Genomic DNA, 56,453 nt, shown 5'->3' with positions numbered 1-56,453 from the left:
CGAAACCCGCGGCTCGTCCTGACCGCCGCCTCCACCCTCGCCCTCGACCTGGTGCGGGCTGTGCTGATCGGCCTCGGCGTCTCGGTGCTGCTCGCACTGCGCGCGGCCGTGCGCGGCACCCGGCTCACCCCGGCCGGGGGCGACGAACTCCCGGACGGCGCGGGCACGGTGACGTACCGCTTCGACGGGCCGCTGCTGTTGGCCGCCGCCCACCGCTTCCGGTGCAGCCTCGCCCACGAGGGGATCTCGGCGGTGGACCTCCGTCTGTCCGGGCTGACCGCGGTGGACGCGACAGGGGTGCCGGCGCTGCGCGGACGGGGCATCGAAGTCCGCATCGGCGGGGTCGAACTCGGGCACCGCAGGGTCCTGGAGTCGTGCGGCGTCCTGACGGCCGCTGCCCCCAGCGCCAACAGGGGGGCTATCCCCAGTGCGGCCGGATCCACGGTTCCCTAACCTGACGCGTATGACCGGAATGGACGCGCGCGACACCGACTTGAAGAAGGAACTCGACGCCACCCTGCAGGCCCGCAGGGAACTGGGCGAGGAGTACGAGTCCGCGCTGGTCGAATCCTTCCTGGAGAAGGTCGACCAGCGCATCGACGGCGCGGTCGACCGCCGGCTGCGCAGGCAGCTCGCCGAGCAGCAGATGCAGGTCGCGCGCGGCGCGAGGGCGCCGAGGGACACGGACACCTGGGGCGAGCGCTTCGGCTTCGCGATCGTGTCGCTGGTACTGGCGATCCCGCTGTCCGCGATCGGCGGCGGCATCGCCCATCTGCCCGGCCTGCTGGTGGCCTGGACGGGCATCGTCGGCGTCAACGTGGTGCAGGCGGTCCGCAGCAACCCGGGCCTGTTCGGCACCCGCCGCCACAGGAAGGCGGGCCAGGACAGCGACTGGGAGGACTGACGCTTCCCCGCCGACGCACGACCGGTTGCCGGCGCTGCCGAACCCGGCGGAGACGCAAGTCGGCCAGGAACCCGGCGAAACACAGGTCGTCCGGAAAGCAATGCGCGGGGACCGCCGCACCCCCGTTGCCGGGGGGCGGGACGACGGCGGTCCCCGCGAGGGACGCGGGCCGGGTCAGGGCCGGGCTTGCGCGTCCTTGGCGTCCATGGAGGTCCGGGAGCCGCTCCGGAGGTCCTTGGCGCCGTTCGGCGCCGGCCGGGGCGGGGAGCCGCTCCCGCCCTGCCGACACCCACCAATGTGCCGGACCCGTGTTAAGCCGGTGCTGCGCGCACGTGACACGCTCGTACCACTTCCGCGAAGTCCACCGAGCGCGGCGGCAAACCGCAAGTTCCCCGCCGCAACGGCTCATTCACCGGATGTTCGCCCTTACTTTCCGCTCTTGGCGAGGAAGGCCAGCAGGTCCTGCCGGCTGACCACACCGGTGGGCTTGCCCTCGACGAGGACGATCGCCGCGTCCGCCTCGCCCAGCACCGACATCAGGTCCGCGACCGCCTCGCCGGAACCGACCTGCGGCAGCGGCGCGCACATGTGCTTCTCCAGCGGGTCCTCCAGCGACGCCCGCTTGCTGAACAGGGCGTCGAGCAGCTCCCGCTCCACGACCGAGCCCACGACCTCGGCGGCCATCACGTCCGGGTGACCCGCGCCGGGCTTCACGACCGGCATCTGCGAGACGCCGTACTCGCGCAGCACCTCGATGGCCTGTCCGACGGTCTCGTCCGGGTGCATGTGGACGAGGGAGGGGATGGCGCCGTGCTCCTTGTCGTTCAGGACGTCGGCGACGCGGGCGCTCGGACCCTCGTCCTCGAGGAAGCCGTAGTCGGCCATCCACTCGTCGTTGAAGATCTTGGAGAGGTAGCCGCGCCCGCTGTCAGGCAGCAGCACGACCACGACGTCGTCCGGGCCGAGCCGCTCGGCGACCCGCAGCGCGGCCACGACCGCCATGCCGCAGGAACCGCCGACCAGCAGCCCCTCCTCCTTGGCGAGGCGCCGGGTCATCTGGAAGGAGTCCTTGTCGGACACCGCCACGATCTCGTCCGCGACGGTGCGGTCGTACGCGGTCGGCCAGAAGTCCTCGCCGACGCCCTCGACCAGATAAGGCCGCCCCGAGCCGCCGGAGTACACGGAACCCTCGGGGTCGGCGCCGACGACCTTGACCCTGCCGTCGCTGACGTCCTTGAGGTAGCGACCGGTGCCGGAGATGGTGCCTCCGGTGCCGACGCCCGCCACGAAGTGGGTGATCTTCCCCTCGGTCTGCTCCCACAGCTCGGGGCCGGTCGAGTGATAGTGCGAGAGCGGATTGTTGGGGTTGGAGTACTGGTCGGGCTTCCACGCGCCCGGCGTCTCACGCACCAGCCGGTCGGAGACGTTGTAGTAGGAGTCCGGGTGCTCCGGGTCCACGGCGGTGGGGCACACGACGACCTCGGCGCCGTAGGCGCGCAGCACGTTGATCTTGTCGGTACTCACCTTGTCGGGGCACACGAAGATGCACTTGTACCCCTTCTGCTGGGCCACGATGGCAAGCCCCACCCCGGTGTTGCCGCTGGTCGGCTCGACGATCGTGCCGCCGGGCTTCAGCGCACCGCTCTCCTCCGCGGCCTCGATCATGCGCAGGGCGATGCGGTCCTTCACGGAGCCGCCCGGGTTGAAGTACTCCACCTTCGCCAGGACGGTCGCCCGGATGCCCTTGGTCACGTTGTTGAGCCTCACCAGCGGGGTGTTGCCGACGAGGCTGATCATCGAGTCGTGGAATTGCACCGTTGTCTCCGGTTGCTTGCAAAAAGAGTGGTCGTAGTGGTGCGGCCAGCCTAAGGCCCGCAGCGTGCGCCGGGCAGGCGTTCACTCCCCGTTGAGATTGGCACACGGCCGGTGCGGGGCAAGGAGTGGATGTACGGCTACGAGGAGGTGGCAGCGACGCATGACGAGCATGTCGAGGGCGAGGGTGGCCCGGCGGATCGCGGCCGGGGCGGCGTACGGCGGAGGCGGCGTCGGGCTGGTCGGCGCGGCGGCCGTCGGGCTGCTGCTGGCCGAGGTGCAGCTGGCGAAGCGCCATGTGGGCAACGGCGACGGTGGCCGCGTCCCGTCGGCGGACGGGCTGTACGGCTGGGGGTCCCCCCGCTCGAGCGAAGCCGCGAGTGGGGGAGGCTACGACACCCCGGACGAGCCGCCCCTCCGGCTGACGATGCTCGGCGACTCCACGGCGGCCGGCCAGGGCGTGCACCGCTCGGGACAGACGCCCGGCGCACTCCTCGCATCGGGCCTGGCAGCGGTGGCGGAACGCCCGGTCGAGCTGCGCAACGTGGCACTGCCCGGCGCCCAGTCGGACGACCTGGACCGCCAGGTCGCCCTCGTCCTGTCCGCGGGCATGCCCGTCCCGGACGTCTGCGTGATCATGATCGGCGCGAACGACGTCACCCACCGCATGCCCCCGACCCGGTCGGTACGGCACCTCTCGGCGGCGGTACGGCGGCTGCGCACGGCCGGCGCCGAGGTCGTCGTCGGCACCTGTCCCGACCTGGGCACGATCGAGCCGGTCCAGCAGCCGCTGCGGTGGCTGGCCCGCCGGGCCTCGCGGCAGCTGGCCGCGGCCCAGACGATCGGGGCGGTCGAGCAGGGGGGCCGTACGGTGTCGCTGGGCGATCTGCTCGGCCCCGAGTTCGCGGCGAACCCCCGGGAGCTGTTCGGCCCCGACAACTACCACCCCTCGGCGGAGGGCTACGCCACGGCGGCGATGGCGGTCCTGCCGACCGTCTGCGCGACCCTCGGCCTGTGGCCGGCGGAGGAGGAACGCCCGGACGTCTCGCGCCGCGAGGGCTTCCTGCCGGTGGCCCGGGCGGCGGCGGAGGCGGCGTCCGAGGCGGGCACGGAGGTCACGGCGGCGATGCCGACGGGTCCGCGCGGACCGTGGGCGCTGCTCAAGCGGAGGCGCAGGCGCCGGGTGCCGGAGCCGAAAGCCTCGGAGCCGACGTCCACCCCTCCCAGCCCGTCCGGCGTCTGAGGACGAGGCGGTTCGGGTCGTCGACAGCGGCCCAAGCAAGCGCTTAGACAAGTGCGGTCAGGGTCACACCGCCGTACCGGTGACCCCGCCGGTACGTACGGGTAACTTCCCAGACAGCCCTGCCCAACTCCCCATGCGCCCACCCCTCATCCGACCGCCACCCCTCAACGAGGCGCTATGCGCCGCCTCTTCCCGTCTGGAGCCGTGATGCCCGAAGCCGTCATCGTCTCGACCGCCCGCTCCCCCATCGGCCGCGCCTTCAAGGGCTCCCTCAAGGACCTGCGCCCCGACGACCTCACCGCCACGATCATCCAGGCCGCCCTCGCAAAGGTCCCCGAGCTGGACCCGAAGGACATCGACGACCTGATGCTCGGCTGCGGTCTGCCCGGCGGCGAGCAGGGCAACAACCTCGGCCGGATCGTCGCCGTACAGATGGGCATGGACCACCTGCCGGGCTGCACGATCACCCGTTACTGTTCCTCGTCCCTGCAGACGAGCCGCATGGCCCTGCACGCCATCAAGGCCGGCGAGGGCGACGTCTTCATCTCGGCCGGTGTCGAGATGGTCTCCCGCTTCGTCAAGGGCAACTCCGACAGCCTCCCGGACACGCACAACCCCTTCTTCGCCGAGGCCGAGGCCCGCACCGCCGAGGTCGCCCAGCAGGAGGGCACGACCTGGCACGACCCGCGCGAGGACGGCCTCGTTCCGGACGCCTACATCGCGATGGGGCAGACCGCCGAGAACCTGGCCCGCTGGAAGGGCGTCACCCGCCAGGACATGGACGAGTTCGGGGTCCGCTCGCAGAACCTCGCCGAGGAAGCCATCAAGAACGGCTTCTGGGAGCGCGAGATCACCCCGGTGACGCTCCCCGACGGCACGGTGATCAGCAAGGACGACGGCCCGCGCGCCGGCGTCACGATGGAGGGCGTCCAGGGCCTCAAACCGGTCTTCCGCCCCGACGGCCTGGTCACCGCCGGCAACTGCTGCCCGCTGAACGACGGCGCGGCGGCCGTGGTCATCATGTCCGACACCAAGGCCCGCGAGCTGGGCCTCACCCCGCTCGCCCGCATCGTGTCGACCGGCGTCTCGGGCCTGTCCCCCGAGATCATGGGCCTCGGCCCGGTCGAGGCGTCCCAGCAGGCCCTGAGGCGGGCCGGCCTGACGATCGACGACATCGACCTGGTCGAGATCAACGAGGCCTTCGCCGCCCAGGTCATCCCCTCCTACCGCGACCTGGACATCCCGCTGGAGAAGCTGAACGTCAACGGCGGCGCGATCGCCGTCGGCCACCCCTTCGGCATGACCGGCGCCCGCATCACCGGCACGCTCATCAATTCCCTCCAGTTCCACGACAAGCAGTTCGGCCTGGAGACGATGTGCGTCGGCGGCGGACAGGGCATGGCGATGGTCGTCGAGCGCCTCAGCTGAGCCCGTTCGGTAACCGCCAGGAAACCCACCGTGATGCTTCGCCCCGGCGTTCGATCTCCCATCGAACGCCGGGCCGTTTTGTGATCCAACCTCCCCCAGGATGTGACCTATCTCCCTTCAGGGAGATATCTACGCAGGTCAGCGCGGTCGTGCAGGTAAACCCCAGGGTCAAGATCCTGTCCGATTCGTGACGTTAGGCACTGACAGCTGGTTAGTCCACCCTTCAAGCTGATGTAGGAAGTCGGGGGTCGACTTTGAACCGGGAGTACGTCAGTGAGCGCCATGCCGATCGCCTTGCTGCTCACCACGGCCGCCACGGGCGCCGTGGGCGTCGCCGTCCTGCGCACCGTACTGGTGCTGCGTCGCCAGGTCGCGGCCCTGCACGCCCAGCTCGCCGAGAGCCAGGCAGCCGCCATGCGTGCGCTGCTGCCCGCCGCCCGCACCACCGCCGACGCGGATGAGATACGCGCCGCCGTGGCCGAGGCACTCGCCGAGGAGCGGGAGCGGGAGCTCGCCGAGGCCCGTGCGTTCTGGGCGGCCCAAGAGGCCCGCGACGCCTCCGACGCACCGACGCTGCTGGGCCTCGCCGACAGCGAACCGTTCCTGCCGCGGCAGACCGACTTCGTGGGCCTCGAGCCGCTGGAGCCGGTCGCCGAGCCGACGACGGAGTCCGACGAGTTCGCCGGTGACTCCCCCGAGCTGGCGGCGGCGCGCCGCCGCCACCCCTCGCACCCGGACTTCGTGCCGGTGCAGTCGCCGGTCGTGAACGACCACGAGCGCACCGTCTCCACCCTGGAGCAGCTCGCCGAGTCCGGAGTCGAACTCACCGACGTCCGCCCCGGCCCGCTCGGCACGCTCGACGTCTACGTCTTCGCCGACGGCACGACCCTGTGCATGACCCCGGGCCACCGCGAAACTGCGGAACGCCTGGCAGCGGCGCTCCGCGCGGGCGAGTCCCCGGTCCTCCTGGGCGGCTCGGGAATCTCGGGCGCGTACACGCTGACATTCACGTGCGGCGAGGAGACGGTCTACATCCTGGCGGACAGGGTCATAGCGTCGCTGTAGTGCTCTTGTCCTCGGAGCGCATTGCCCTGCCCGCACCTGTCGGCGAAGCTCAGACCCCCGCTCTCTTCTGCGCCTCCTCGACCAACTTCACAGCCTCGGAAACCTCGGCCTCGCTGCGCAGCACGACCGCCAAGTCATGCCCGGCGACAGTGATTTGATCCGCGACGGCGAACATCCCGGCGTCAGGCATCTCGCGAGGCTCCCCCGAGGGATCCTCGATCCGCTGGGCACGCAGTGCCAACTCCCTGGCCAAGGCCAACGCCTCAACGGCGCCGCTCCGCTGCAAGCGGCTCTGCGGCGCCGCCCGCAAACGGTCGGCGAAGTGATCCACGGCACGGGTCAAGGGCGTCGTATCAACCACGCGGTGAGGGTAACGCGTCCCAGAGCTAGTGCGCGGGACTGTTGCCAACACGCCAACGCTCAGGCACGGTGACGTGAAGGACCGGCTTCGAAATGCGTCCGGAGGCGCCGATGTCCCAAGTCTTCTCCGAGGAGACCCATCGCAACCTGCTCGCCCGAATCCCGCACTGCACCGGTCGTGAAGTCACCGACTGGCTTCGCGCTGTCGACGAAGGCCCCGCTCTCTTCAACTTCGAGGAGAAGGTCAGCTGGCTCCGGCACGAGCACAACCTCGCGTACGGCCACGCCAAGGCGATCATTCACGAGTACGACCTGAGGAGGGCCGCGCGCAAACTGCTCTAGGCGCGCACATCCGGAACGTCGAAGGGCCCCGGGACGGATCCCGGGGCCCTCGCGCTACGGCTCGTACGACGGCCGTAGCACCGACTAGTCGTTACTGCTGAAGATCGCCACCAGTCGCAGCATCTCCACGTAGATCCACACCAGCGTCAGGGTGAGACCGAACGCGGCCAGCCAGGCCTCGTTGCGCGGGGCGCCGTAGGCGATGCCATCCTCGATCTGCTTGAAGTCGAGGGTCAGGAAGAACGCGCCGAGCAGGATCGCGATGATGCCGACGATCGCGCCGAGCGGACCGAAGCTGCGCAGACCGCCGTCCTCGGCTACGCCGAAGGCCACGAGCAGCAGGTTGACCGCCATGACCACGATGAACGCCATGGCGATGGCGAGACCGATGCGGGCGTAGCGGGCGGTGACGCGGATCCAGCCGGCCTTGTAGACGAGCAGGGTCGCGCCCGAGACCGCCATGGTGCCGAGCACCGCCTGGAACGGAGCGCCGCTCCACGCGCTGTTGTACATCTCGCTGATCACGCCGAGGAAGACGCCCTCGAAGGCGGCGTACCCCAGGATCAGCGCGGGCGACGGGGTGCGCTTGAAGCTCTGGACCAGGGCCAGGACCATCGCGACCAGGGCCGAGCCGATCGCCAGGCCGAAGCTGCCGGGCGAGACCGGGAGCAGGGCCCAGGCGAGGACCGCGCCCAGGGCGACCACGCCGAGCGTGGTGGCCGAGCGCATGACGACGTCGTCCATCGTCATCCGGTCGGTGGTGACCGGAGCCTGCGGGGCGCCGTACTGCTGGTCCTGCTGGGCGTACGGGTTGGTCGCGTAGGGGTTGCCGGCCTGGGCATAGGGGTTTCCCTGTGCGTACCCGGCCTGCGGCGCGGTGTTGAAGCCCGCGTAGCCGTTGTCGCGGCTGAACCCCCGTCGCGAGAAGACCGGGTTGCTGCTCCTCATTTCACTCCTCCATGGCCACCCTGCGTAGCCTTGGCTCAAGAGTAATGGGCTGGCAAAGGAATGACCCTAGTTCCTGGGGAGGATCTTTCCCAGCCGTGGTGGGCAACACGCTACGCGGGTCCCTCATTCCCGGCCACGGAGGGTCGTGTTCCATGACCGACTCGCTACATGTCCGGAACCGGCCGGAGACCCGCCGATCGGCCGTTCGGCCGAGCGGGAAGCCGGTGCAGGCCTCGGCCGGGTCGGTCCCGGCCGCGCGCGAGGAGGCGACCCGTCCAGGTGGGGCGCCGCGCGAGCGTCATGTGGCGGGCGGGTCGGACTCGGCCCGGTGCACTCGCCCGGCGACGTGGAGAAGCACGAGCGCGAGGACCACCTCGACGCCGAGCCCGGTGCCCACTCCGAAGGCCTCGAGAAGCGAGAAGTGGTCGAAGTGCCGGACGTGGAAGGTGAAGTGTGTGGCTGCATAGATCAGGTAGCCGATGAGCGCCGACAGGACGACCTTGCTGTCGAGCACCCAGGCGGCGAAGTACAGCATGCCGGTCAACGCGAGCCCGAGACCGCCGACGTCGGAGAGCAGGTGCTCGTTGTACGGGGGATCGAGGTTCACCGTGGGGAAGTCGTCGTAGAACGAGCGGGGGAAGACGTACTGCCAGACCGAGACGACCGTCTGCAGCGTGGCCAGGGTGAGCAGCCCGCCGCGCAGCCACTTCTTGATGGATCCGGGTTTCATACATGCAGGACCACCGGCTCGAGGTCTTCGTGACACGGCACCCCAGCCGAGTGCTGTGACCCTGGTCACGGGCGAGCTGTCACAATTTTCGCGGCCCCGTGGTCCTTCTCCCGTACAGCGTGGAGAGAGGGAGCAGTCATGAAGATCGCGGTTGCCGGTGGTACCGGGCTGGCCGGGCGGCGTGTGGTGGAGACGCTGCGGGCTCGCGGGCATGCGCCCGTGGTGCTGTCGCGCGGACATGGTGTCGATCTGCTGACCGGGTCCGGGCTGGATGCGGCGCTTGCCGGGGCCGAGGCAGTCATCGACGTCAGCAATGTGATCACGACCCGCAAGTCGGTGTCGGTGGACTTCTTCGACAAGGCGGGGCGGAACCTCGTCGGAGCGGCCGAGCGGGCCGGGGCACGGCACCTCGTCACACTGTCGATCGTGGGGATCGACCGGGTCAAGAACCCCTATTACGCGGGCAAGCTGCGGCAGGAGGAGATCGTCCGGGGCGGGGCGGTGCCGTGGACCGTTCTGCGTGCGACGCAGTTCCACGAGTTCGCGGGTCAGGTGCTGGGTGGCGTGCCCGGGCCGATCGCGGTGGTACCGGCGGGCCGGGTACAGCCCATCGCCGTACGGGAGGTGTCCGAAGCCCTCGCCGACCTCGCCCTCGAACCGCCGCGGGCGATGGCCCCCGAGCTCGCCGGCCCGCGGGTCGAGTCGCTGGTCGACATGGCCCGGCGCGTCGTCGCCGCGGGCGGCGCCCGCCGGCGCCCGGTCCTGCCCCTGTACCTTCCCGGCGGAATGAGCAGCGGCGGCCTGCTCCCGACCGGCCCCGGCCCTCGTGGCACCCAGACCTTCACCGACTGGCTCCTCTCGAGCCCATTTGAGCAGCCGCCCGGCGTGTCCGGATTGCGCTGAGGCAGCAGTTGTCAGCGCTGTACGTATCGTTCGATCAGCGCCGCGACCTGTTCCGTAGCCGGTGAGCTCCAAAGGAGTGGACGGTCTCTCTGGGGGAGGCGAACGAGGCGCTCGCCGAGCGGTTCGCCATTCCCCGGGAACGGCAGGACGAGTTCGCCGCCCGCTCGCACGTCCTCGCCGACGAGGCCTGGAACGCGGGGTTCTACGACGAACTGGTCGTGCCGGTGGCGGTGGATGCCAAGGGCAGCACCTGCACCCGCGACGAAGGCATCCGGCCCGGTTCCACCCCCGAGAAGCTGGCCGGCCTCAAACCGTCTTTCCGCCCGGACGGTGTGATCACGGCCGGCAACGCCTCCCCGCTGAGCGACGGTTCCTCCGCCGTGCTGCTCGGTTCGGCGGCTGCGAGCGCGAAGATCGGGCATGCGCCGTTGGCGCGGATCGCCGGTCGCGGGGTGTCCGCGCTGGATCCACAGATGTTCGGTTTCGCTCCCGTCGAGGCTGCCAACCGTGCGCTGAGGAACGCGGGTATCTCCTGGTCCGACGTCTCCGCCGTGGAGCTCAACGAGGCCTTCGCGGTGCAGTCGTTGGCCTGTGTGGATGCCTGGAAGATCGACACGGACATCGTGAACACCAAGGGCGGCGCGATCGCCATCGGCCATCCGCTGGGCGCCTCCGGCGGCCGGATCCTGGGCACGCTGGCCCACCGGCTCCGGGAGTCGGGACAGCGGTGGGGCGTTGCCGCCATCTGCATCGGCGTCGGTCAGGCGCTGGTGGTAGTGCTGGAGAACGTGACGGAGGATCAGCGATGACCATTCAGGTGTGCGCACACACCGATGAGGCAGTGGCCGGGATCGAGGACGGCTCGACGGTGCTGATCGGAGGCTTCGGCATGGCGGGCATGCCCGTGCAGTTGATCGACGCGCTCATCCGGCAGGGTGCGACCGATCTGACTGTGGTGTCCAACAACGCGGGCAACGGCGACACAGGACTCGCGGCGCTGCTGGCCACAGGGCGCGTGCGCAAGGTGATCTGCTCCTTCCCCCGCCAGGCGGACTCCTGGGTCTTCGACGAGCTCTACCGGGCGGGGAAGATCGAGCTCGAGGTGGTGCCGCAGGGCAACCTCGCCGAAAGGATGAGGGCTGCCGGAGCCGGAATCGGGGCGTTCTTCACCCCGACGGGCGCCAACACACTCCTCGCCGAGGGCAAGGAGTCCCGCGAAATCGACGGCCGCACCTACGTGCTGGAGTACCCCATCAAGGGCGACGTCGCACTGATCGGCGCGCACCGAGCTGATCGCATGGGGAACCTCGTCTACCGCAAGACAGCCCGGAACTTCGGACCGGTCATGGCCACCGCGGCAACCATGGTGGTGGCACAAGTCCGCGAGATCGTCGACGTCGGCGAGATCGATCCGGAGACGGTCGTGACGCCGAGCATCTACGTCGACCGCGTCGTACAGGAGGTGACAGCCGCATGAGCACGTCCAACTCACTGGTGGAGAACACCGGCCGCGGGCCGCTGAGCAAGCACGAGATGGCCGCCGTCATCGCTCGCGACATCCCGTTCGGCTCGTTCGTCAATCTGGGCATCGGCCAGCCGACCCTGGTTGCGGACCACCTGCCCGCGGGATCGGGCGTGGTGCTGCACACCGAGAACGGCATGCTGAACATGGGGCCCGCAGCCGAGGAAACGCAGGTCGACCCCGAGCTCATCAACGCGGGGAAGATTCCGGTCACCGAGCTGCCGGGAGCGGCCTACTTCCACCACGCCGACTCCTTCGCCATGATGCGCGGCGGCCACCTGGACATCTGCGTGCTCGGCGCGTTCCAGGTCTCGGCCGCCGGAGACCTGGCCAACTGGCACACCGGCGCGCCCGACGCCATCCCCGCCGTCGGAGGCGCCATGGACCTCGCGATCGGCGCCAAGAACGTGTTCGTGATGATGACGCTCTTTGCGAAGAACGGCTCACCCAAGCTGGTCGCGGAGTGCACCTATCCACTGACCGGGCTGGGGTGCGTCGACCGCGTCTACACCGATCTGGCCACCTTCAGCATCGGCCAGGGGCGGGTCACGGTGCTCGAAACCTTCGGCATCACCTACGAGGACCTCGCGTCGCGCCTCGACATTCCGCTCCAGCCCGCGGAACCCGCCGGGAGCCTGTGACATCGTGCGCCCCGTTCTCGGCCGAGCGCCGGTCCTGGGCCGAGAGTCGCGGCCGGCGGTAGCCCACCGAGTTGGCAGGGAGGGCAACCGAACCCGCAACCAGCGGGCCATTTCCGGAGCAAGCCGGGGATGGCCCGCTCCCTGCGTCGCAGGTGCGGTGTGTGCCCGGAACCGGACTTGAACCGGAAGAGGCCACCGTGCTGACCTGGGGGCTTTCCGGTTCACCGCCAACGCCCGCTGGTCCATCACCTCTGCGGGGCGGCTGAGCCTGCCGAAGATCGGCCGGGTTCGGGTGCGCTGGTCGCGTGCCCTGCCGTCCGTGCCCTCCCCGGTCACTGTGATCAAGGATGCGGCCGGCCGGTACTTCGCCTCCTTCGTCATCGACACCGGCCCCGAGCAGGACCGGACCCGCTTCGGCGCGCCGGATTCCGACATCGCCGTCGGCATTGACCTGGGGCCGGCCCACTTCGCGGTCCTGTCCGACGGCACGAAGATCGACTCCCCGCGATTCTTGCGCCGCGCGGAGAAGAAACTCAAAAGGGCGCAGCGGGAGCTGTCCCGCAAGCAGAAGGGGTCGAAGTACCGGGACACGGCCTGGGCGATGGTCGCCCGTGTCCACGCCGAGCTCGCCCTCCGACACCGCCCGCGACCAGCGAAGACGACAACTTGAGCATGGGCAGCCGCGGCGGCTGCGTCCTCCAGATCCGCCCGAACTCGGCCAAGGCGTAGGCGGCCGGCATCCGCGCGGCCGTCTCGGCGCAGACCCGACACGAGATCGGCCCGTCGTCGTGCCCGCGCGTGCACACCCGCTGCCCGTCTGCCAGTGCATGCCGGTTCCACGGGTGCTCGCACACCGGGCACGGCTCGCTGTGGGCAGCCCGCCGCATCTGCCGCGCCGCACGGGCCGGGCTCGGATACGGCCGATGATTCACCCTCGTGTACGGCCTCATGGCACTCCCTCACACACGACGGTGACGGGCTGTTGGGGCTCCTTGAAAATCCCCGGCACCGCTCGTCGCCCCGTTTGGTGTGAGATCAACCAGGGGTGCCGGCCCGCCCGGCGACCGGCCGAACGCATACAGCCCAGAGCCCCTGCTGCCAGCAGCCGCCGCCATGCAATCGCGGACCTTCGGGGGATTTTCCTGCCGTCCGTCGGCAGCTGCGCCGTCGCGGCGCGCATGTCTGGGGTCAGTCGCCGTCCTGGACCCGGGCGGCCCTCCTGCGCCTCGGGGCCAGCGTCTTGCGGATCTCCTCGGTAGCCGCTCGAAACGCGGGTGCGGCGCGCTCGAAGTAGTCGAAGAGCAGATCGCGCTGCTCGGGGGTGTAGCCGGCCAGGACCTCGGCGATGTGGCGGCGGGCGGGGCCCACGACCTCCTCGATACGGGTGAGCGCGTCCGGGATCGGTTCGACGATCACACGTCTGCGGTCCTTGGGGTCTGCGGTGCGGCGCGCGTACCCGGCCCGCTCGAGGCGGTCGACCAGGCGAGTGGTGGCACCGGTGGTGAGCCCGGTCCTCGTGGCGAGTTCACCTGAGGTGAGGCCGCCTTCCAGAACGATCAGGCTGAGCGCGTACCACTCCGACGTGTGCAGTCCAGCGGCTTCCGCGCTGGCCAGGCCCTGGAGACCTACCGCGTCCAGGTACTGACGGAAGATCACATGCTCGTCCCCGCTGCCCAAGAGGGTTGCCATCGCCGGAGGTCCTCTCCTACATTTATCTGCACACGAGCAGATACTGCTTTCATTAAGAATCTGCCTCAGTCTAGCCAGAAGAGGAGTCCTCCGCCATGTCGACAACCGCCCATGACGTCGCCGCAGTCACCTCCGTACTGAAGGAACTTGTCGCAGCATGGGAGCGGCACGACGCCGACGCATACGGCGAGCTGTTCACCGAGGACGCCACCTACATCACCTACGCCGGCACCTTCTACCAGGGGCGCCGGGACATCGTGGACAGCCACCGCATCCTGTTCACGACGTTCCTCAAGGGCACCAAGCTCGCGGACGAGACCCTCGCCATCCGTTTCCACGGACCGGACATGGCCGTGGTGAATGGGCGCGGCGACACCTTCAAGGGCAAACAACCACGCAAGCTCACCAAGATCCAGACCTACACCCTGGTCCGGCAGAACGACGGCAGGTGGCGCATCGCGGCCTTCCACAACACGAAGCGCAAGCCGCTGATGGAGTCGATCTCCCACAGGCTTGCCCCAGGCCTCACCCCGGCCGCCGGGGGGTGAACCCCGGATTCGCGCCCCGCCCGCCCAAGAAGGGGGGAACTTGAGCAGGTCTGGCGAACGCCTGAGCACAGGGTGGGGAGATTCAGATATCGCCATCAGGGCGGCTCCTGTCCTGGATGGGCCTGGTCGAAGTGCTCGCGGGTCGCCGCCTCGATCCGCCGCACCGCTCGTCCGCCCGCGCTTGGGAGTGGACGGTGATGGCCCGGCTGAACTCCTCGGGCGTCCCGCTACCGACGTCGAGCACAATCGGCTGCAGGTCCTCCAGGAGCAGGTCCTCGATGTGGCCCCAGTCAACAGCCAAGAAGACTGAGGCGGCGTCAATCCTTCGCGTATGCCGCGACCATGAGAACGAAAGCCGTGCCTATCAGAGTGCCGACACACTCCAGGACCGCACGAACCATCAGATCGGAGCGATCGGCGACTGCCCAATCCGGGCCCGCATAAAGCGGTATGTTCGTTATGAGTTCTTCGTCGTATTCGAAGGACAGACCTTCGATCTCGCCACTGCCCTGCTGTCCGCCTGGCAGACGCCACGCTCCCTGGCAGGCGCCGGTCTGCTTGCAATGCACGTATCCCTCAGTCCGTGTCTGGTGACCGTCGACGAACCGGTAGGTGTTCCTCGCGGCGAACCACAACGGCAGGGCGGCAGCGCACAGGCACACGACCAACATCACCCGCTGCCACAGTTTAAGGCCACTCATCAGATCAGCGCTCCACGACAGTGGGTTGGTGCTCCGCACCTCAACTTCTGTGATCCTCAGCCAGATCGGACCCCGCGTCGTTGATCGTCTCCAACAACAAGAACACCATATGGACGGCCGGCCACTGCCTCCACGAGGGCCAGAACGGCCAGTCCGGCTTCTACGCGAACGTCACCTTTGCTCCGGCCTGGGACGGCGACGCACCATCTCCGGCGCCCTGGGGAATCTGGGAGGCCAGCAATCTGGTCGTCCCGACGACGTGGGCGAACGGTGACGCCGACAAGTTCTTCGACGCCGACTTCGGCGCCGCCATCCTCACCCCGCTGCCCGAGTACGGGAATATCCAGGACGCCATCGGCGCCTATGGCTACCGCTTCTACTCCGGCTCCGACTACAACGACATCGTCGACTTCGGATATCCGGCCGACGGATACAACCGGCCCGACTCCGACTTCAACGGCGGGAAAGAGCTGATGTTCTGCCAGGGCAACGTCGAGGACGCGTTCAAGTTCAACCCCCTGGATGACCGCATGAAGATGGACTGCGACATGGGCCACGGCGCCAGCGGAGGACCGATGCTCACCGGCTTCCCGCAGAACATCAAGATCGTGGGCGCCAACAGCCACGGAGAATCCGACGAAGCGGACGTACTCACCAGCGACAACCTGTACTCGTCCGAACACGGCAGCCGCGCCGTCTTCGTCATCGACACGGTGAACGGCCTCTGACCCAACGCCTGGGAGCGCCGCAGGGCGCTCCCAGGCGTATTCACTCCGGGATGGCGTTACGCATCCGTTCCGGGGTCCAGTACTTACTCAAATCCGGCACCGTCTTCCTCGCCTTGTGGACAGTCACCCCATCACCGGAAGAGCCCTCGCTGCCGCCCAGCTGGAAACCTGTGGTGACCGCCACCGCTCCCGCCGTGAGCCCGACCGCCATCCACACCAAGCCCTTGCGCCGGTTGCCTGTCGACGCACGCTCGCCGGCATGCCGTGCGGAACGTTTTGGCCCTTGCAGCATATTGGGCACTGAAAACCTCCGGGATCGCGGAACGACATGACGCAACCACCGTACTGCTCAAGGGACTTGAGTGACGCCCAGCGCAATGACATGAACCACCACCCCAGGCCCGGCCGGCTCGGCGACACCCTGACCGCGTCGGGGGCGGTTGCGCCACACCCGCACCACCACGCACCAGGAGGTGACCTCCTCCAGCGTCGCCCACACCGTCCGCTCTTCGTCACCGGGCTCGGGATCCACAGCGACCGCCGTCACGGCCGGACAAGTGCCGTACGGGGCCGGGAACGACCAGTGAACTCGCCCATCCCCGCCGGTCGTCAGGACGGAGCCCACGGGTCCGTTGGACGCCGCCGCGGGACCCGGACCGTAGGGGGGCGGGTCCTGCTCGCGAGGCGCACTGCTGGTCCATGTCCGGTGCCCTCACCTGGGATCATGCATGCATGCAAGCTCTTCCGGGGTGCATGCATGCGCGCTGGTCTCGCCATCATGTGGAGTGTGGACACACAGCCCGCGCCACCTACCGGCTCGCCGCCGGCAAGGGCGGCACGACCCAGGAGTTCGGCAACCTGATCTCGCGCCTGGCCGCCGAGGCGGGCTATGACATGACCCCCGGAGCAGGCGGCAGGAGGGCGTGGGCGGCCCCGCGTAACCCCATTCGAGGCCGGGAAGCGGTAGTCATCGCTGTGCCTTCTTGGAGAGAGTCCTCGGCGTGACTGACAACTCGCTGCTCGTCGCCGGGCCTCGTCGCCGTCGAACCGCTCGGTCTGCCACTTCCCGTTACCGCCCCCCAGACGTCAGCGGACGCGGTGGCTGGCGACCACCCCGTCCGTATACGACATGGGCTTCACGTATATCATACCGGGCAGATTAGGGCACCGCGGGCCAGGCCTGCGCCAGGTCGGGAAAAAAGAAACGGCCCCTCAAGGCCGTTTTACCAGGTCAGACACGGTGTGCGAGGTGGTGCCCGGAACCGGACTTGAACCGGTACGCCCGCGAGGGGCAGCGAGGTTTAAGCTCGCCGTGTCTGCATTCCACCATCCGGGCAGGCCATGGGCTCCGCTTTCGAGGCTCCGACCCTATCGGGACCCCTCCACCTAACAGCGGGCGGGCGGACCGATGTTGTCTTATTTTATTGACGTCTGAGGGAGCATCAGACCATGGAACAGGCCATCCGCACTTGCCAGTAGCGTTACGTGCGCTGGGCTCGCGCGTACACGGAATGACGGAATTTCACCGTAAGAACGAGGGGGCTCCACCTGTTCTCGACCGCCCTCTCCAGGCGGCTCGAGCGGTTGCCGCGTAGTGCGCGTCTCGCCCTCCGGTCCACCCCCGGCCGTCATCCCCAGGTATGACACGGCGCCGTCCGGTCCGACCGCAGTCGCCCCCAGGAACCGGAACAGCGGCTGACTACACGGCCCGGTGCGGCCGGGACGATGGAAACCGACCAAGAAACCTCCGGGATCCCCGGTCGTCCCGTCCCCACGCACGCCGTCGTCCTACAGGAGCGCCCTTCCGTGACCACCACACCCACCGTCGACCGAGCCACCGCCGTGGCCGCGCGCGCCACGGAGCTGTCGAAGATCTACGGGCAGGGCGAGACCCAGGTGGTCGCCCTCGACCGGGTCTCCGTCGACTTCCGGCAGGCCGAGTTCACCGCGATCATGGGCCCGTCCGGGTCCGGCAAGTCCACGCTGATGCACTGCGTGGCCGGCCTCGACACCTTCTCCTCCGGTTCCGTGCGGATCGGCGAGACCGAGCTGGGCTCCCTGAAGGACAAGCAGCTCACCAAGTTGCGCCGGGACAAGATCGGGTTCATCTTCCAGGCGTTCAACCTGCTGCCGACCCTGACCGCCCTGGAGAACATCACCCTCCCGATGGACATCGCCGGGCGGAAGCCGGACAAGCAGTGGCTGGACGACGTCATCAGGATGGTGGGGCTCTCCGACCGGCTCAGCCACCGGCCCTCGCAGCTTTCCGGCGGTCAGCAGCAGCGCGTCGCCGTCGCCCGTGCGCTCGCTTCCCGGCCCGACATCATCTTCGGCGACGAGCCGACCGGAAACCTCGACTCGCGCTCCGGCGCCGAGGTGCTGGGCTTCCTGCGCAACTCCGTACGGGAGCTGGGCCAGACGGTGGTGATGGTGACCCACGACCCGGTCGCCGCGGCGTACGCGGACCGGGTGGTGTTCCTCGCGGACGGCCGGATCGTGGACGAGATGTACCGTCCGACGGCGGAGACGGTGCTCGACTTCATGCGGCAATTTCCTGGGGGCGGCAACACCAGCGGCTCCGGCGCGCGACCCCAGACCCCCGAGTTCGACGCGAAGGGCCGCACCAGCTGATGTTCCGCACCGCCTTGCGCAACGTACTCGCGCACAAGGCCCGGCTCCTCATGACCGTGCTCGCCGTGATGCTCGGCGTCGCGTTCGTGTCGGGGACCCTGGTCTTCACCAACACCATCTCGGACGCCTTCCAGAAGAGCTCGGCCAAGGGCTTCGACCACGTCGACGTCGCCGTGCAGCCCAAGTACCAGGACTCCGAGGGCGACAAGCTCGGCAGGACTCCCGAGCTCACCCGGGCGATGCTCGACAAGAGCGCCGATGTGCCGGGTGCCGCCTCCGCCATCGGCGTCGTCCAGGGCTTCACCGCGATCGCCGACAAGGACGGCAAGCTGATCGGCGGCGGCTTCCGTTCCGAGGCCGCCAACTACTGGGACGCCAAAGACCCCCGCTACCCGCTCACGGACGGCACCGCGCCGCACGGCAGGGACCAGGTCGCGATCGACGCCGAGACCGCGAAGCGGGCCGGCTACAAGGTCGGCGACACCGTGCGCATCTCGGTCGACGGCCCGGTGCTGACCCCGACCGTCAGCGGCGTCTTCACCACCGACGACGGCAATGTCGCGGCCGGCGGCAGCCTCGCCCTCTTCGACACGGCGACCGCGCAGCAGCTGTTCGGCAAGCCGGGCACGTACGACGAGATCGACGTGGCGGCGAGGCCCGGCACCAGCCAGTCCGCGCTGCGCGCGCAGCTGGACCGGGCGCTGCCCGAGGGCCTCACGGAGACCACCACCGGTAAGAAACTCGCCGACGACCAGGCCGAGATGATCGCCTCGTCGATGAGCTCCATGAAGCAGGGCCTGCTGGTCTTCGCCGGCATCGCGCTCTTCGTCGGCACGTTCATCATCGCCAACACATTCACCATGCTGGTCGCCCAGCGCACCAAGGAGCTGGCGCTGCTGCGCGCGGTGGGCGCCTCCCGCCGGCAGGTCACCCGGTCCGTGCTGATCGAGGCGTTCGTGGTGGGTCTGATCGCCGCCGTGACCGGTCTGGTCGCCGGTGCCGGCATCGGCGCCGGGCTGCGTTCCCTGATCGGCTCGTTCGGCGCGACCGTCCCCGACGGGCCGCTGGTCATCACGCCCGGCACGGTGCTCGCGGCCCTCGCCGTCGGCATCCTCGTCACGATGCTCGCCGCCTGGCTGCCGGGCCGCCGCGCCGCGAAGATCCCGCCGGTCGCCGCGATGAGCAGCCTGCACGCCAAGGCGACCACGAAGTCCCTGGTGCTGCGCAACACGCTCGGCGCCCTCTTCTCGGCGGCCGGCATCGCGGTCGTCCTGGCTGCCACGACGATGAACAGCTCCGACGGCCAGGGCCCCATGGGTCTTGGCGCGGTCCTGCTGATCATCGGCGTCTTCATCCTGACCCCGCTGCTGTCCCGTCCGCTGATCGCCGCGGCGGCCCCGGTCCTGCGCGCCTTCGGCGTCTCGGGCAAGCTGGCCCGGCAGAACTCGGTCCGCAACCCGCGCCGCACGGCCGCCACGGCCTCCGCGCTGATGATCGGCCTGACGCTGATCACCGGCATGACGGTGCTGGCGGGCAGCCTCCAGCACTCGATCGACCGGATGGCGTCGGCCGCGATCAAGGCCGACTACGTGGTCTCGATGGCGAACGGCAACGAGCTCTCCCCGGACGTCGGCAGGACGCTCGAGGAGACCGCCGGGGTCACCGCGAGCAGCCCGCTGCGCAACGCGCCCGCGCGCATCGACCGCGAGACGGAGTACCTGACCGGCGTCGACGGCGGCACCATCGGGAAGCTGACCGACCTCACGGTTGACGACGGCTCCTTCAAGGTCGGCGGCACCCAGGTGGTCGTGGACGAGGACACCGCCACGTCCCATGGCTGGCGGGTCGGTTCGGACTTCACCGCCGGCTACGAGGACGGCAGGAAGGAGCGGCTGACGGTCGCCGGGGTCTACGAGGGCAACGAGATGATCCGCGGGATCATGCTCGACAACGCCACCCTGTCCCCGCACCAGACCGACCCGGCCGACATGCAGATCATGGTGAAGACGGCCGACGGCGCCTCCGCCGCCACCAAGGACAAGCTGGAGAAGGCCCTCGGCTCCAACCCGGCCGTCAGGGTCCAGAGCAAGAAGGACATCTCCAACGAGATCGCGCGCAGCTTCACGCTGGTGCTGAACATGCTCTACGGCCTGCTCGCCATGGCCGTGATCGTCGCGGTCCTCGGAGTCATCAACACCCTGGCCATGTCGGTCTTCGAGCGTTCCCAGGAGATCGGCATGCTCCGCGCGATCGGCCTGGACCGCAAGAGCGTCAAGCGGATGGTCCGCCTGGAGTCCCTGGTGATCTCCCTGTTCGGCGGCGTGCTCGGCGTCGGCCTGGGCGTGTTCTTCGGCTGGGCGGCCGGTCAGCTGCTCGGCACGAAGATGCCGACGTACGAACTGGTCCTGCCCTGGACCCGGATGGGGATCTTCCTCCTGCTGGCCGCCGCGGTCGGTGTCCTCGCGGCGCTGTGGCCGGCCCGCCGCGCGGCCCGGCTGAACATGCTCGCGGCGATCAAGTCCGAGTAGCCGTACGGCACGAGGGCCCCGCTCCGGCACCGGAGCGGGGCCCTTCCGCGTCCCGCGGGTCAGGTCCAGGTGCGGGCGCGCAGCGGCATCCCGGAGGCGCCGGAGACCGGCGTCCGTACCGCGACCACCTGGTTGACGCCGATCCGGTTGCGCTCGAAGGCCAGCGCCGAGGCCGCCATGTACAGGCGCCAGACGCGGGCCCGGCCGGGGCTGGTGAGCCGTACCGCCCGGTCCCAGTCGGCCTCCAGACGGGCGACCCAGCGGCGCAGGGTGAGGGCGTAGTGCTCGCGCAGCGCCTCCACGTCCCGCACCTCGAAACCGGCGCGTTCGAGCTGGGTGACGGTGGTGCCGATCGGGGCGAGTTCGCCGTCCGGGAAGACGTAGGCGTCGATGAACTCGTCCACGCTGTACGCCGACTCGTCCTGCTGCGGGCGGCGGGCGATCTGGTGGTTGAGCAGCCGTCCGCCGGGCTTCAGCAGGCCGTACAGATCGGTGGCGTACTCCAGATACCGTTCCGCGCCGACATGTTCGGCCATGCCGATGGAGGAGATGGCGTCGTACGGCCCGTCGGTCACGTCCCGGTAGTCCTGGACGCGGATCTCCACCTTGTCCGTCAGACCCTCCTCCGCGACGCGCTTGCGGGCGTACGCTGCCTGCTCCTGGGAGAGGGTGACGCCGACGACGTTCACGCCGTGCTCGCGGGCCGCGTGGATCGCCATCGAGCCCCAGCCGCAGCCGACGTCCAGGAGCCGTTGGCCGGGGGTCAGGGCGAGCTTGCGGCAGACGAGTTCGAGCTTGTCGCGCTGGGCGGACTCCAGGGTGCCGCCGTCCTCCCAGTAGGCGCAGGAGTACACCATGGACGGGCCGAGGACGATCTCGTAGAAGTCGTTGCCCACGTCGTAGTGGTGGCTGATGGCCTGCTTGTCGCTGCGGCGGGTGTGCAGATGGCGGTGCCTGCGGACCTCTTCGCGCGGCGGGGCCGGCGGGATCGGGGGACCGGCGAGCTTCAGCAGTCCGCGGACGGCCGCGCGGACGTCGGGATCGCGCAGTGCCTGGGCGAGGGTACGGGCATCCTCGCCGCGCTCCCAGATGAGCCCGGCGAGCTGCTCGAGTGCGGTGTAGAGGTCGCCGTCGACGTCCAGGTCCCCGGCGACCCAGGCCCGGGCCAGGCCCAACTCGCCCGGCTTCCACAGCAGACGGCGCAGGGCGCGCCGGTGGCGCACGATCAGGACGGGACCGCCCGGCGGCCCCGCCTGCGAGCCGTCCCAGGCGCGGATGCGCACCGGGAGCGGCGATCCCAGCAACTGTTCGAAGAGGTTCTTCAGCCGCAGCGCGGCGTCGGCCATGGCGCACACCTCCGTGACGAGGAATCCGGATCTCAGGTGCTTACGTAAACACTTGGACGGCTTCAACACAGTCCCGCAAAGGAGTTACGACTGGGCAAAATAGATGTACAAGCCACTGATAAGACCGTGGCGGGAATGCCGAAGGACCTCCCGCACCACGGATGGCGGGAGGTCCTTCGGTTCGTTCAGCGACCCGAGAGGGTCAGGAGGCCTTGGCCTTCGCACCGGCCTTGTCGGCCGAGCTCGCGGCGGCGACCGGCGCCGGCTTGGCCGCCTCGTAGAACTCCTCGCGGGGGTTCTCCATGGCGCCCAGCGACACGACCTCGCGCTTGAGGAACATGGCAAGCGTCCAGTCGGCGAAGATGCGGATCTTGCGGTTCCAGGTCGGCATGGCCATACCGTGGTAGCCACGGTGCATGTACCAGGCCAGGCGCCCCTTGACCTTGATCTTCATCTTGCCCATGACGATCATCGCGACGCCCTTGTGCAGGCCGAGACCGGCCACCGCACCCTTGTTGGCGTGCTCGTACTCCTTCTGCGGGAAGCCCCGCATACCGGAGATCACGTTGTCGCCGAGCACCTTGGCCTGGCGCAGCGCGTGCTGGGCGTTCGGCGGGCACCAGGCGTTCTCGTTGCCCGCCTTGCGGCCGACGAGGTCCGGCACCTGCGCGTTGTCGCCGGCGGCCCAGATGTAGTCCGTGCCCTGCACCTGGAGCGTGGCGGCGGTGTCCACGTGGCCGCGCGGGCCGAGCGGGAGACCGAAGCGGGCGAGGGCCGGGTTCGGCTTGACGCCGGCCGTCCACACGATCGTGTTGGAGTCGACCTCGAGGCCGTTCTTGAGCACCACGTGGCCGTCGACGCAGGAGTCCATGGAGGTGGACAGGTAGATCTCGACGCCGCGGCTCTCGAGGTGCTCCTTGCCGTACTGGCCGAGCTTGGGGCCGACCTCGGGGAGGATCTTGTCGGCGGCGTCGACGAGGATGAAGCGCATGTCCTCGCGGGACACGTTGTTGTAGTACTTCGCCGCGTCCCGGGCCATGTCCTCGACCTCACCGATGGTCTCCGCACCCGCGAAGCCACCGCCGATGAAGACGAACGTGAGCGCCTTGCGGCGGATCTCCGGGTCGGTCGTGGAGTCGGCCTTGTCCAGCTGCTCGAGGACGTGGTTGCGCAGGCCGATGGACTCCTCGATGCCCTTCATGCCGATGCCCTGCTCGGCGAGGCCGGGGATCGGGAAGGTGCGGGAGACCGCGCCGAGCGCGATCACCAGGTAGTCGAAAGGCAGCTCGTACGCCTCGCCGACCAGCGGGGCGATCGTGGCGACCTTGCGGTCCTGGTCGATGGTCGTGACCCGGCCGGTGAGGACCTCCGCCTTCGGCAGCACGCGTCGCAGCGGGACGACGACGTGGCGAGGGGAGATGCTGCCGGCGGCGGCTTCGGGGAGGAAGGGCTGGTAGGTCATGTACGAGCGGGGGTCGACGACCGTGACGGTCGCCTCGCCGTAGCGCATCTTCTTGAGGATGCGCCGAGCCGCGTACAGGCCTACGTACCCACCGCCTACTACGAGGATCCTGGGACGCTCCGTGGTGCTCATGCCATCGAGTATCCACCTGCCCCCAGGGGGTCGCTCGTGCGCCCCTTCACAAGGTCCGACAGGCCCTGTGTTAAACTGCGCGACCCGTATAACTCAGATCATGACGGGGCACGGGAACCGGCGTCCGGTTACCACCGTTGTCAATGCCGCGTGAGCTGCTCTCTCCGGCCGGGCGGACCCTCCGTGAGAGCCGATCGTCGCCCGCGCGACACCCTCCCGAAACACCCCCGCAATGCTCCCCTGAGCGTGTTCCACGAGCCGTTGAGCCCCCGAACGGGGTAACGAAGGCCGTTCGGCCCCTTCCCGGGGCGGAATTCCTTGTGAAGAACTTCACGAACTTTCTCGCCGGGGTGCCTCGCAGCGGCGTGTCACGACCCCCGGACCCCGCTCATCAGCACTCCTGCCTGCTCACAGGAGAGCCGTCGACCCTCTTCCGGGGGCGCTGGAGCCGCCCTCCGAGACCGGTCAGGCGACCGACCACGCGATGCCGTCGAGGATCGCTCGCGAACGCGACTCCCCGAGCCGGGCCACGTGTACACGAGAATGCGTACACTAATCTCATGACTGAGAACACCGTGACCGTACGGGAAGCCCGCGCGCACCTCGCCGACCACATCAACCGGGCCGAGGAAGGCGTTCCGACCGTCATCACGCGCAACGGCGCTCCGGTGGCAGCAGTAGTCCCGATCGCGGACTTCGAAGCGCTGGAGGAAGCGGCCGACGTCATGCTGGCGCGCGAAGCCGAAGCAGTCCTGGCCGAGGGCGGTCCCACGGTGACGATGGCGGAACTGCTGGCAGACCTGTTCACCGAGCAGGACGGCGAGGTGGCGTGAAGTACGCCTTCCGATTCACCACGGCGGCGCAGCGGCAACTCCGGGCCATCAGTCGGCCCGACGCCATGCGCATCCTGACCGCGCTGACCGCGCTCGGTGACGACCCGTACCGCGAGGACGCCGACGTCAAGAAGCTCACCGGCCCGTCCGGGCTCTACCGGCTCCGGGTCGGAAGCTACAGGGTCGCCTACCAGGTCAACGACGGTGAACTCGTCATCCTCGTCGTCAAGGTGGGCGACCGGCGGGACGTGTACCGCAACCTGTAGGCGGTCAGGCCAAAGACCATCCGATCCCGTCGAGGATGTCGTGCTCGCTCACGACGACCTCCTCGGCCCCGATCCGTTCCATGATCGCGAGCAGGACGAGGGCGCCCGCGCCGATGACGTCGACGCGCCCCGGGTGCATCGAGGGGATCGCCGCGCGCTCCGCGTGCGTGGAGTGCAGCAGCCACTCGGTGATCTCGCGGACCCGGTCGCGGGAGACCCGGGAGTGATGGATGCGGGCCGAGTCGTACTCGGGCAGCTCCTGTGCGATCGCGGACACGGTCGTCACGGACCCGGCGAGGCCCACCAGCGTGTGCGCCTCGCGCAGCGGCACCGTCCGCTCGGCGAGGTCCAGGGCGGCCTCGATGTCGGCCCGCATGGCGGCGATCTGGTCAGGGGTCGGCGGGTCGCTCACGCCCGCCTCGCTCAGCAGGTGCCGCTCCGTCATCCGCACGCAGCCGACGTCGACGGAGCGCGCCGCGCCCACGTGCTCGGTGCCGACGACGAACTCGGTCGAGCCGCCGCCGATGTCCACCACCAGGTAGGGCTTGGTGAGGTCGTCCCGGCCCTTAAGTTCCTTCGTCGCGCCGGTGAAGGAGAACTCCGCCTCCTGGTCGCCGGAGATGACCTCGGGTTCGACGCCCAGGATGTCGAGGACGCCCCGGACGAACTCGTCCCGGTTCTCCGCGTCCCGGGAGGCCGATGTCGCCACGAACCGGAGCCGCTCGGCCCCGTGCTCCTTGATGACCGCCGCGTACTCACGGCACGCGGCGAAGGTCCGCTCCAGCGCCTCGGGGGCGAGCCGGCCGGTCCGGTCGACGCCCTGGCCGAGCCGCACGATCGTCATGCGCCGGTCCAGGTCGACGAGTTCGCCCGTCTCGGGGTTCGCGTCGGCGACGAGCAGCCGGATCGAGTTCGTACCGCAGTCGATGGCGGCGACACGGGTCACTGGCCGGCCTCCTCGGCGTGCTCGGCGTCCTTCGGGACCGTCACGCAGGCCCCCTTCAGCCACCACTCCGGCAGCATCGCGAGGGCCTCGTCGCCCAGCGGGTTCACGCCCGGGCCGGCCGCCAGCGAGTGGGCGACCAGGACGTGCAGGCACTTCACGCGGTCCGGCATGCCGCCCGCGCTCGGGAAGCCCGTCAGCTCCTCGATCTCGTCCCGGCGCCGGATGTAGTCCTCGTGCGCGGCGCGGTAGGCGTCGGCCAGCTCCGGGTCCTGCTGCAGCCGCTCCGTCATCTCCTTCATCACCCCGTTGGCCTCGAGCGTGCCGATGGCCGAGGCGGCCTTCGGGCACGTCAGGTAGTACAACGTGGGGAAGGGGGTGCCGTCGGGCAGGCGGGGCGCCGTCTCCACGACGTCCGGCTGCCCGCAGGGGCACCGGTGCGCGATGGCCCTCAGCCCGCGCGGCGGACGCCCGAGCTGCTGTTTGAAGGCCTCGACGTCCGCGTCGGTGGGCTCGGTGCGCGGGGTGGGCGGCGGGGGGGTTTCCATGCCTGTCTTTCTGTGCCTGTTTTCTTGTCGGTCGTTCACTGGTCGGAGGCGTCGGACTTGTCGACGCCGTCCCAGACGTTCGCGTACCAGGGCCGGTGGGCGGCGACCAGGTCGGCGTGCGCCTGCTTGGCGGCGCCCGGGTCGACCACCACGTACCCGGTCTCCCCCGGCATCACATAGTGCAGCCGCAGCCGGATCTGCTGCTCGGCGTACGCGTCGTCCTGCCAGCGCGCCTTGAGGTCGCGCAGCTGCTCGACGCGCTCTTGCGCCTCCTTCTGCTGCCGCTCCAGATCGGAGATCTCGGCGCGCTGCGAGACGTACTGCCGCATCGGGTAGGCGAGCGCCACCACCATGGTGCACACGACGAGCGCGAGCAGGGCGGCCCGGCCCGTGAGCCGGGAGCGGCGGGCCTGACGGCGGGTCTGGGAACGGTAGACCCGGGCCGCCGTCTGCTCACCCAGCAGCCGCAGCCTGGTCGCGGTGGAGAACCGGTCCCGGTCCTTCGCGGCCATGTTCCCCGCCTCCCGTTGCACACGCGCGTACGTCCCCGGACACGGTACGGGACCGGGTCCGGGGACGTACGTACGACTGGCTAAGCCTTGCATCAGGTTGGGTCAGCCCTTGCCGTGCCCGTGGTCCGCGGAGCGGACGTGCGGAAAGGCGCTGATCAGCCCTTGAAGCGCGGGAAGGCGCTGCGGCCGGCGTAGACCGCGGCGTCGTCCAGGATCTCCTCGATGCGCAGGAGCTGGTTGTACTTGGCGACGCGCTCGGAGCGGGCCGGGGCGCCGGTCTTGATCTGGCCGCAGTTGGTGGCGACGGCCAGGTCGGCGATCGTGACGTCCTCGGTCTCACCGGAGCGGTGCGACATCATGCACTTGAAGCCGTTGCGCTGGGCCAGCTCGACGGCGTCCAGGGTCTCGGTCAGCGAGCCGATCTGGTTGACCTTGACGAGCAGGGCGTTGGCGGTGCCCTCCTCGATGCCGCGGGCGAGGCGCTCCGGGTTGGTGACGAACAGGTCGTCGCCGACGATCTGGACCTTGTCGCCGAGGCGGTCGGTGAGGACCTTCCAGCCCGCCCAGTCGTCCTCGAACAGCGGGTCCTCGATGGAGACGAGCGGGTAGGCCGCGACGAGCTCCTCGTAGTACTCCGTCATCTCGGCGGCGGAGCGCTCCTTGCCCTCGAAGAGGTACTTGCCGTCCTTGTAGAACTCGGAGGCGGCGACGTCGAGCGCGAGGGCGATCTGCTCGCCGGGGGCGTAACCGGCTTCCTTGACGGCCTCGAGGATGAGGTCGAGCGCCTCGCGGTTGGAGCCGAGGTTCGGGGCGAAGCCGCCCTCGTCGCCGAGGCCGGTGGCCAGGCCCTTGTTCTTCAGCACCTTCTTGAGGGTGTGGTAGACCTCGGCGCCCCAGCGCAGCGCCTCGGAGAAGGACTCCGCGCCGATCGGGGCGATCATGAACTCCTGGATGTCCACGTTGGAGTCGGCGTGCGAGCCGCCGTTCAGGATGTTCATCATCGGCACCGGCAGCAGGTGCGCGTTCGGGCCGCCCAGGTAGCGGAAGAGCGGGAGGTCGCTGGCCTCGGAGGCGGCGTGGGCGACGGCGAGCGAGACACCGAGGATGGCGTTGGCGCCGAGGGAGCCCTTGTTGTCGGTGGCGTCCAGGTCGAACATGGCCTGGTCGATCAGGCGCTGCTCGGTGGCGTCGTAGCCGACCAGCTCCGGGCCGATCTGCTCGATCACGGCGAGGACGGCCTTCTCGACGCCCTTGCCCTGGTAACGGTTCGGGTCACCGTCGCGGAGCTCGATGGCCTCGAAGGCGCCGGTGGAGGCGCCGGAGGGTACGGCGGCACGACCCGTGCTGCCGTCGTCGAGGCCAACCTCGACCTCGACCGTGGGGTTGCCTCGGGAGTCCAGGATTTCCCGGGCTACGACGACGTCGATGGACGGCACGAGCATCTCCTTCTTGGGATGTGACGCTGGATGTGCGGGGCACGGTGGGCCTTGGTGAGCCCTGGCTGAGCCTTGCGACTAGAGCCTAGCCGCACCGGAGCCATCGGCCAGCCGACCGACCGGCCTGTGGACAAGGTCTGACGGTACACATTGTTTCAGGACGGAACAAAGGGTGGACCGAAAACGGACTGGACTGCCGGCGGTCCGGCCCACGGACATGGAAAACCCCGCCCCGGTGCGTACGGGGGGAAGACGCACCGGGGCGGGGAGCCCGTGGGGACGGGGGCGGTCCCTCACCTACCCGTCGCTCTGGAGCGACACGGCAGTGAGGGTGCTGTGGTTCGGCTGGCGGCGGCTGTCACTTCAGGTGCAGCTGCTGGCCGGGGTAGATGAGGTCCGCGTCCTCGACGATGTCCTTGTTGAGGTCGAACAGCTTCTTCCAGCCACCTTTGACCTTGTGCTTCTCGGCGATGGTGCTGAGGGTGTCACCCTTGACCACCTTGTACTCGCCGTCGCCCTTCTTGACCTTCTTGCCGGTCGGGGTGGTGACGGTCTTGCTCGCGGCCGGGCGGTCGGCGGAGCGGGACGCGGCCTGCTGCTCGGTGGAGCGCGTCGTGGTGGTCGTGGTGGTCTTGGGTGCGGCCGGGGCGCTGCCACCGCTGTACGGCGTGCTGGACAGGCCCGTGCCGCAAACCGGCCAGGCGCCCTTGCCCTGGGCGGCGAGGACCTTCTCGGCGATCTCGATCTGCTGCGCCTTGGTGGCCTGGTTGGCCTGCGCGGCGTACTGGGTACCGCCGTACGCGGCCCAGGTGGAGGCGGAGAACTGCAGACCGCCGTAGTAGCCGTTGCCCGTGTTGATGGACCAGTTGCCGCCGGACTCGCACTGGGCGACCGCGTCCCACTGGGAGGCGGTGGCGGCGGAGGCGTTGCCGGCCGCCATCAGCGGAGCGGCGACGGCGACACCGGCGACGCCGGCGAGCGCGATGGCCCGGGTGGCCTTGGACGGACGACGGTGCGTGCCCTTGCCGGAGAACAGCATGGATCGATCCCCTCACCGACGCCTGCGAGGTGAGCTGTCGGGTTCGGGCCGGTTGAGTTGCCCGGCCACACCTCCCGTGGGAGGCATGGCTTAACCCCAAGCCGCTCCGGTCAACTGCCCGGCGCGGCACTTACCTTGGGTCCCCCGCTCCTGCCTACGGCGCTTGACGCGACGACTGTTCCCGTACGGCCGCTGGCAGGATTCGGCGTTGCGGCAGCCGGGGCTCGTGGTGACGAGCGGTCATGACCGTAGACACGCCATCCGCGGAATTTCAAAGACGATCAGGGCTTCTGAGACTCATCCCACACTTTCACCAAACCGGACATTAAGCGCGAAGTGGGATGTCAACTCCCGCTACTTTCCGCCCGTTTCGGCGTCGACTTCCAGGGTCTGACCGGGAGCGATGTGATTCGGGTCGGACCCGACGGCGTCCCTGTTGTCTGCGTAGAGCGCATGCCATCCGCCGTCCACCTCAAGGGAGTCGGCGATGGAGGCGAGAGTGTCGCCGGAGCGGACGGTGTAGGCGTGCCGGCCGGAGGAGGCGGCACTCTGGCTCTTTGTCCCGTTTTCGTCCGCACTGCCACCCCGGTGCCGGCCGCCACCGAGGGACCCGGTGTCGACCAGACTCCAAGAACCCGCACCCTGGGTCGAGTTGGCCGAGTCGTCGGCCTCGGACGGCAACGTGGGCGAACCGTCGGACTCCTGGGGATCACCCGGGGTGAAGGATTCCGACTTGTCGGACTCGGGGGAATCCGAGGGATCGACGGAGGCACCCTTCCCGCTCTCGTCCGCATCCGTCGAGGGCGTGGACGGCGACGGGCTCTGCGCGGGCTCGGAGGGGCGGTGCGAGGAACCCCTCGACGAGGATGAGTCGGACGAACCGCGCCAACCCCCCGAAGACTTCGAAGAGTCGGACAAACCAGAAGAATGGGATGAGTTACCCCGGTCGGACGAGCCATCCCCCGAGACACCGGTGTCGATGTCGACCGAACCCGACTTCGCGCTCAGCCCGGACAGCAGCGCGCAGGTGGCCCAGGGGGCGGTGCCCCGGTGGGTCAGGATCTTCTCGGCGACGGCTATCTGCTGCGAACGGCTGGCCTGGTCGGGACTGGAGGCGTACTCGAGGCCGCCGTACTTCTCCCAGAAGTCCTGGGTGATCTGCAGACCGCCGTAGTACCCGGTGCCGTTGTCGGCGCTCCACGAGCCACCGCTCTCGCACTCGGCCACCTTGTCCCAGGTGGTGCCGCCGGCCGCGCTCGCGCCGGTTGCGCCCAGGAGCGGGATGGCGATGGCGGAGCCGGTCACTCCGGCCGCGACGAGGAGAGCCGGACCCTGACGGGGGCGACGGTGACGACCGTTCCCGGAGAGCATGCGGTTGCCTTTCGTGCGACAGCATTGACCGGCGTGACGGTTGAGGCGACGCGCCACGCCGACGAGTGAAGGTATCGAGCGATCATCACTTGTCACAAGTTAATGCCGCGTGGATCACATGAAGATCACGGGCGGTGAGGGGGCGTCACCTTGCGCACCGCCCGTACGGCCGCGGCGAGTTCGGCCGGTCACCGCCGCCCATTACCGGACGGGCGTGAACTCCACGGGCAAAGTGCGCAGTCCACGCATGATGAGCCCGCCACGCCAACGCAGATCGGCCGATTCCACCGCAAGTCGCAGATCCGGCAGCCGGGTGAGGAGGGTCGCGAGCGCGGTCTGGCCCTCGAGGCGGGCGAGGGGCGCACCGAGGCAGTAGTGGATGCCGTGCCCGTACCCGAGGTGCTGATTGTCACGTCGGCCGAGATCGAGGACGTCGGGGTCGGCGAACCGCTCCGGGTCACGGTCCGCCGCCGCGAGGACGACGAGGACGGGGTCGCCCGGGGCGATGTCCTGCCCACCGATGCTCAGCGGCTCGGTGGCGAACCGCCAGGTCGCCAGCTCCACCGGGCCGTCGTAGCGCAGGAGTTCCTCGATGCCCGTCTCCAGCAGGCCCCGTTCGCCGGCGGCGAGGGACCGCTGGAGGCGCTCGCGCTGCTCAGGATGGGTGAGGAGCGCGAACGTGCCGTTGCCGATGAGGTTGACCGTCGTCTCGAACCCGGCGAACAGCAGGATGAACGCCATCGCGGCGGCCTCGTTCTCGGTGAGGTGCTCACCGTGGTCGGAGGCGCGGATGAGCCCGGAGATGAGGTCCTCGCCGGGGACGGGCTCGGCCGTCAGGCTCTCCCTCTTCTTGTGGATCAGCTCGGCGAGGTAGCCGCGCATCTTCTTCACCGACCGCGCGACCCCGCCGCGCGGGCCTCCCCCGTGCCGGATCATCATCCCCGCCCAGTCCCGGAAGTCGTCCTGGTCCTCGCGCGGGACGCCCAGCAGGTCACAGATCGCGTAGATGGGGAGCGGGAAGGCGAACTCGTGGATGAGGTCGGCGGAGCCGCGGGCGGCGAACTGGTCGATGAGCCGGTCCGTCAGCTCCTGCACGCGCCCGGCGAACTCGGCGACCCGGCGCGGCGTGAACGCCTTGCTCACCAGCCGGCGCAGCCTGGTGTGGTCCGGCGGGTCGATGTTGAGCAGATGGGTCATCAGCTCGGCCTTGCGCTCACCCGGAATGCCCGTCTTCCCCTTGGCGTGCTCGGGCTCGTCGTGATGCGCCGGATTCTTGGACAGCCGGGGGTCGGCGAGCGCCTGCCTGGCATCGCCGTACCGCGTGACCAGCCAGGCCTCCACCCCGCTGGGCAGCTCGGTCCGCCGCACGGGGGCGTGCTCGCGCAGCCAGGCGTAGGCGGGGTAGGGGTCCGCGGCGAACTCCCAGGTGAAGAGGTCCGGGGCGGGGGTGGGACTCGGGGGGTGGGGCTGGTTGGTCACTGGTCGACGGTAGCCGGTGGGGCCGGAAGGCGGCCGGTGGGGCGGGCAGGGGCCTGGCCGGTGCTCTCGGGCAGTACGCCGGTCCTAGGCGTCCACCCCCTCCGCCGCTCGCAGGGCGTCCCGGTACGCCCGTGCCGCCGCGCGCAGAGCCGCCTCCGGGTCGATTCCGTCGGCCTCCGCGCGAGCCGCCAGCGCCAGCAGCTCGTACCCGACGCCCTCCCCGCGCGGGAGCGGCACGTCGAGGCCGGCCGTACGCGCCCGGGAGGCGAGCTTCGCGGCGAGGGCCAGGCCCGGCTGGCCGAGGGGGACGCCGTCGGTCACCGACTCGCGCTGCTTCTCCTCGGCCTTGGTGCGCAGCCAGTGGGCCTTGACGTCCTCCGGTGTCTCGGCGGTCTCGTCACCGAAGACATGTGGGTGGCGGTGGATCAGCTTGGTGACGATGCCGCCGGCCACGTCGTCGACGGAGAAGGGCGCCTCGGGGTCCTCCTCGGCGATGCGGGAGTGGAAGACGACCTGGAGAAGGACATCGCCCAGCTCCTCCCGCAGCTCCTCGCGGTCGCCGGCCTCGATCGCCTCGACCAGTTCGTACGCCTCCTCGATGCCGTACTTCGCCAGGCCCTCGTGGGTCTGCCGCGACGACCAGGGGCACTCGGCACGGATGCGGTCCATGACCTGGACGAGGTCGAGGAGGCGGGCGCCGGGCAGGTCGTAGGAGGCGGGGAGCAGCTCCAGCTCGGGCATCCGGACGCGGCCGGAACCGGCCAGGCGGGCGAGGCCGTCGGTGAGCGAAGGTTCGCCCTCGCCGGTCGCCACGACGACCACCGTGCGCCCGCCGGCGCATGCGTCGACCAGCTCCTGGGCGGTGGGCGAGGCCTCGTCGACGGTTATCCCAGCCTCGCGCAGATACGGCAGCTGCGGATGGGCGCCGTCGGCACACAGCACGCGGTCGGCGCCGCGCAGGGCCTGCCAGGCGGGCCAGGACAGCAGGCCGGGGGCGACGCGATGACTGGTGGTGAGCAGAACGACCCGGCCCGGGGCGGCGGCCGGGCCCGGTTCCTGAGCGGTGCCTTCGAGGCTGGTGATGTCCACGCATCGAACGTAACGCACGCCGCGGACACCACCGCGAGTTGTCCACAGGCACGGCCCGGACACGGGCGCGGCCGTGAGCGCGGAGGGCCGGCCCGTGCCGACCGGCCCGTGCGGAAGTCCCGCGCCCGCCCGCTACGCCGTCTGCTGCGTCCCGCTCGCCGTGACCTCCCGTACCCACGGCGTCTTCGCGTCCACACGGCTGCTCTTCTGGACGTCCCAGGCGCCGTAGCGGGGGTTGAGGTCCACGTTCAGTTCCTCGGACGCGGTGGACAGCGCCTTCCAGAAGGCCGGCTCGGTGGTGTCGGTACCCAGGGTCTGCGCGAGCTTCTGGGCCTCGATCTGGAGGCGGAGATTGTCGTCGAGCCGCTCGGGCGCGACGCCGTACTTCTGCAGCCAGGCCGTCTCCAGCCCCTTGGCGCCCCCGGCCTGCTGCTCCAGGCCGGTGCGCATCTGCTGGATCTCCTTGCGGGTGACGGTGATGCCCTGGTCCTGGGCGGCCCGGTGCAGCACCCGGTCGAGGACCATGCTGTGCAGGGTGTCGCGGGTGAGGCTGCTGGTGGAGGCGAGGACCTGCTGGTACTGGCTCTCGTCCGGCACCGCGGCCCGCTGTGCCGCGCGCACCTCCTGCACCCTGCTCTCCAGCTGGGCGACGGAGATCCGCTGACCGCCGACGACGGCTGCCGCGCCGGGGTGCGCCTCGTTTCCGCAGGCGGCGAGCAGAGGTGCCGCGGCGGCGATCGCGGCGGAGAGGAGGAGCGCGGTGCGACGACGGCGGTGCAAGGGAACCTCCCGTGGAGATTGTGCGGCAGTGCACAAAGTCTTGCGATGATCGATGGTAGGCAGTGGGCAGGCTCCGGCCAACCCATTCGACCAACGATTCACGCCGTCTTCGGGCACCACCGCACCCCCGGGAGGGGGCGTCAGCCCGTAATGGCGACCGGCGCGTCCCAGGCGTCGCGGTCCACGGTGATCGTGTAACCGCCGCGCGACTCCTTGCTGTTGACGATGTACTGGTGTCCGCGGCTGTGACCGGTGAACTGGGTGGAGCCCCACGGCCAGTCCGTCGTCGTGGTGTTCTGCTTGTCGTACAGCGCGTACCAGAGGTTCCCCGGCAGGTCCGTCTTGTCGGTCGCGGTGGCGATCGCCTTGGCGCTGGAGCTGGTGAAACCGTAGAAGCCGGCGCGGTACGTCTTGGCGCGCAGCGTCTTCGTGAAGGAGCGCACATACGTCAGCACGGCGCCGTTGCACGACTTGTTCGTGATGTCGTACGCCTCCATGTCGAGGTAGATCGCGCTGCCGGCCTTCATGCCGAGCGCGGACGCCTTGGCCACCGCGTCCGCGCCGTCGGTCGTGCCCAGCGAGGAGGCGGTCGAGGCGGTGAGCTTCTCCGGGTTGGAACCGCTCTGGCAGGGCGGCTGTGCGCCGACGTAGATCGGGATGAGCTTCCAGCCGACCGCGCTGACGGACTTGACCCAGGACGCGGTGAGGTTCGGCTGGCCGCAGCCGCGGTTCTTGCCGCCGACGTAGACGGCGGCGGCGCCGTAGAGGCCGCCCTTCCAGGCCTTCATCGCGGACAGCGAGGGTGCGGTGCAGGTGTCGAAGGCGCGGCCGGTGAAGGTCTTCTGGGCGGGCCAGGTGGTGGCGGCCATGGAGGTCTGTGCCGCGATACCGCCACCCGCGACGATCGCCGCGCCGGCCACCGCCCACGTGATGTATCTGCGCTTCTTCGACTGCCGGTGACCGGCCATGGAACCCCACCCCTGGTTGTGCGTTGCGTCGTGCGGGCGTTGCGCTGGCGCGCGCCGGCTGACAGAAAGAACCGCAACCTATCCGAAGCCGATCCCGCGTTCGGGAAACTCAACCCCCTGAAGATCACAAGTTTCGCTCAGGGAAGGGCAAAATCCCGTGGCCGGGCCTGTGCCTAGTGCTGTGGCCGGGAAGGTTTGCCGGGAAGCTACCGGCGTCCGGTGCGGTGCATCGCAAGGCGGAGCGTCACCCGCGTACTGGATGTACTCGGGTGAGGCGACAACGCCGCGAGGTGCCGTGCCGGGCGTCGCGAGCCGGTGAACCCTTCCGGTCACAGCACTAGCCGCGCACCTGCCCCAGCCACTGCAGCGTCCGCCGGATCTCCGTCGCCAGCGGGTGGGCTGGACCCTGCACGCGCTCCACGTCGTGCAGCAGCCGCACGAGCGTGTCGTGCGCGGCGGGCCGGTCGCCCAGGGCGAGCAGCAGGTGTCCGATGCGGCGCCGCACGTCGTGGGCGAGGGCCGGATCGCCGGACACGTACTGGTTCTCGTAGTACGGCAGCAGCGCACGGTACTCCGCGAGCGCCGCCGCCGGTTCGCCGAGCTGTTCCAGGCACTGGGCGGCGTCGTGGCGGAAGCGCAGGGACTGCGGATCGGCGGGGCCGGCCTCGGTGGCGCGTTCGTCGGCGAGACGGCGCAGTTCGGGCAGCGCGCGCCGGTACTGGCCGTCGTCCATGAGTGTGGCCGCGTACTGCTTGCGCAGGGTACGCACCACCGGGGAGTGCTCCCCGTGCTGTTCGGCGGCGGCGGGCAGGATCGCGCCCAGGATGTCGACGGCCTGGGTGATACGGCCCTCGCCGAGGAGCCGCTTGACCTCGTCGACGGCGGCGGCGACATCCGGTTGGTCGGGAACGGCCGCCACGGGGGCGGGCCGGGGCGCGGGCGTGCGCGCACGGTCCGGCCAGGGGGCGTGCGGGCGCAGGAAGGGGCGCGTGGGGTCGAGAGGCGCCCCGCTGGGCGTCCCGCGCGCGGGCAGGAGCAGCGCCAGGTGCTCGTACACCTCCTGCGCGGACGCCGGGCGGTGCTGCGGGTCCTTGGCGAGCAGGCGCAGAACGAGCGCTTCCAGCGACTCCGGGACCTCGGGGCGGATCCGGCGCACGGGCAACGGCGGCTCGTACAGGTGCCGGTGCAGCACGCCGAGCGCCGTGGAGCCGGCGAACGGGACGTCCCCGCTGAGCAGTTCGTGCAGCAGCACACCGAGCGCGTACAGATCGGTGTACGGCCCGACAGCACCGCCCATCGCCTGCTCAGGCGCCATGTAGGCGGGCGAACCGATCGGGGAGCCGGTGTGCGTGAGGCGCGTCGTGTCGGTGTCCATCACGGAGGCCACGCCGAGGTCGAGGACGGTGACCGTGCCGTCCTGCTTCACCATCACGTTGCGCGGCTTGAGGTCGCGGTGGACGATCGGCACGGCGTGCACGGCGCTCAGCACGGCGCACAGCTGCGCTGCGACCGCGACCGCCCACTGCCACGGGTACGGGTCGTGCTCGGCGAGGTGGTCGGAGAGGTCCGCGCCGTCGACGTACTGCATGACGAGGAACAGCTCCTCGCCCTCGCTGCCCGCGTCGTGCACCGTGACCAGCCCGGGGTGGTCGACCTGCGCGGTCACCCGGCACTCGCGCACGAACCGGCGGCGCAGCTCGTCCGCCTCCTGCCCGGCGACCTTGTCGGGGCGCAGCAGCTTCACCGCCACGCGCCGGTCGAGCCGCTGGTCGTACGCCGTCCAGACCTGGCCCATGCCGCCCTGCCCGATGAGCGTGGACAGTTCGTAACGGGCGGCGACGACGCGTCCCTGCGCCACGGTCACCTTCCGCCCTCGGGGTCGCCGCCCTGCCTGCCGTCGTGCCGGCGCAGATAGTCGCTCAGCTCGTCGAGTTCGGCGCGCACCTGGTCGATGCGGGCAGGCGCGGGGCGCTGCGGCGGCGGGTTCTGGGGCAGCGGCGGGGCCGGTACATATGTCTGGGCCATCGGGTGCGGGTCCTGGGCGACGGGCGGCTGCGGCACGGGCGTGCCCTGGTACGGCGGCGCGGGCTGCTGGTAGCCGTACGGCGTCGGGACGGTCTGTGCGTGGGGCGGCGCGTAACCGGCGGGCGGGCGCGGGGTGTTGTGGTGGCGGATGTCCGTGGCCAGGAAGTAGGCGGCCGCCGCGGCACCGAGGATCAGGATCACGGTCAGGGCGACGTCGGTCCTCGGGTCGGTCTCCGGCAGCGCGCCGATCACCGCGAAGCAGGTGATGGACAGCGGCACGCTCAGCCAGGCCACCAGCCAGTCGAGCGACCGCCCGCGCAGGAACGCGACCCGGAACAGCGGCACGCACGCGAGGATGCCGCACGAGAGGAACCCGGATGCGGCGATCAGCACGCGCAGGGTGATGACCGTGCCGTCGCTGCGCTTGGGCGGCACCGCGCCGTGGCCGTACATGACTGCTCCTGGGCCGGAGTTCGATATCGGAGTTCGAGCGTATAGGCCGACGGGGACAACGGGTTACGGGTTGTACCGAACCGTTGTCGTGCTGATCACTTCGTACGACATCGCAGGTGGGCCCGGCGACGGGCGGAGCATCATCTTCCGGCGCGAGAGGCGTCGTCGGAGACGTCGTGGGCGCCCGGGTCCGGCGCGACCGTCCCGTCCGTCAGCCCGTCGTACATCCCGCGCACGAGCTGCTCCCCGAGCCGGCCCGCGTGCCTGAGCGCCCGCTCGAACTCGTCGAGTGCGCGGAAGCGCGCGCCGTAGCGCCGCTGTTCGTCGAGCGGGAGCCTGGGCAACTGAAGGCGGCGCACGTCGAGGCGCGTGGCGGTGGACGCGTAGCTGCTGGCCTGGCGGTTGTTGGCGGTGCCGCGCAGGAAGCCGGCGAGGAACCACGGATCGAGCGCCGTGGGATCGGGGCGCAGGAGTACCAGACTGCGCCCCAGGGCGGCTCCCCCTGTCGCGTCGTCGATGACGCGCGCCATCGAACCGCCGCCGAGCACCGGGACGACGACGTCGCCCGGTTCCGTGAGCACGGCCTCCTCGTCGCTCTCGGGCAATGTCCCGGAGGGCGCGGTTCCGGCGAGGACGTCGTGGTCGGTGAGCACGGGCACGCGCGCGTGGCCACCGTTTCCGCCCGTGCGCATCACCAGGGCGCCCCCGCGCGCGAGTTCGCCGACGGTGGTGAGCGGCCAGCGCGCGGGCCGCGCGGACTCCGGGGGCGGCGGGGTGAGCCCGGAGGCCAGCCGCAGGGTCTCGCCGAGCCGCTCCCGTACGGCCGTGAGCTGCTCGGCGCCGTCGGCCGCGGTGGGCGGCGGGAGGTGGCGGGCGGGGGCCAGGTCGACGTCGTCGTCGAGGAGTTCGATCACCGGTACGGAACGGGCCAGCCCCGGCCGCTCGTCCAGCCGCCCCGCCCGGTCGAAGGCACGCCAGGCGTCGAGCACGGCGTGCCGCACGGCCTGCCAGTCCGGCCCGCCGCGCCCCTCCGTGGCGAACTGACCGGTGTCCGCGAGCAGCACCTCCGGCTGCGCGGGCGCCCTGTCCGGCCGGCGCAGCACCCACACATGGAGGGGGATGTTGTAGGGCGGCGCCGCACCCACCGGCAGCGCCACGACCGCACGCAGCGCACCGCGCCGCAGCAGATCGGCGCGGATGCGGCGGCCGGAACGGCGCGAGGCCGCGGCGGGCGGCATGAGCAGCACCGCGGTGCCGCCGTCGACGAGCCGGGCGAGCGCGTGCTGCACCCAGGCCAGCTCGGACTCGGTGCGCGCCGGGAAGCCGTACTCCCAGCGGGGGTCGTAGGCGAGTTCGTCATGCCCCCAGTTGCGTTCGTTGAACGGCGGATGGCACAGGACCGTGTCTGCGCGCAGCTCCGGGTAGGCGTCGGCACGCAGGGTGTCACCTGCGGCGCCGCGCACGGTGGCCCCCGAGTGCAGCGCCAGCCGCAGTGCGGTGAGCGCGGCCAGGTCGGGGGCGCTGTCCTGGGCGTACAGCTCCTGGTCGGGGCGGGTGTCGACGGCCCGCAGCAGGGCGCCGGTGCCGCAGGCCGGGTCGAGGACGGCGCGGGCGGGACCTGCGAGGTCGGCCATGAGCCCGGCGAGTTCGGCCGGGGTGAGCGTGTACTGACGGGGGTTGGCGTCCAGGTGCCGCCCCAACAGGAACTCGAACACCTGCCGCGCCCCTGTCTCGGCCGCCAACTCCGCGGCGCCACGAAGGAGGGGGACGGAGGGGAGCAGGGCGGGGGCGGTGGGGGTGTGGACGGCGGGGGTGTGAACGCTCGCGGCGCGGGTGGTCGCGGCGTGGGCGGTGGGGGTGTGAACCGGTGCTGGGCTGTTCACGGGAGGCGTGGGGTTCACGCCGCTCGGGGTGTGAACCGAGGCAGGGTCGTTGACAGGTGCCGTGGGGTTCACATGGCTCTGGGCGTGAACGTTCACATGGCTCTGGGCGGGAACAGGGGGCGAGGGGTTCACGGAAGCCGGGGAGTTCACAGTTCCCGGTCCGTGAACCGGCGCCGGGCCGTTCCCAGACACTGGCGGGTTCACGGCGTCCTGCGCGTGAACCGAGCCCGGCCCGTTCACAGAGCCCTGCCCGTTCACACCCGCCGTCCCACCTGAGGGCTTCCCCGTGTGAACCCGCCGGCCGCCCGTCGCACCGAAGCGTGGGGCGATCACCTGCTCCAGCGCCGCGGGCAGCATCGCGGCGAGGCGTTCGTCGGTGCCGGCGCTCACTTCCAGCCACACGGTGGGGCGCTCATGGATGAGCAGCAGGGCGCAGCCCGCGTGCACCAGGCCGGTGACCGGGCCCTCGGGGTGGCCTACAAGTTGCTGCCAGACCCGTTCACGAAGCGGGACCTCGGCGAGTTTGCCCTGCTTGCGCAGCCAGGCCTCGACCTCGGCGAGGGCGAAGGACGGGCTGGTCTCGGTGCCGCCCACCGGTTTGGGGAAGTCGGCGTGCCGGCGGCGCCAGTTGCTGACGGCGGCACGGCCGACGCCGGCGAGCCGTGCGATTCCGGCGGCGGTCACTTCTGTCGCGTTGTCCTGCACCCGCCCGACTCCCCTCGTTCCGCGTGTGACGCCGAGCATACCGGTGTTCACGTGATCCACCCATTCACGCGCGTGTACACAGCTTCATTCATTAGACGTGTTGACTCGGTTCACAGGCTCTGCTGTTATTGACCCAGCGAACGAGCGACGCTGCACGGAGGCGGTCGCAGTCTCGGGGAGGGGACAGCCATGGGGATGAAGGCCAAGGTCGCGCTGGGCGCCGTCGTGGGGGTCGTCATCATCGGTGCCGTGTCGGCGAACAGCGGGAACGGCAGCGACGTGAACGACGGCAGCTCCAGCAAGGGCTCGTCGGCGTCCGCCTCGCACACGTCCGGTGGCAAGGGCGACAAGAAGGACGCGGACAGATCGGAGGCGGCCGAGAAGAAGGCCGCGTTCGGCGGGGACGGCGAATTCCAGGTCGGCAGCGACATCAAGCCGGGGACGTACCGCACCACCGGCAACACAGACGGCATGTGCTACTGGGAGCGCGCCAAGGACGCCACCGGCGAAATGGACTCCCTGCTGGCCAACGACAATGTCAGCGGCACCAGTTACGTCACCGTCAAGCCGACCGACAAGCTGTTCAAGTCGAGCGGCTGCGCGGACTGGGAGGCCGTCGACCCGAAGGCGAAGGGGTCGCCCGCCTCCTCGATGGACGGCGACGGCGGCATGTTCAAGGTCGGCGCCGACATCGCGCCGGGCACGTACAGGTCGGCCGGCAACGCCGACGACTCCTGCTACTGGGAGCGCACCAAGGACGCCGAGCACGGGCTCGACTCGATCATCGCGAACAACAACGTGACCGGTACCGCCGTCGTCACCATCCGTCCCACCGACACCTACTTCAAGACGACCGGCTGCGGGGACTGGAAGAAGACCGGCTGACCGGGCCGCCGTACGGCATCACGGTCATCGAGTACGACACCGCGGTCGTCGCATCGGGCGCGGCGGTCCGGCATCCGCCGAGCCGCGCCCGGCCCTCGCACCAGCACCAGCACCAGCACCAGCACCAGCACCAGCACCACGGTCACAGCGCCCTCTCACCTCGCTCACATCACTGCTCACCGGCATCACCACCCACCACCCACCGCTCACCTCATCACCAAGGAACTCCCATGCATCGCACCGCATTTGCCGCTCTCTTCCTCGCCGCCGCGGCCACCGCGGGGCTCACCGGCTGTCTGCCCGGGCAGGACGAGGCGGACAGCCGGCCCAAGGGTCCGTTCGCCGGGCTGTCCGGCGGCGAGATCGCCGACCGCGCCATGAAGGCCACCACCGCCGCCTCCTCGCTCCGCATGAAGGGGGACGTCCCCGACGACGAGAGCGGCGGCACCATCCGCATCGACATGGCCCTGAACAAGGAGGGCGACTGTGCCGGCACGATGAGCGTCGGCGGACAGGGCAAGGCCGATCTGATCAAGACCGCCGACACCATCTACATGAAGTACGACGAAGCGTTCCTGCGCGCCCAGAGCAAGGGCGAGTCCAAGGCCGACACCGACGCGGCCGTGGCGATGCTGGCCGGCAAGTGGACCAAGATGGCCGCGAAGGGCCAGGACGCCAAGGACATCGCCGGCTTCTGCGACCTGGACTCGGTGCTCGGTGAAGCCGAGGACGTCAACTCGGACGCCACCCGCGGGAAGACGACCACCGTGGACGGTACTCCCGCCGTCGTGCTGCACGAGAAGGACGGCAAGGACCGCTACACGCTGTACGTCGCCACCGAGGGCAAGCCGTATCTGCTGCGTGTGGACAGCACGTCGGCCAAGGACCCGGGTTCCCTCACCTTCAGCGACTACGACGAGCCGGTTCCGGCGAAGAAGCCCGCCGGCAAGGTCACCGACCTGGACGCCCTCGGCGGCTGAACCCGGATGCGGCGCCTCACAAGGGGTGCCGCATCCACACGTTGGGCTCCACGTACACCGCGTACCCGCGCTCCGGTTCGCAGCGGACGGGTACCAGTGCGCCGGGTACGTCGGTGTCGCCCTCGGTGTCGAAGGGCAGGCCCGTCCAGGCGCGCCACTCCTCCAGCGAGGCGGCCACGGTCATGGACGCCGGTGCGATGGAGTCGATGACGGCGCCGGCCCGGGCGTGGACGCGCAGCCACGGATCGTAAGGGAGTCCGTCGGGGCGCACCCGGTGCGCGTACTCGGTGATCGGGGTGCGGGGTTCGACGTGCTTGGCGCTGGGGCGGACCGGGGCGACCACCTCGGTGAAGCCCTGCGCACGGGCGTTGTCCCGCGTCGCCGAGAGCATCCGGGCGGACAGCCCACGGCCCTGGGCGTGCGGGGCCACCACGATGGAGATCGCGCTGACCGTGTCGGGGCGGGTTCCGCGGCGCAGGTCGGCGAAGGCCCGGACCAGCACCTCGTCCCAGCCGCGCGCGGGCAGGCTGCCCCGGCCTTCGGCGGCCAGGGAGACGGGCACGCTGTAGGCGTGCGCGACGACTTCACCCCGCTCGTCCTCGGCGAACAGCACGTACTGAGGAAGTTCGGTCGGGATACGGCCGTAGTGCGCGTTGCCCACCGGGTCGTTGACCGTGAAGCGGGGCCAGGTGTCGGCCATGCCGACGACCCGTTCGAGCATGTCGGGCCGTTCGGAGAGCTTCGACACCTTCACGTCCATGCCGGCCACGGTAGGTGGGGCTGGTCGCAACCGGAAAGCGGTTTTACGCCGCTCGCGCGCCAGTCGTGCCTGACGGCCTCACTCGTCGTCCGCGCCCGCCGCCCGCCGATGCCTCGCCTCAGCGTGCGTGAAAGCGCTCCGGTGCCTTCGTCGGGTTGCCGCCCGAGGGAAGCTTCTGGTCGGGGCAGGTGGTGAGCACCTTCTTCATGGCGGCCTTCTCCCCGGTGGTGACCCACAGGCCGTACTTCTTCTTCACCGCGACCTGCGCCGCGACGTACTCGCACCGGTAGGCCTTGTTGGGTGGCAGCCAGGTCGCCGTGTCGCCGTCGCCCTTGCCGCGGTTGGTGCTCGCGTCGACGGCCAGGAGGTTGAGGGGATCGTTGGCCAGGGCTATGCGCTTGCCGGCGTCCCAGTACTTGGCGCCCTTCTGCCAGGCGTCCGAGAGCGCGACGACGTGGTCGATGTCCACCAGGCTGCGGCCGCGACGGTACGTCACCTCCTTGCCGGAGTACGGATCGGGTTCCAGCAGTCCGTACGACACCTTGCAGTCGCCGTCGGTGAACTTCACCTCCTTCAGGTCGCGCTTGAGGATGTCGTCCCGGGTGTCACAGGAATTGGAGTCGGTGTCGGCCCAGGCCGTGCCGAACTTGGCACGCGAGTAACCGGTCTTCGGCGCCCGTCCCTTGACGGTCAGTGACTCCGCGGCGGCCAGGGCAGCGCCCCCGTCTTCTGGCTGCCGGGGCCCCGAAGACCCCTTGTCCAGCTGGTCCGTGCAGCCGGCCACGGCGGCCAGCATCACCACGGCGGTGAGGGCACCGCCCTTCAGGCGCATCACGTGCGTCCCCCCTCGCTCCCTGGTCCGCCCCCGCACGGGCGGTTCATTGCCAAACCCACGGTAACCGCAGGGTGGGGCGGGTCGGACAGGGGGGACGGCGGGGGCGCTCGAGGCAACTCGGGTGTGACGCCGGACGCTTCCGGCGGTTCGGGCGGGGTCGGGTCGGTAAGGCCTCGTACTTTTCCGATCCCCGGCGTCCCGGGTCGGCCGGGTCTCAGACCTTGCCGATCCCCAGCGTCGTCTCTGAGGGCAGCAGGCCGGAGGACAGGACCGCGACCCAGTAGTCGCCCAGGAGTTCGGTGAGGCGGTCGGCACCAGGCCGGCCGAGGGCCTGCCAGGGGGCGGTAGCGAGTCGGTCCGTGTGGAGTTCGACGTCACGGCGCAGTGCACGGCCCGCCTCCGTCGCCGTACCGTCAGCGTCCACCAGGCCCCTGGCGGTCAGGCGTGCGTGTGCGGACGCCCATTCTCCGGCGCTCCAGCCGCGGCTCTCGAAGCGCTCGACGGAGGCGGCGCCTATCGCGGCGAAGGACACGAGCGACTCGACGGGGTCGAGGTCCGCGAGGAGGAGGGCCGCGAGATGGCCGTCGCCGCGGTGTTCGCGCAGGATCGTCGCCGCGTGCCACAACTGCAGGTGGGGAGCGTCGGGCCAGGGCAGTTCGGCGCTCGCCGCGGCGAGCGGGCGGCCCGCGGTGTTCGCCGCCTCGGCCGCGCCCCGGGCCAGGGCCGCGGCCTCGGCCAGTTCGGGGGTGTCGACACGGTCGCCGAGAAGGGCGCGGTAGGCCCGGTCGATCCCCCGCAGGCGCGCCTCCAGGACCTGCCGTGGGCTCGCGATCGTCCAGGCCTGGTCGATGTGCCCGGCGACCGTGTGGGGGTTGAAGCTGTAGAAGGCGGAGGCCACCCGTTCGCTGCCGACGGCTCCCAACGGCGCCGCGCGCAGCGGGAAATAGCTCGGCCAGCGGTCCTCGACCGCGTACCCGAGCGCGGCCGCCTCCTCGAAGACCTCCGGCGCGTAGTAGAGGACCGCGTGCAGCGGTTCCAGCAGATGCCAGAGCTGCCGCACCCGCGCCGGCTCCACCCCGTCGTCCCCCTCCGTCTGATCCTCGGCCGCCTTGCTGACCTGCTCGGACATGACCGACTCCCCCCATCGCACCGGACTCGACCGGCTGGGTCTACGATCCCAGGATCGACGCCAGGAACTCGCCCACCCAGCCCAGCAGTTCCCGTCCGACCAGGGGCTTGCCGCCCACCTTGGCCGTCTTCGGGCGCGGCACCAGCACCTGGTGGGCCGCCGCCTTGATGACGGTCCCCGGGTACAGGCGCTTGAGCCGCAGTTCCTGCGACTCGCGCAACTCCACCGGAGCGAAGCGGATGTTGGTGCCCTGAAGCACTATCTCGCCGACGCCGCACGCGCGCGCGAGCATCCGCAGACCGGCCACCAGCAGCAGGTTCTCCACCGGCTCGGGCAACTTGCCGTAGCGGTCGACGAGTTCTTCCCGTACGGCCTTGATGTCCTCCTCCGAGTTGGCGGAGGCGATCGCCCGGTACGCCTGCAGGCGCAGCCGCTCGCCCGGCGCGTAGTCGTGCGGGACGTGCGCGTCGACCGGCAGCTCGATCTTGACCTCGAGCGGCGGCTCCTCCTCGATCTCCCCCGTCTCCAGCTGCCGCCGGTAGTCCGCGACCGCCTCGCCGACCATACGGACGTACAGGTCGAAGCCGACGCCCGCGATGTGACCGGACTGCTCGCCGCCGAGGAGGTTGCCCGCGCCGCGGATCTCCAGGTCCTTCATCGCCACGTACATGCCCGCGCCCATCTCGGTGTGCTGGGCGATGGTCGCCAGGCGCTCGTGCGCCGTCTCGGTCAGCGGCTTCTCCGGCGGGTAGAGGAAGTACGCGTAGCCGCGCTCGCGCCCCCGGCCGACGCGGCCGCGCAGCTGGTGGAGCTGGGACAGGCCGAAGGTGTCGCCGCGTTCGACGATCAGGGTGTTGGCGTTGGAGATGTCGATGCCGGACTCCACGATCGTCGTGGAGACCAGCACGTCGAACTTCTTCTCCCAGAAGTCCACGACGACCTGCTCGAGCGCCGACTCCGACATCTGGCCGTGGGCCGTGGCGATGCGCGCCTCGGGGACGATCTCGCGCAGCCGGGCCGCCGCGCGATCGATCGACTCGACCCGGTTGTGGATGTAGAAGACCTGGCCCTCGCGCAGCAGTTCGCGGCGGATCGCGGCCCCGATCTGCTTCTCCTCGTACGGCCCGACGAAGGTGAGCACCGGGTGCCGCTCCTCCGGCGGGGTGGTGATCGTCGACATCTCGCGGATGCCGGTGACCGCCATCTCCAGGGTGCGCGGGATCGGCGTCGCGGACATCGTCAGCACGTCGACGTTGGCGCGCAGCTTCTTCAGCTGCTCCTTGTGCTCGACGCCGAAGCGCTGCTCCTCGTCGACGATGACCAGGCCGAGGTCCTTGAACTTCGTCTCCGAGGAGAACAGCCGGTGCGTGCCGATGACGACGTCCACCGCGCCGTCCTGCAGACCTTCCAGAACCGCCTTGGCCTCGGTGTCGGTCTGGAAGCGGGACAGGGCGCGCACGTTGACGGGGAACTGCGAGTACCGCTCGCCGAACGTCCCGAAGTGCTGCTGCACAAGCAGCGTGGTCGGCACCAGGACCGCGACCTGCTTGCCGTCCTGGACGGCCTTGAAGGCCGCGCGCACGGCGATCTCGGTCTTGCCGTAGCCGACGTCGCCGCAGATCAGCCGGTCCATCGGGACCGACTTCTCCATGTCGTCCTTGACCTCGGCGATCGTGGTGAGCTGGTCGGGCGTCTCGGCGTACGGGAAGGCGTCCTCGAGCTCGCGCTGCCAGGGGGTGTCCGCGCCGAAGGAGTGGCCGGGGGCCGCCATGCGGGCGCTGTACAGCTTGATCAGGTCGGCGGCGATCTCCTTGACCGCCTTCTTCGCGCGCGCCTTGGTCTTCGTCCAGTCCGCGCCGCCCAGGCGGTGCAGGGTGGGCGCCTCACCGCCGACGTACTTGGTGATCTGCTCCAGCTGGTCGGTCGGGATGTAGAGCCGGTCACCGGGCTGGCCTCGCTTGGCGGGCGCGTACTCGACGACCAGGTACTCGCGCGTGGCGCCCTGGACGGTGCGCTGCACCATCTCGATGTAGCGCCCGACGCCGTGCTGCTCGTGGACGATGTAGTCGCCCGCCTCCAGGGTGAGCGGGTCGATGGTCTTGCGGCGGCGGGCGGGCATGCGGGCGCCGTCCCGGCCGGCCGCCTTCTGCCCGGACAGGTCGGTCTCGGTGAGGACGGCGACCTTGAGCGCCGGGTCGACGAAGCCGTAGTCGATCGAGCCGCACGCCACGTGCACGACGGACGGCGCGATCTGCCCGAGGTCGGTCTCCAGCCGGGCGGCGACGCCCTCGCCGCCGAGCACCTCGACGGTGCGCGCGGCCGTGCCGTGGCCCTCGGTCACGAAGACCGTGCGCCAGCCGTCGGAGAGCCAGCCCTTGGTGTCGGCCAGCGCCTTCGCGGTGTCGCCGCGGTAGGTCTCGGTGGCGTGCATGCCGAGCTTGAGGGTGTCCCCCGCCGCGTCGGCGGCATATGTGTCCGTCAGCTCCTCGTCCGCCGCGAACGGCGACACCGACCACCACATCATGTCCAGCTCGCGCGCCCGGTCCCGGACGTCCGCGATTGACCACAGGGAGGCCGCTCCGACGTCGATGGGCGCCTCGCCGCCGCCCGCGGTGGCCGCCCAGGACGCCTGCAGGAACTCCTGCGAGGTGGCGACCAGGTCGGCGGCACGCGTGCGTACCCGCTCCGGATCGCATACGACCGTCATGGCGCCCTTGGGCAGGACGTCCAGGAGCAGCTCCATGTCGTCGACCAGGACGGGGGCCAGGGACTCCATGCCCTCGACCGCGATGCCCTCGGCGATCCTGCCGAGCAGCTCGCCCAGCTCCGGGTGCTGTTCGGCGAGGGCACGCGCACGCGCGCGTACGTCGTCCGTCAGCAGCAGCTCGCGGCAGGGCGGCGCCCACAGGCCGTGCTCGGCGATCTCCAGGGATCGCTGGTCGGCGACCTTGAAGTAGCGGATCTCCTCGACGTCGTCGCCCCAGAACTCGATGCGCAGGGGGTGTTCCTCGGTGGGCGGGAACACGTCGAGGATGCCGCCGCGTACGGCGAACTCGCCGCGCTTCTCGACGAGCTCCACGCGCGCGTACGCGGCCGCCCCCAGGGCGTCCACGACCGCGTCGAGGTCGGCGGTCTGCCTCGCCCTCAGGGACACCGGCTCCAGGTCGCCGAGGCCCTTGACCTGCGGCTGGAGCACGGATCGTACGGGCGCCACGACGACGGAGACCGGCCCCGTCTCGGGGTCGTCAGGGCTGGGGTGGGCGAGGCGGCGCAGGACGGCGAGGCGGCGCCCGACGGTGTCGCTGCGCGGGCTCAGTCGCTCGTGCGGGAGCGTCTCCCAGGACGGGTACTCGACGATGCCCTCCGGGGGCAGCAGCGAGCGCAGGGCAGCGGCCAGGTCCTCGGCCTCCCGGCCCGTCGCCGTCACGGCCAGCACGGGGCGGGAGGCCTCGCGGGCCAGGGCGGCGACCGCGAAGGGGCGGGCCGCCGGGGGGCCGACGAGGTCGACGTGCATGCGGTTGCCGTCCGCGGCCGCCTTGATCGCTTCCGCGAGGGCGGCGTCCTTGACCAGGGCGTCGAGCAGACCGTGCAGGCTCATGGAGGGGTTTTCCGTCCGGGAGGTGGGTAACGCGAAGAACCCGACACATGTGAGGGGCCGGGGGTCCCAAGCCTACGACTTGGCGTCGCCTTGCGCCGTTGGCTGTGGACAACCCTTGCGGCTCCGCCCCAGAACCCCGGTAGGTCGAGAGGCACCGAACGATCGAGAAACAGGCCCGGCGTCGAAAAGTCCCCCGAGACTCCTCGACGCCGGGCTTTCCCCGTTGCCCCCGTATGCGGTGGTCGTACCGACAGCCGAGCCTGCGGCGGCTAGTCCGTCGCGATCGCGTTCAGTACGTTCATCCGCCCCGCCCTGAACGCCGGGATCAGCGCCGCAAACAGGCCCACCAGGGCCGAGCCGAGGAACACGCCGATGATCGTCGGCCAGGGGATGTCCAGGACTCCCAGGCCCTCCAGGGCCAGGAGTTTCTGGGCCGTGGCGCCCCAGCCCATGCCCAGGCCGAGGCCGAGGAGGGCGCCGAAGAGGGCGATGACCACGGACTCCAAGCGGATCATGCGGCGCAGCTGGCGGCGGGAGAGCCCGATGGCCCGCATGAGGCCGATCTCCCTCGTCCGCTCGACCACCGAGAGGGCCAGGGTGTTCACGACGCCCAGGACCGCGACGATGATCGCCAGGGCGAGCAGGCCGTAGACCATGTTCAGGAGCTGGCCGATCTGGTCCTTCAGTTCCTGCTTGTAGTCGGTCTGGTCACGGACCTGGTACTGGGGGTAGGGCTTCAGGGACTTCTTCAGCGCCGCGTACGCCTGCTTCTCCTGGCCCTCCTTGGCCTTGGCGAACATGATCACGTTCGGCGGGATCCTGTCCGCGGGAACGTACTTCTCCATGGTCGCGATGCTCATGTAGTGCGCGCCCTGGTCGATGGCGGTGGCGTCGTCCGTGATGGCCGCCACCTTGAGCTTCGCCGTGTCGCCACCCTTGAAGGCCACGGTGAGGGTGTCGCCGAGGTGGACGCCGTACTTCTTGGCGTAGTCGGTACCGACGGACATGGCGTCCTTGCCGTAGGCGGCCGAGAGCGTGCCCTGCGTGGTCGCGCGGCGCAGGTCCTGGGCGTACGACGGGTCGGCCGCCGTGACCGGCCACTCCTTGGTCCTGCCGTCCGGCGAGGTCAGCGTGGCGTCGAGCATCTTGTAGCGGGTGACATGGGCCAGGCCGGGCGAGTGCTCCATGGCTTGTTCGGCCTTCGGGACGATGCGCTGGTTGCCCTCGACGATGAAGTCCGCGCCGACCGATTTGTCCAGCTCGCTGGTGGCGGAGGCGACCATGGAGGAGCCGACCACGGACAGGCAGGCGACCAGCGCGAGGCCGATCATCAGGGCCGCGCCCGTGGCACCCGTACGGCGCGGGTTGCGCAGGGCGTTGCGTTCGGCCAGACGGCCGACGGGGCCGAAGGCCCGCAGCAGGACCGCGCTGATGAGGCGGACCACTCCGCCGGCCAGCAGCGGGCCGATGACGACGAAGCCGATCAGGGTGAGCACGATGCCCGCGCCGAGGACGAGCGAGCCGTCGCTCGCCTTCTTGGCCGTGGCCGCCGCGTACAGGGCGGCGGCGCCGGCACCGGTGAGGACCAGGCCGATCAGGGCCCGGACCAGGCCCGCCCTGCGGTCGGCCGGGGTACCGGCGTCGCGCAGTGCGGCCATCGGAGAGACCTTGCCGGCGCGGCGGGCCGGGAGGTAGGCGGCGAGGACGGTGACGATCACGCCGAGGAGCAGGCCCACGACCGGGGTGGTCGCCTTGACGGTCAGGTCCCGGGTCGACAGGTCCATGCCCGCCGCTCCCATGAGCTTCATCAGGCCGATCGCGATGCCGACGCCGGCGCCGACGCCGAGGATCGAGCCGACGAAACCGAGCAGCAGCGCCTCGACCAGCACCGACCGGTTGACCTGGCCGCGGGAGGAGCCGATCGCCCGCATCAGGCCGATCTCGCGGGTGCGCTGGGCGACCAGCATCGAGAAGGTGTTGATGATCAGGAAGATGCCCACCAGGAACGCGATCCCGGCGAAGCCGAGCATGGCGTACTTGATGACGTTCATGAACTCGCCGACACCCGCGCGGTTCTCGTCGGCGTTCTCCTTGGCGGTCTGGAACTTGTACGTCCCCGCGCCGAGCGTCTGCACGACGTTCCGCTTGAGCTGCTCGTCGGAGACTCCGACCGCCGCGTTGACGTTGATCTGGGTGAACCGGCCCGTGGTGCCGAGCAGTTCGCGCTGGGCGGTGGGGGTGTCGAAGTAGACGACCGCCGCACCGGGGTTGGTGACCTTGAACGTGGCGATGCCGACGATGCGGGCCGTGAAGTCACCGGTCTGGGCGATGGTGCGCAGTTCGTCGCCCATCTTCAGGTGGTGCTTGTCGGCGGTGTCGGCGTCGACCATCGCCTCGTCCGGCCCGCGCGGGGCGTGCCCGGAGCTGATCTCCATGGACCGCAGGTCGTTGTTCGTCCAGTTGCCGGCGATGGTCGGCGCGCCGGTGGTGGAGCCCATGTTGTCGTTGTGGCTGTCGACGACAGTGACGTTCATCGAACTGACGGAGCCCTCGGCCGACTTGACGCCGTCCGCGGCCGTGACGCGCTTGAGGGCGGAGGCGGGCAGCGACAGCGGGACGCCGTTCTGCGGCGTCTCGTCGCTCTTGGCGTCCTTCGGTGCGACCGTGACGTCGGACGCGGTCACCGAGAACAGCCGGTCGAACGTGGTGTCCATCGTGTCGGTGAACACGAGCGTGCCGCACACGAACGCCACCGACAGCAGCACGGCGATCGCCGACAGCGCCATGCGTCCCTTGTGCGCGAAGAAGTTGCGCATCGAGGTCTTCAGGACGGTCATGACGTGCGCCCCCTGGCGTCGAAGTCCTTCATGCGGTCGAGGACGGCGTCCGCGGTCGGCTTGTACATCTCGTCGACGATCCGGCCGTCGGCGAGGTAGAGCACCCGGTCCGCGTAGGAGGCGGCGACCGGGTCGTGGGTGACCATCACGATGGTCTGGCCCAGTTCGTCCACCGAGCGGCGCAGGAAGCCCAGCACCTCGGCACCCGCGCGCGAGTCGAGGTTTCCGGTCGGCTCGTCACCGAAGATGATCTCCGGGCGGGCGGCCAGGGCGCGGGCGACGGCGACACGCTGCTGCTGGCCGCCGGAGAGCTGGGTGGGCCGGTGCTTGAGCCGCCCGGCGAGGCCGACGGTCTCCACGACCCGGTCCAGCCAGGCCCGGTCCGGCTTGCGGCCGGCGATGTCCATGGGCAGCGTGATGTTCTCGAGCGCGTTGAGCGTCGGCAGCAGGTTGAACGCCTGGAAGATGAACCCGATCCGGTCCCGGCGCAACTGCGTGAGCTTCTTGTCCTTGAGGCCGGTGATCTCGGTCTCGTCGAGGTGGATCTGACCGCTCGTCACGGTGTCGAGCCCGGCGAGGCAGTGCATGAGGGTGGACTTGCCGGACCCCGAGGGGCCCATGATCGCGGTGAACTGGCCGCGGGCGATGTCCACGTCGACGTGGTCGAGGGCGACGACACGGGTCTCCCCGGACCCGTACGCCTTGACGACCTGCCGCGCCCGCGCGGCAACGGCCGTACGCGCTCCAGTGCCCCCGTGCCTGGGAATGGTCACAGCCGATGTCACGGTAAGTCTCCTATGTCGGTCAGCAGATGGGTGGCGGGCAGTGTCCCGCCGATGGTGCGAAGTGGTGGGTCGATGAGATGCGAAGCGGTACGTCGATGAGTCTCGCGGGCGACGGGGGTGCCGCGCGCTGGTGCGAAGCCCCGTCTTGTGCTGGGGAAAACCCCACCCCCGCCGGTTCGGACAGCCGCCCCCCGGCGGCGTAAAGCCAGGTTAAGGACTGCGCGGGGGCCGTCTCGTCCTCCGCCGGTACGAACCCTCCCCGAGCCGTAGTACGGAGGGACCCCTAGGGGCTGTCCACCGCCGGGTGGAGTCCTTCTCGGGGTCGGGTCCACTCATCGGCGCTGTGAGCCTCCACCCTCCCGCCGCCATCGACAGGTGCCGTGCGAAGCGCGTCGTTGAGCGGCGGTGGTCGGGCGGCGGGCGGGACAAGTGGGAAGCTGTGCTGCGGCGATAGGTGCAGGAGCCAAGCAGAAGCCTGGGAAGGGGATCCCGTGGACGACACGAAACCCGCGATACACGGCGGCACGGCACAGGGCACCGGCACGCGCGCGCGTGGCGCGGTCGTCGCGGCCCTGATGCTGGCGATGGCGCTGGCGGCCCTCGACTCCACCGTCGTCTCGACGGCCGTACCGCAGATCGTCGGTGACCTCGGCGGCTTCTCCGTCTTCTCCTGGCTGTTCTCCGGCTATCTGCTCGCCGTCACCGTCACCCTCCCCGTGTACGGCAAGCTCTCCGATACCTTCGGCCGCAAACCGGTCCTGGTCGCGGGCGCCGCAGTCTTCCTGCTGGGCTCCCTGCTGTGCGCGCTCGCCTGGAACATGGGGGCGCTGATCGCGTTCCGCATCGTGCAGGGCCTGGGTGGCGGGGCGTTGCAGGGCACGGTGCAGACGCTCGCGGCCGACCTGTATCCGCTCGAGGAACGCCCGAAGATCCAGTCCAAGCTGTCGACCGTGTGGGCGGTGTCGGCGGTCGCGGGTCCCGGGCTCGGCGGCATTCTGGCTACGTACGCGGACTGGCGCTGGATCTTCCTCGTCAATCTGCCGATCGGCGCGGCCGCACTCTGGCTGATCGTCCGTCATCTGCACGAGCCGGCGCGCGAGCCGCGCACGCGCCCGCGCATCGACTGGGCGGGGGCGCTCGCGGTGTTCGCGTGCGGCGGTGTGCTGCTGACCGCACTGGTGCAGGGCGGGGTGGCGTGGGCCTGGCTGTCCGCGCCGTCGCTCGCGCTGTTCACCACCGGGCTCGCGCTGGTCGCGCTGGTGGTGTTGGTGGAACGGCGCGCGCCGGAGCCGATCATCCCCGGCTGGGTGTGGCGCCGCCGCACGATCGCGGCGGTCAATCTCGCGCTCGGCGTCATGGGCCTGCTGATGGTGGCGCCGTCGGTGTTCCTGCCGACGTACGCGCAGTCGGTGCTCGGCCTCGCCCCCGTGGCCGCCGGATTCGTGCTGTCCGTGTGGACGCTGAGCTGGCCGGTGTCGGCCGCGCTGAGCCAGCACGTGTACCGGCGCATCGGCTTTCGCAACACCGCACTGCTCGGCATCGGCACGGCGTCGCTGATCCTGTTCGCGTTCCCGTTCCTGCCCTACCCCGGGGCGGCCTGGCAGCCGACGCTGCTGATGCTGCTGCTCGGCGGCGCGCTGGGCCTGTTCCAGCTGCCGCTGATCGTCGGCGTGCAGTCGACGGTGGGCTGGGCGGAACGCGGCACGACGACCGCGTCGGTGCTGTTCTGCCGGCAGACCGGGCAGACCGTGGGCGCCGCGCTCTTCGGTGCGGTCGCCAACGGCGTGCTGGCCGCGCGGCTGGGCGGTGCGGGCGACCTGGACTCGGTGACCCAGGGACTGGACGCGGGTACGGCGCCGGAGGCGACGCGACGGGCGATCGCCGACGCCGTGCACACGGTGTACTTCGGAGCGGGGTGCGCGGCGGTGCTCGCGTTCCTGGTGCTGCTGCTCCTGGCGCCCCGCCGCTTCCCGGTGATCCGGGACTGACGCGGGGCGTCACCGCCCGGCGCCGGCGCGCTCCTTGCCGCCGAAGGCCTCCTTGCGGATGAGATCGAGGATCGTCGGCGTGCCATGAGTGGTCCGTACGTCGACGAAGGCGCGCACCTGGCCGCCCTCCCCGACGGCCTGCCGCACGAGTTCGTGGGCGAGGTCGGGCCGCGCGGTGTACCGGCCGGGCAGGCGCGCGGTACCGGTCCGGTAGCCACTGACCTCGTCCGCGTCGAACAGTCCGCCGGGCCGCAGGACCGTCCAGTCGAGGCCGCTCGTGCGGACGATCTCCTCCATGCGCCGCATGTCGTCGTACACGGTGCGCCCCACGAAGCGGGCGATGCCCGGCTCCAGCACCTTGCGGAACAGGAGGCTCTCGCCGGGCGCGGGCGTCCCGAACAGGACGGTCGAGGTCACGCCGACCAGTCGCCGTACACCGTGCCGGGTCATGGCCCGGGTGATGTGTGCGATGCCGCCGGAGTAGACGGTGACCGGCTCGCGCGTGTACGGCACGCCGAGCGCCGAGACGACCGCGTCCTGCCCGGCGACGGCGTCCTCGACCGCGCCGTGGTCGTGCACGTCCGCCGCGACGATCCGCACCCGCGGCCCGCGCGCGGGAAAGTTCTCCGGGTGGCGCGTGACGGCGGTGACCGTGTGGCCGGAGGCGTCCGCCTGCTCGACGACGAGCCGTCCGGTGGGGCCATTGGCTCCGAAGACGACGATGTTCATGGGTCTCTCCCTGTCCGATCGGTACTGCCGACAAGAGGGCGCGAGGGGCGGGAAGTGTGACGCCGGACCGGCGACAGGTCCTGGAAAAGACTGACTTAACGCGGGTAACACCCGAGGTCAGAGGCAATTCGACGCAGTAAGCGCATACCGACCGGCCAGTTCGGTGAAAACCGGGGCGCGTTCTGGATACTTGCGAGTAACGTGCGTTTCCCCACTCCCCACCTCCCTGCGGTCCGCCGCCACGGACCCGAGCCGCGCAAGGAGCACCGGGATGTCCCATGACCCGTACCCGCACGTCCCGCCGCACCTCGTCTACCCCTGGCAGCCGCCTCCCCCGGAACCGACCCGCCCCCGCCACCGACCGCGCCACGCGCCCCTCGGGCACCACAGCGACCTGCGGATCCTGCGCGGCGCCTACCGCCGTCAGCGGCGCACCGCCACCTTCACCGCGCTCGGCTACTTCACCCTGTTCCTCGTCCTGTCCGCGTTCGCGCCGGGCCTGATGACACAGCGGCTCGCCGACGGCATCCCCACGGGCCTGCTGCTCGCGCTCTTCCAACTGCCGGTCACCTGGCTGGCGATAGCCCTGTACGAGCACACCGCACGCCGGCGCGTCGACCCGCTCGCCGCCCGCATCCGCAAGCAGGCCGCGCTGGACGCCAGGCGGGGGGCGCCACGATGACCAGTCTCACCGGCTTCAGCGAGTCGGCGCAGACGATGTCCCTCGTGGCCTTCTGCGCCGTCGCCACGATCACGCTCCTGCTGTGCGTGATGACCGGCCCCGACCGGGACGACCTCGACGAGTTCTACACCGGTTACGGCACCCTGTCCCCGCTGCGCAACGGCCTCGCCATCGCCGGCGACTACATCTCGGCGGCCACTGTGCTGAGCACCACCGGCGTGATCGCGCTGTGCGGCTACGACGGGATCGTCCTCGCGCTCAGTACGGCGCTGTCCCTGATGCTCCTGATGTTCCTGCTGGCCGAACCCCTGCGCAACGCGGGCCGGTTCACCATGGGCGACGCGCTGGCCCGCCGTATGCCGGGCCGTGCCGTGCGCGTCGCCGCATGCGCGGCCACCATCGCCGCCCTGCTGCCGATGATGCTCGTGCAACTCGCCGGCGCCGGACAGCTGATGGCGTTCATCCTCGGCTTCTCCAACGAGTCGCTGAAGACGGGCTTCGTGATCGGCCTGGGCACGCTGATGATCAGCTACGCGGCGATCGGCGGCATGAAGGGCACCGCCCTCATCCAGATCCTGAAGATCGTCATGCTGCTCGGCTCGGGGGCCCTGGTCGCCGTCCTGATCCTGAACCGCTTCGACTGGGACCCCGGCGCCCTCTTCGACGCGGCGGCGCGGCAGAGCGGGGCCGGGCCGGCGTTCCTGCACTCGGGCCTGGAGTTCGCGGGCGGACCCGCTCCCCGCCTGGACATGATCACGTCCGAGCTGACGATCGTCGTGGGCGGCGCCTGCCTGCCGCACATCACCATGCGCATGTACACCGCGTCCAGCGCCCGCCAGGTGCGCCGCTCGATGTCCTGGGCGGTGTCGAGCGTGGCCCTCTTCGTCCTCGTCATCACGGTCGTCGGGATGGGAGCCACGGCCCTCATCGGCCGTACGACGATCGCGGGGGCCGATCCGCAGGGCAACACGGCGTATCTGCTGGGGTCGAGGGCCGCGTTCGGAGCGGACGTGTCGACGGCGGAGACCCTGCTGTTCACCACGGTCACGACCGCGATCTTCCTGACCCTGCTGGCCTCCGTCGCCGGGATGATCCTCGCCTGTGCCAACTCCCTCGCCCACGACGTCTTCGCGGCTCACGCGCGCGACCTGTCGGCCCGCCGCGAGATGACCCTGGCGCGGGTCTCGGCGCTGGCCATAGGCGTCCCGACGATCCTGCTGGCGACCCAGGTGCAGCACCGCAGCCTGCAGCC

52 protein-coding genes, 1 tRNA gene, 1 pseudogene and 1 riboswitch (2 of these 55 cut by a window edge) are annotated in these 56,453 nt (G+C 70.2%); of the genes and pseudogenes, 23 read left to right on the top strand and 31 right to left on the bottom strand.

The features are described 5' to 3' along the window. The 3 genes in view from IEZ19_RS19510 to IEZ19_RS19500 are tightly spaced (at most 29 nt apart) and all read left to right on the top strand, a layout consistent with a single transcriptional unit that may run on beyond the window. Positions 1-22: the final stretch of a hypothetical protein gene (locus tag IEZ19_RS19510; RefSeq protein ID WP_189312566.1), read on the top strand. 179 nt of this gene lie to the left of the window's left edge; only the last 22 of its 201 coding nucleotides appear in the window; its start codon lies off the left edge, out of view; it ends in the stop codon at positions 20-22. A gap of 29 nt (positions 23-51) precedes the next feature. Continuing rightward, complete coding sequence (locus IEZ19_RS19505) at positions 52-453, top strand: sodium-independent anion transporter (protein WP_229840476.1); 402 nt, start codon at positions 52-54, stop codon at positions 451-453. Positions 454-472: 19 nt separating this feature from the next. After that, positions 473-904, top strand: a complete 432-nt coding sequence (locus IEZ19_RS19500; protein WP_189312559.1) for a hypothetical protein — start codon at positions 473-475, stop codon at positions 902-904. A 426-nt stretch (positions 905-1,330) separates the two neighbouring features. On the opposite strand, the gene IEZ19_RS19495 is transcribed toward IEZ19_RS19500, so the two are convergent. Beyond that, positions 1,331-2,719: a cystathionine beta-synthase gene (locus IEZ19_RS19495; RefSeq protein WP_189312496.1), complete on the bottom strand. Its 1,389-nt coding sequence runs from the start codon at positions 2,717-2,719 to the stop codon at positions 1,331-1,333. Between the two features lie 160 nt (positions 2,720-2,879). Here IEZ19_RS19495 and IEZ19_RS19490 point away from each other — a divergent pair, with 160 nt between their 5' ends. From IEZ19_RS19490 to IEZ19_RS19480, 3 genes are all read left to right on the top strand, one after another. Then, positions 2,880-3,959 carry an SGNH/GDSL hydrolase family protein gene (locus IEZ19_RS19490; RefSeq protein WP_189312495.1) on the top strand — a complete coding sequence of 360 codons (1,080 nt, stop codon included), beginning with the start codon at positions 2,880-2,882 and terminating at the stop codon, positions 3,957-3,959. Between the two features lie 207 nt (positions 3,960-4,166). Next, positions 4,167-5,387, top strand: a complete 1,221-nt coding sequence (locus IEZ19_RS19485) for an acetyl-CoA C-acetyltransferase (RefSeq protein WP_189312494.1) — start codon at positions 4,167-4,169, stop codon at positions 5,385-5,387. A gap of 282 nt (positions 5,388-5,669) precedes the next feature. After that, positions 5,670-6,452: a hypothetical protein gene (locus IEZ19_RS19480; protein ID WP_189312558.1), complete on the top strand. Its 783-nt coding sequence runs from the start codon at positions 5,670-5,672 to the stop codon at positions 6,450-6,452. Between the two features lie 49 nt (positions 6,453-6,501). On the opposite strand, the gene IEZ19_RS19475 is transcribed toward IEZ19_RS19480, so the two are convergent. Next, positions 6,502-6,813, bottom strand: coding sequence for a hypothetical protein (locus IEZ19_RS19475; protein WP_189312493.1), 312 nt, complete (start codon positions 6,811-6,813; stop codon positions 6,502-6,504). Between the two features lie 110 nt (positions 6,814-6,923). Between IEZ19_RS19475 and IEZ19_RS19470 the strand changes: the two genes are divergently transcribed. Further along, positions 6,924-7,154: a DUF4287 domain-containing protein gene (locus IEZ19_RS19470; RefSeq protein ID WP_189312492.1), complete on the top strand. Its 231-nt coding sequence runs from the start codon at positions 6,924-6,926 to the stop codon at positions 7,152-7,154. A gap of 84 nt (positions 7,155-7,238) precedes the next feature. On the opposite strand, the gene IEZ19_RS19465 is transcribed toward IEZ19_RS19470, so the two are convergent. Both IEZ19_RS19465 and IEZ19_RS19460 read right to left on the bottom strand, forming a co-directional pair. Beyond that, positions 7,239-8,102: a Bax inhibitor-1/YccA family protein gene (locus tag IEZ19_RS19465; protein ID WP_189312491.1), complete on the bottom strand. Its 864-nt coding sequence runs from the start codon at positions 8,100-8,102 to the stop codon at positions 7,239-7,241. 298 nt (positions 8,103-8,400) lie between these two features. Continuing rightward, positions 8,401-8,832: a hypothetical protein gene (locus tag IEZ19_RS19460; RefSeq protein WP_189312490.1), complete on the bottom strand. Its 432-nt coding sequence runs from the start codon at positions 8,830-8,832 to the stop codon at positions 8,401-8,403. A 138-nt stretch (positions 8,833-8,970) separates the two neighbouring features. On the opposite strand from IEZ19_RS19460, the gene IEZ19_RS19455 reads away from it, so the two are divergent. The 5 genes and pseudogenes from IEZ19_RS19455 to IEZ19_RS19435 all read left to right on the top strand — a co-directional run bounded on the left by IEZ19_RS19455 (position 8,971) and on the right by IEZ19_RS19435 (position 12,568). Next, positions 8,971-9,735 carry an SDR family oxidoreductase gene (locus IEZ19_RS19455; protein WP_189312489.1) on the top strand — a complete coding sequence of 255 codons (765 nt, stop codon included), beginning with the start codon at positions 8,971-8,973 and terminating at the stop codon, positions 9,733-9,735. A gap of 68 nt (positions 9,736-9,803) precedes the next feature. Next, positions 9,804-10,544 (top strand): annotated as a pseudogene (locus IEZ19_RS19450) (thiolase family protein); the annotation flags it as partial. Then, positions 10,541-11,212, top strand: a complete 672-nt coding sequence (locus IEZ19_RS19445) for a 3-oxoacid CoA-transferase subunit A (protein ID WP_189312488.1) — start codon at positions 10,541-10,543, stop codon at positions 11,210-11,212. The pseudogene IEZ19_RS19450 and the gene IEZ19_RS19445, both read left to right, overlap by 4 nt. Then, positions 11,209-11,898, top strand: coding sequence for a 3-oxoacid CoA-transferase subunit B (locus IEZ19_RS19440; RefSeq protein ID WP_189312487.1), 690 nt, complete (start codon positions 11,209-11,211; stop codon positions 11,896-11,898). The genes IEZ19_RS19445 and IEZ19_RS19440 overlap by 4 nt, the downstream gene beginning before the upstream one ends. 319 nt (positions 11,899-12,217) lie before the next feature. Continuing rightward, positions 12,218-12,568 (top strand): transposase, encoded by a 351-nt coding sequence (locus tag IEZ19_RS19435; protein ID WP_506004998.1) that lies wholly within the window; start codon positions 12,218-12,220, stop codon positions 12,566-12,568. Positions 12,569-13,086: 518 nt separating this feature from the next. Here the strand turns inward: IEZ19_RS19435 and IEZ19_RS19430 are convergent. Then, entirely contained in the window at positions 13,087-13,587 is a 501-nt protein-coding gene (locus IEZ19_RS19430) for a MarR family winged helix-turn-helix transcriptional regulator (protein ID WP_189312486.1), read from the bottom strand. Positions 13,588-13,682: 95 nt separating this feature from the next. On the opposite strand from IEZ19_RS19430, the gene IEZ19_RS19425 reads away from it, so the two are divergent. Next, positions 13,683-14,135, top strand: a complete 453-nt coding sequence (locus tag IEZ19_RS19425) for an SgcJ/EcaC family oxidoreductase (protein ID WP_189312485.1) — start codon at positions 13,683-13,685, stop codon at positions 14,133-14,135. 317 nt (positions 14,136-14,452) lie between these two features. Here the strand turns inward: IEZ19_RS19425 and IEZ19_RS19420 are convergent, their stop codons facing one another. Then, entirely contained in the window at positions 14,453-14,875 is a 423-nt protein-coding gene (locus tag IEZ19_RS19420) for a hypothetical protein (protein WP_189312484.1), read from the bottom strand. Between the two features lie 41 nt (positions 14,876-14,916). Between IEZ19_RS19420 and IEZ19_RS19415 the strand changes: the two genes are divergently transcribed. Continuing rightward, entirely contained in the window at positions 14,917-15,564 is a 648-nt protein-coding gene (locus tag IEZ19_RS19415) for a trypsin-like serine peptidase (protein ID WP_189312483.1), read from the top strand. Positions 15,565-15,604: 40 nt separating this feature from the next. On the opposite strand, the gene IEZ19_RS19410 is transcribed toward IEZ19_RS19415, so the two are convergent. Continuing rightward, positions 15,605-15,865: a hypothetical protein gene (locus IEZ19_RS19410; protein ID WP_189312482.1), complete on the bottom strand. Its 261-nt coding sequence runs from the start codon at positions 15,863-15,865 to the stop codon at positions 15,605-15,607. Positions 15,866-16,814: 949 nt separating this feature from the next. Further along, a tRNA-Leu gene (locus IEZ19_RS19405) sits at positions 16,815-16,900 on the bottom strand. 470 nt (positions 16,901-17,370) lie between these two features. Between IEZ19_RS19405 and IEZ19_RS19400 the strand changes: the two genes are divergently transcribed. Together IEZ19_RS19400 and IEZ19_RS19395 are read left to right on the top strand one after the other, a co-directional pair. Beyond that, positions 17,371-18,195 (top strand): ABC transporter ATP-binding protein, encoded by an 825-nt coding sequence (locus IEZ19_RS19400; protein WP_189312481.1) that lies wholly within the window; start codon positions 17,371-17,373, stop codon positions 18,193-18,195. Continuing rightward, positions 18,195-20,723, top strand: a complete 2,529-nt coding sequence (locus IEZ19_RS19395; protein ID WP_189312480.1) for an ABC transporter permease — start codon at positions 18,195-18,197, stop codon at positions 20,721-20,723. Before IEZ19_RS19400 ends, IEZ19_RS19395 begins: the two co-directional genes overlap by 1 nt. A gap of 59 nt (positions 20,724-20,782) precedes the next feature. Here IEZ19_RS19395 and IEZ19_RS19390 read toward each other — a convergent pair whose 3' ends face one another. Beyond that, positions 20,783-22,069 (bottom strand): class I SAM-dependent methyltransferase, encoded by a 1,287-nt coding sequence (locus tag IEZ19_RS19390; RefSeq protein ID WP_189312479.1) that lies wholly within the window; start codon positions 22,067-22,069, stop codon positions 20,783-20,785. Between the two features lie 202 nt (positions 22,070-22,271). Continuing rightward, the gene (locus tag IEZ19_RS19385) at positions 22,272-23,663 is read right to left on the bottom strand and encodes an NAD(P)/FAD-dependent oxidoreductase (protein WP_189312478.1); all 1,392 of its coding nucleotides are present in this window, start codon (positions 23,661-23,663) and stop codon (positions 22,272-22,274) included. A 560-nt stretch (positions 23,664-24,223) separates the two neighbouring features. Between IEZ19_RS19385 and IEZ19_RS19380 the strand changes: the two genes are divergently transcribed. Both IEZ19_RS19380 and IEZ19_RS19375 read left to right on the top strand, forming a co-directional pair. Then, on the top strand, positions 24,224-24,496 hold the full coding sequence (locus IEZ19_RS19380; protein ID WP_189312477.1) for a type II toxin-antitoxin system Phd/YefM family antitoxin: 273 nt from the start codon (positions 24,224-24,226) through the stop codon (positions 24,494-24,496). Then, positions 24,493-24,762, top strand: coding sequence for a type II toxin-antitoxin system RelE family toxin (locus IEZ19_RS19375; RefSeq protein WP_189312476.1), 270 nt, complete (start codon positions 24,493-24,495; stop codon positions 24,760-24,762). The genes IEZ19_RS19380 and IEZ19_RS19375 overlap by 4 nt, the downstream gene beginning before the upstream one ends. A gap of 4 nt (positions 24,763-24,766) precedes the next feature. Here IEZ19_RS19375 and IEZ19_RS19370 read toward each other — a convergent pair whose 3' ends face one another. The 13 genes from IEZ19_RS19370 to IEZ19_RS19310 all read right to left on the bottom strand — a co-directional run bounded on the left by IEZ19_RS19370 (position 24,767) and on the right by IEZ19_RS19310 (position 39,993). Then, complete coding sequence (locus tag IEZ19_RS19370) at positions 24,767-25,708, bottom strand: Ppx/GppA phosphatase family protein (protein WP_189312475.1); 942 nt, start codon at positions 25,706-25,708, stop codon at positions 24,767-24,769. Next, the gene (locus IEZ19_RS19365) at positions 25,705-26,253 is read right to left on the bottom strand and encodes a DUF501 domain-containing protein (RefSeq protein ID WP_189312474.1); all 549 of its coding nucleotides are present in this window, start codon (positions 26,251-26,253) and stop codon (positions 25,705-25,707) included. The genes IEZ19_RS19370 and IEZ19_RS19365 overlap by 4 nt, the downstream gene beginning before the upstream one ends. A 35-nt stretch (positions 26,254-26,288) precedes the next feature. After that, a complete protein-coding gene (locus tag IEZ19_RS19360; RefSeq protein WP_189312473.1) occupies positions 26,289-26,765 on the bottom strand; it encodes an FtsB family cell division protein in 477 nt (158 codons plus the stop codon). Between the two features lie 155 nt (positions 26,766-26,920). Next, entirely contained in the window at positions 26,921-28,201 is a 1,281-nt protein-coding gene (eno, locus tag IEZ19_RS19355) for a phosphopyruvate hydratase (RefSeq protein ID WP_189312472.1), read from the bottom strand. A 358-nt stretch (positions 28,202-28,559) separates the two neighbouring features. Beyond that, a complete protein-coding gene (locus IEZ19_RS19350; RefSeq protein ID WP_189312471.1) occupies positions 28,560-29,240 on the bottom strand; it encodes a transglycosylase family protein in 681 nt (226 codons plus the stop codon). Positions 29,241-29,244: 4 nt separating this feature from the next. Continuing rightward, a riboswitch (cyclic di-AMP (ydaO/yuaA leader) is annotated at positions 29,245-29,412 on the bottom strand. Positions 29,413-29,594: 182 nt separating this feature from the next. After that, positions 29,595-30,611: a LysM peptidoglycan-binding domain-containing protein gene (locus IEZ19_RS19345; RefSeq protein WP_189312470.1), complete on the bottom strand. Its 1,017-nt coding sequence runs from the start codon at positions 30,609-30,611 to the stop codon at positions 29,595-29,597. Between the two features lie 201 nt (positions 30,612-30,812). Further along, positions 30,813-32,090: a cytochrome P450 family protein gene (locus IEZ19_RS19340; protein ID WP_189312469.1), complete on the bottom strand. Its 1,278-nt coding sequence runs from the start codon at positions 32,088-32,090 to the stop codon at positions 30,813-30,815. A gap of 84 nt (positions 32,091-32,174) precedes the next feature. Beyond that, the gene (locus tag IEZ19_RS19335) at positions 32,175-33,179 is read right to left on the bottom strand and encodes a nucleoside triphosphate pyrophosphohydrolase (RefSeq protein ID WP_229840475.1); all 1,005 of its coding nucleotides are present in this window, start codon (positions 33,177-33,179) and stop codon (positions 32,175-32,177) included. Between the two features lie 132 nt (positions 33,180-33,311). Then, positions 33,312-33,959, bottom strand: coding sequence for a SurA N-terminal domain-containing protein (locus IEZ19_RS19330; protein ID WP_189312467.1), 648 nt, complete (start codon positions 33,957-33,959; stop codon positions 33,312-33,314). 140 nt (positions 33,960-34,099) lie between these two features. Beyond that, positions 34,100-34,927 (bottom strand): glycoside hydrolase domain-containing protein, encoded by an 828-nt coding sequence (locus tag IEZ19_RS19325; RefSeq protein WP_189312466.1) that lies wholly within the window; start codon positions 34,925-34,927, stop codon positions 34,100-34,102. Between the two features lie 337 nt (positions 34,928-35,264). Beyond that, the gene (locus IEZ19_RS19320; RefSeq protein WP_268248647.1) at positions 35,265-36,749 is read right to left on the bottom strand and encodes a serine/threonine-protein kinase; all 1,485 of its coding nucleotides are present in this window, start codon (positions 36,747-36,749) and stop codon (positions 35,265-35,267) included. A 38-nt stretch (positions 36,750-36,787) separates the two neighbouring features. After that, positions 36,788-37,405, bottom strand: a complete 618-nt coding sequence (locus IEZ19_RS19315) for a hypothetical protein (RefSeq protein WP_189312464.1) — start codon at positions 37,403-37,405, stop codon at positions 36,788-36,790. Between the two features lie 140 nt (positions 37,406-37,545). Next, positions 37,546-39,993, bottom strand: coding sequence for an N-6 DNA methylase (locus tag IEZ19_RS19310; protein ID WP_189312463.1), 2,448 nt, complete (start codon positions 39,991-39,993; stop codon positions 37,546-37,548). Positions 39,994-40,182: 189 nt separating this feature from the next. Between IEZ19_RS19310 and IEZ19_RS19305 the strand changes: the two genes are divergently transcribed. Next, positions 40,183-40,878 carry an Rv1352/Rv1906c domain-containing protein gene (locus tag IEZ19_RS19305; RefSeq protein ID WP_189312462.1) on the top strand — a complete coding sequence of 232 codons (696 nt, stop codon included), beginning with the start codon at positions 40,183-40,185 and terminating at the stop codon, positions 40,876-40,878. On the opposite strand, the gene IEZ19_RS19300 is transcribed toward IEZ19_RS19305, so the two are convergent. After that, a complete protein-coding gene (locus tag IEZ19_RS19300; RefSeq protein ID WP_189312461.1) occupies positions 40,833-41,024 on the bottom strand; it encodes a hypothetical protein in 192 nt (63 codons plus the stop codon). The genes IEZ19_RS19305 and IEZ19_RS19300 overlap by 46 nt on opposite strands. An 84-nt stretch (positions 41,025-41,108) precedes the next feature. Here IEZ19_RS19300 and IEZ19_RS19295 point away from each other — a divergent pair, with 84 nt between their 5' ends. Further along, the gene (locus IEZ19_RS19295) at positions 41,109-41,858 is read left to right on the top strand and encodes a hypothetical protein (RefSeq protein ID WP_189312460.1); all 750 of its coding nucleotides are present in this window, start codon (positions 41,109-41,111) and stop codon (positions 41,856-41,858) included. Positions 41,859-41,874: 16 nt separating this feature from the next. On the opposite strand, the gene IEZ19_RS19290 is transcribed toward IEZ19_RS19295, so the two are convergent. The 6 genes from IEZ19_RS19290 to IEZ19_RS19265 form a co-directional block, all read right to left on the bottom strand. Beyond that, a complete protein-coding gene (locus IEZ19_RS19290) occupies positions 41,875-42,618 on the bottom strand; it encodes a GNAT family N-acetyltransferase (protein ID WP_189312459.1) in 744 nt (247 codons plus the stop codon). 118 nt (positions 42,619-42,736) lie between these two features. Then, complete coding sequence (locus IEZ19_RS19285; protein ID WP_189312557.1) at positions 42,737-43,450, bottom strand: HNH endonuclease family protein; 714 nt, start codon at positions 43,448-43,450, stop codon at positions 42,737-42,739. A gap of 217 nt (positions 43,451-43,667) precedes the next feature. Continuing rightward, entirely contained in the window at positions 43,668-44,582 is a 915-nt protein-coding gene (locus IEZ19_RS19280; protein WP_189312458.1) for an SCO6745 family protein, read from the bottom strand. A 40-nt stretch (positions 44,583-44,622) separates the two neighbouring features. Beyond that, a complete protein-coding gene (gene mfd, locus IEZ19_RS19275) occupies positions 44,623-48,180 on the bottom strand; it encodes a transcription-repair coupling factor (RefSeq protein WP_189312457.1) in 3,558 nt (1,185 codons plus the stop codon). A 269-nt stretch (positions 48,181-48,449) separates the two neighbouring features. Then, complete coding sequence (locus IEZ19_RS19270) at positions 48,450-51,017, bottom strand: ABC transporter permease (protein WP_189312456.1); 2,568 nt, start codon at positions 51,015-51,017, stop codon at positions 48,450-48,452. Beyond that, positions 51,014-51,802 (bottom strand): ABC transporter ATP-binding protein, encoded by a 789-nt coding sequence (locus IEZ19_RS19265; RefSeq protein ID WP_189312455.1) that lies wholly within the window; start codon positions 51,800-51,802, stop codon positions 51,014-51,016. Before IEZ19_RS19265 ends, IEZ19_RS19270 begins: the two co-directional genes overlap by 4 nt. Before the next feature lie 491 nt (positions 51,803-52,293). Here IEZ19_RS19265 and IEZ19_RS19260 point away from each other — a divergent pair, with 491 nt between their 5' ends. After that, positions 52,294-53,790 carry an MFS transporter gene (locus tag IEZ19_RS19260; protein ID WP_189312454.1) on the top strand — a complete coding sequence of 499 codons (1,497 nt, stop codon included), beginning with the start codon at positions 52,294-52,296 and terminating at the stop codon, positions 53,788-53,790. Between the two features lie 9 nt (positions 53,791-53,799). Here the strand turns inward: IEZ19_RS19260 and IEZ19_RS19255 are convergent, their stop codons facing one another. After that, positions 53,800-54,519: an NAD(P)-dependent oxidoreductase gene (locus IEZ19_RS19255; protein ID WP_189312453.1), complete on the bottom strand. Its 720-nt coding sequence runs from the start codon at positions 54,517-54,519 to the stop codon at positions 53,800-53,802. Between the two features lie 271 nt (positions 54,520-54,790). On the opposite strand from IEZ19_RS19255, the gene IEZ19_RS19250 reads away from it, so the two are divergent. Both IEZ19_RS19250 and IEZ19_RS19245 read left to right on the top strand, forming a co-directional pair. Further along, a complete protein-coding gene (locus IEZ19_RS19250; protein WP_189312452.1) occupies positions 54,791-55,201 on the top strand; it encodes a DUF485 domain-containing protein in 411 nt (136 codons plus the stop codon). Beyond that, on the top strand, positions 55,198-56,453 hold the 5' portion of the coding sequence (locus tag IEZ19_RS19245; protein WP_189312451.1) for a sodium/solute symporter. Its footprint extends 364 nt past the window's final position; 1,256 of the gene's 1,620 nt are visible here — the first part of the coding sequence; the start codon lies at positions 55,198-55,200; the stop codon falls past the right edge of the window. Before IEZ19_RS19250 ends, IEZ19_RS19245 begins: the two co-directional genes overlap by 4 nt.

Source organism: Streptomyces brasiliensis, assembly GCF_014647875.1.
GTDB classification, from domain to species: Bacteria; Actinomycetota; Actinomycetes; order Streptomycetales; family Streptomycetaceae; genus Streptomyces; species Streptomyces brasiliensis.
The sequence above is the reverse complement of the archived record's forward strand: the minus strand, read 5'-3'. Positions and strand labels throughout refer to the sequence as shown.

Excerpts from the sequence above, each read along its gene's own strand:
- IEZ19_RS19290 (WP_189312459.1), bottom strand. The coding sequence starts at position 42,618 with ATGGACGTGAAGGTGTCGAAGCTCTCCGAACGGCCCGACATGCTCGAA.
- IEZ19_RS19365 (WP_189312474.1), bottom strand. The coding sequence starts at position 26,253 with ATGGAAACCCCCCCGCCGCCCACCCCGCGCACCGAGCCCACCGACGCG.
- IEZ19_RS19345 (WP_189312470.1), bottom strand. The coding sequence starts at position 30,611 with ATGCTCTCCGGGAACGGTCGTCACCGTCGCCCCCGTCAGGGTCCGGCT.
- IEZ19_RS19445 (WP_189312488.1), top strand. The coding sequence starts at position 10,541 with ATGACCATTCAGGTGTGCGCACACACCGATGAGGCAGTGGCCGGGATC.
- IEZ19_RS19430 (WP_189312486.1), bottom strand. The coding sequence starts at position 13,587 with ATGGCAACCCTCTTGGGCAGCGGGGACGAGCATGTGATCTTCCGTCAG.
- IEZ19_RS19390 (WP_189312479.1), bottom strand. The coding sequence starts at position 22,069 with ATGGCCGACGCCGCGCTGCGGCTGAAGAACCTCTTCGAACAGTTGCTG.
- IEZ19_RS19380 (WP_189312477.1), top strand. The coding sequence starts at position 24,224 with ATGACTGAGAACACCGTGACCGTACGGGAAGCCCGCGCGCACCTCGCC.
- IEZ19_RS19270 (WP_189312456.1), bottom strand. The coding sequence starts at position 51,017 with ATGACCGTCCTGAAGACCTCGATGCGCAACTTCTTCGCGCACAAGGGA.
- IEZ19_RS19305 (WP_189312462.1), top strand. The coding sequence starts at position 40,183 with ATGGGGATGAAGGCCAAGGTCGCGCTGGGCGCCGTCGTGGGGGTCGTC.
- IEZ19_RS19455 (WP_189312489.1), top strand. The coding sequence starts at position 8,971 with ATGAAGATCGCGGTTGCCGGTGGTACCGGGCTGGCCGGGCGGCGTGTG.
- mfd (WP_189312457.1), bottom strand. The coding sequence starts at position 48,180 with ATGAGCCTGCACGGTCTGCTCGACGCCCTGGTCAAGGACGCCGCCCTC.
- IEZ19_RS19280 (WP_189312458.1), bottom strand. The coding sequence starts at position 44,582 with ATGTCCGAGCAGGTCAGCAAGGCGGCCGAGGATCAGACGGAGGGGGAC.
- IEZ19_RS19440 (WP_189312487.1), top strand. The coding sequence starts at position 11,209 with ATGAGCACGTCCAACTCACTGGTGGAGAACACCGGCCGCGGGCCGCTG.
- IEZ19_RS19360 (WP_189312473.1), bottom strand. The coding sequence starts at position 26,765 with ATGGCCGCGAAGGACCGGGACCGGTTCTCCACCGCGACCAGGCTGCGG.
- IEZ19_RS19485 (WP_189312494.1), top strand. The coding sequence starts at position 4,167 with ATGCCCGAAGCCGTCATCGTCTCGACCGCCCGCTCCCCCATCGGCCGC.
- IEZ19_RS19465 (WP_189312491.1), bottom strand. The coding sequence starts at position 8,102 with ATGAGGAGCAGCAACCCGGTCTTCTCGCGACGGGGGTTCAGCCGCGAC.
- IEZ19_RS19395 (WP_189312480.1), top strand. The coding sequence starts at position 18,195 with ATGTTCCGCACCGCCTTGCGCAACGTACTCGCGCACAAGGCCCGGCTC.
- IEZ19_RS19255 (WP_189312453.1), bottom strand. The coding sequence starts at position 54,519 with ATGAACATCGTCGTCTTCGGAGCCAATGGCCCCACCGGACGGCTCGTC.
- IEZ19_RS19325 (WP_189312466.1), bottom strand. The coding sequence starts at position 34,927 with ATGGCCGGTCACCGGCAGTCGAAGAAGCGCAGATACATCACGTGGGCG.
- IEZ19_RS19425 (WP_189312485.1), top strand. The coding sequence starts at position 13,683 with ATGTCGACAACCGCCCATGACGTCGCCGCAGTCACCTCCGTACTGAAG.
- IEZ19_RS19460 (WP_189312490.1), bottom strand. The coding sequence starts at position 8,832 with ATGAAACCCGGATCCATCAAGAAGTGGCTGCGCGGCGGGCTGCTCACC.
- IEZ19_RS19315 (WP_189312464.1), bottom strand. The coding sequence starts at position 37,405 with ATGTACGGCCACGGCGCGGTGCCGCCCAAGCGCAGCGACGGCACGGTC.
- IEZ19_RS19490 (WP_189312495.1), top strand. The coding sequence starts at position 2,880 with ATGACGAGCATGTCGAGGGCGAGGGTGGCCCGGCGGATCGCGGCCGGG.
- IEZ19_RS19500 (WP_189312559.1), top strand. The coding sequence starts at position 473 with ATGGACGCGCGCGACACCGACTTGAAGAAGGAACTCGACGCCACCCTG.
- IEZ19_RS19295 (WP_189312460.1), top strand. The coding sequence starts at position 41,109 with ATGCATCGCACCGCATTTGCCGCTCTCTTCCTCGCCGCCGCGGCCACC.
- IEZ19_RS19350 (WP_189312471.1), bottom strand. The coding sequence starts at position 29,240 with ATGCTGTTCTCCGGCAAGGGCACGCACCGTCGTCCGTCCAAGGCCACC.
- IEZ19_RS19250 (WP_189312452.1), top strand. The coding sequence starts at position 54,791 with ATGTCCCATGACCCGTACCCGCACGTCCCGCCGCACCTCGTCTACCCC.
- IEZ19_RS19470 (WP_189312492.1), top strand. The coding sequence starts at position 6,924 with ATGTCCCAAGTCTTCTCCGAGGAGACCCATCGCAACCTGCTCGCCCGA.
- IEZ19_RS19285 (WP_189312557.1), bottom strand. The coding sequence starts at position 43,450 with ATGCGCCTGAAGGGCGGTGCCCTCACCGCCGTGGTGATGCTGGCCGCC.
- IEZ19_RS19480 (WP_189312558.1), top strand. The coding sequence starts at position 5,670 with ATGCCGATCGCCTTGCTGCTCACCACGGCCGCCACGGGCGCCGTGGGC.
- IEZ19_RS19385 (WP_189312478.1), bottom strand. The coding sequence starts at position 23,663 with ATGAGCACCACGGAGCGTCCCAGGATCCTCGTAGTAGGCGGTGGGTAC.